49 protein-coding genes and 2 pseudogenes (1 of these 51 running past the window's edge) are annotated in these 57671 nt (G+C 64.0%); 32 read left to right on the top strand and 19 right to left on the bottom strand.

What is annotated here, in order from left to right; translation table 11 throughout:
* The 3 genes in view from AB4Z38_RS05375 to AB4Z38_RS05365 are tightly spaced (each overlapping or abutting the next) and all read right to left on the bottom strand, a layout consistent with a single transcriptional unit that may run on beyond the window.
* On the bottom strand, positions 1-489 hold the 5' end (the start) of the coding sequence (locus AB4Z38_RS05375) for an ABC transporter permease (RefSeq protein WP_441428764.1). 543 nt of this gene lie to the left of the window's left edge; only the first 489 of its 1032 coding nucleotides appear in the window; the start codon lies at positions 487-489; its stop codon lies beyond the left edge, outside the window.
* The gene (locus AB4Z38_RS05370) at positions 486-1442 is read right to left on the bottom strand and encodes an ABC transporter permease (protein ID WP_441428763.1); all 957 of its coding nucleotides are present in this window, start codon (positions 1440-1442) and stop codon (positions 486-488) included. Before AB4Z38_RS05370 ends, AB4Z38_RS05375 begins: the two co-directional genes overlap by 4 nt.
* On the bottom strand, positions 1439-2947 hold the full coding sequence (locus tag AB4Z38_RS05365; protein WP_441428762.1) for a sugar ABC transporter ATP-binding protein: 1509 nt from the start codon (positions 2945-2947) through the stop codon (positions 1439-1441). Before AB4Z38_RS05365 ends, AB4Z38_RS05370 begins: the two co-directional genes overlap by 4 nt.
* 120 nt (positions 2948-3067) lie before the next feature.
* On the opposite strand from AB4Z38_RS05365, the gene AB4Z38_RS05360 reads away from it, so the two are divergent.
* From AB4Z38_RS05360 to AB4Z38_RS05350, 3 genes are all read left to right on the top strand, one after another.
* Positions 3068-4327 (top strand): substrate-binding domain-containing protein, encoded by a 1260-nt coding sequence (locus tag AB4Z38_RS05360; RefSeq protein ID WP_441428761.1) that lies wholly within the window; start codon positions 3068-3070, stop codon positions 4325-4327.
* 14 nt (positions 4328-4341) lie between these two features.
* Complete coding sequence (locus AB4Z38_RS05355; RefSeq protein WP_441428760.1) at positions 4342-5748, top strand: MFS transporter; 1407 nt, start codon at positions 4342-4344, stop codon at positions 5746-5748.
* Between the two features lie 269 nt (positions 5749-6017).
* Complete coding sequence (locus AB4Z38_RS05350) at positions 6018-6362, top strand: DoxX family protein (RefSeq protein ID WP_441428759.1); 345 nt, start codon at positions 6018-6020, stop codon at positions 6360-6362.
* A gap of 308 nt (positions 6363-6670) precedes the next feature.
* Here the strand turns inward: AB4Z38_RS05350 and AB4Z38_RS05345 are convergent, their stop codons facing one another.
* Both AB4Z38_RS05345 and AB4Z38_RS05340 read right to left on the bottom strand, forming a co-directional pair.
* The gene (locus tag AB4Z38_RS05345; protein ID WP_441428758.1) at positions 6671-7690 is read right to left on the bottom strand and encodes a dihydrodipicolinate synthase family protein; all 1020 of its coding nucleotides are present in this window, start codon (positions 7688-7690) and stop codon (positions 6671-6673) included.
* Positions 7691-7717: 27 nt separating this feature from the next.
* Positions 7718-8731 carry an ornithine cyclodeaminase family protein gene (locus AB4Z38_RS05340; RefSeq protein ID WP_441428757.1) on the bottom strand — a complete coding sequence of 338 codons (1014 nt, stop codon included), beginning with the start codon at positions 8729-8731 and terminating at the stop codon, positions 7718-7720.
* A 143-nt stretch (positions 8732-8874) separates the two neighbouring features.
* Between AB4Z38_RS05340 and AB4Z38_RS05335 the strand changes: the two genes are divergently transcribed.
* The 8 genes from AB4Z38_RS05335 to AB4Z38_RS05300 all read left to right on the top strand — a co-directional run bounded on the left by AB4Z38_RS05335 (position 8875) and on the right by AB4Z38_RS05300 (position 18434).
* Positions 8875-10251: an aldehyde dehydrogenase family protein gene (locus AB4Z38_RS05335; RefSeq protein WP_441428756.1), complete on the top strand. Its 1377-nt coding sequence runs from the start codon at positions 8875-8877 to the stop codon at positions 10249-10251.
* Positions 10252-10358: 107 nt separating this feature from the next.
* Positions 10359-11864 carry a bifunctional 3-(3-hydroxy-phenyl)propionate/3-hydroxycinnamic acid hydroxylase gene (locus tag AB4Z38_RS05330; protein WP_441428755.1) on the top strand — a complete coding sequence of 502 codons (1506 nt, stop codon included), beginning with the start codon at positions 10359-10361 and terminating at the stop codon, positions 11862-11864.
* A gap of 42 nt (positions 11865-11906) precedes the next feature.
* Positions 11907-12845, top strand: a complete 939-nt coding sequence (locus AB4Z38_RS05325; RefSeq protein ID WP_441428754.1) for a VOC family protein — start codon at positions 11907-11909, stop codon at positions 12843-12845.
* Positions 12846-12875: 30 nt separating this feature from the next.
* Positions 12876-13907 (top strand): fumarylacetoacetate hydrolase family protein, encoded by a 1032-nt coding sequence (locus AB4Z38_RS05320; RefSeq protein WP_441428753.1) that lies wholly within the window; start codon positions 12876-12878, stop codon positions 13905-13907.
* On the top strand, positions 13904-14755 hold the full coding sequence (locus tag AB4Z38_RS05315; RefSeq protein ID WP_441428752.1) for an ABC transporter substrate-binding protein: 852 nt from the start codon (positions 13904-13906) through the stop codon (positions 14753-14755). Before AB4Z38_RS05320 ends, AB4Z38_RS05315 begins: the two co-directional genes overlap by 4 nt.
* A gap of 87 nt (positions 14756-14842) precedes the next feature.
* Positions 14843-15859 (top strand): fumarylacetoacetate hydrolase family protein, encoded by a 1017-nt coding sequence (locus AB4Z38_RS05310; RefSeq protein ID WP_441428751.1) that lies wholly within the window; start codon positions 14843-14845, stop codon positions 15857-15859.
* Positions 15859-16467, top strand: a complete 609-nt coding sequence (locus AB4Z38_RS05305) for a cupin domain-containing protein (RefSeq protein WP_441428750.1) — start codon at positions 15859-15861, stop codon at positions 16465-16467. Before AB4Z38_RS05310 ends, AB4Z38_RS05305 begins: the two co-directional genes overlap by 1 nt.
* Positions 16464-18434 (top strand): acetoacetate--CoA ligase, encoded by a 1971-nt coding sequence (locus AB4Z38_RS05300; RefSeq protein WP_441428749.1) that lies wholly within the window; start codon positions 16464-16466, stop codon positions 18432-18434. The genes AB4Z38_RS05305 and AB4Z38_RS05300 overlap by 4 nt, the downstream gene beginning before the upstream one ends.
* A 244-nt stretch (positions 18435-18678) precedes the next feature.
* Here AB4Z38_RS05300 and AB4Z38_RS05295 read toward each other — a convergent pair whose 3' ends face one another.
* Positions 18679-19644, bottom strand: coding sequence for a LysR substrate-binding domain-containing protein (locus tag AB4Z38_RS05295; RefSeq protein WP_441428748.1), 966 nt, complete (start codon positions 19642-19644; stop codon positions 18679-18681).
* Between the two features lie 138 nt (positions 19645-19782).
* Between AB4Z38_RS05295 and AB4Z38_RS05290 the strand changes: the two genes are divergently transcribed.
* The 4 genes and pseudogenes from AB4Z38_RS05290 to AB4Z38_RS05275 all read left to right on the top strand — a co-directional run.
* Complete coding sequence (locus AB4Z38_RS05290) at positions 19783-21078, top strand: cytochrome P450 (protein ID WP_441428747.1); 1296 nt, start codon at positions 19783-19785, stop codon at positions 21076-21078.
* A 29-nt stretch (positions 21079-21107) separates the two neighbouring features.
* Positions 21108-21431: a 2Fe-2S iron-sulfur cluster-binding protein gene (locus AB4Z38_RS05285; protein WP_441428746.1), complete on the top strand. Its 324-nt coding sequence runs from the start codon at positions 21108-21110 to the stop codon at positions 21429-21431.
* A gap of 16 nt (positions 21432-21447) precedes the next feature.
* Positions 21448-22686, top strand: coding sequence for an NAD(P)/FAD-dependent oxidoreductase (locus AB4Z38_RS05280; protein WP_441428745.1), 1239 nt, complete (start codon positions 21448-21450; stop codon positions 22684-22686).
* A gap of 224 nt (positions 22687-22910) precedes the next feature.
* A pseudogene (locus AB4Z38_RS05275) lies at positions 22911-23323 on the top strand (MFS transporter); the annotation flags it as partial.
* A 429-nt stretch (positions 23324-23752) separates the two neighbouring features.
* Here AB4Z38_RS05275 and AB4Z38_RS05270 read toward each other — a convergent pair.
* Complete coding sequence (locus tag AB4Z38_RS05270; protein WP_441428744.1) at positions 23753-23899, bottom strand: hypothetical protein; 147 nt, start codon at positions 23897-23899, stop codon at positions 23753-23755.
* 36 nt (positions 23900-23935) lie between these two features.
* Between AB4Z38_RS05270 and AB4Z38_RS05265 the strand changes: the two genes are divergently transcribed.
* The 4 genes from AB4Z38_RS05265 to AB4Z38_RS05250 all read left to right on the top strand — a co-directional run bounded on the left by AB4Z38_RS05265 (position 23936) and on the right by AB4Z38_RS05250 (position 28914).
* A complete protein-coding gene (locus AB4Z38_RS05265) occupies positions 23936-24889 on the top strand; it encodes a LysR substrate-binding domain-containing protein (protein ID WP_441428743.1) in 954 nt (317 codons plus the stop codon).
* Between the two features lie 163 nt (positions 24890-25052).
* Complete coding sequence (locus AB4Z38_RS05260) at positions 25053-26081, top strand: VOC family protein (protein ID WP_441428742.1); 1029 nt, start codon at positions 25053-25055, stop codon at positions 26079-26081.
* Between the two features lie 223 nt (positions 26082-26304).
* On the top strand, positions 26305-27279 hold the full coding sequence (locus AB4Z38_RS05255) for a fumarylacetoacetate hydrolase family protein (RefSeq protein WP_441428741.1): 975 nt from the start codon (positions 26305-26307) through the stop codon (positions 27277-27279).
* A gap of 135 nt (positions 27280-27414) precedes the next feature.
* Positions 27415-28914, top strand: coding sequence for a bifunctional 3-(3-hydroxy-phenyl)propionate/3-hydroxycinnamic acid hydroxylase (locus tag AB4Z38_RS05250; protein WP_441428740.1), 1500 nt, complete (start codon positions 27415-27417; stop codon positions 28912-28914).
* A 756-nt stretch (positions 28915-29670) separates the two neighbouring features.
* On the opposite strand, the gene AB4Z38_RS05245 is transcribed toward AB4Z38_RS05250, so the two are convergent.
* Positions 29671-30057, bottom strand: a complete 387-nt coding sequence (locus AB4Z38_RS05245) for a hypothetical protein (RefSeq protein WP_441428739.1) — start codon at positions 30055-30057, stop codon at positions 29671-29673.
* Here AB4Z38_RS05245 and AB4Z38_RS05240 point away from each other — a divergent pair.
* The 8 genes and pseudogenes from AB4Z38_RS05240 to AB4Z38_RS05205 all read left to right on the top strand — a co-directional run.
* Positions 30040-30353: pseudogene (locus tag AB4Z38_RS05240) on the top strand (transposase); the annotation flags it as partial. The gene AB4Z38_RS05245 and the pseudogene AB4Z38_RS05240 sit on opposite strands and share 18 nt — an antisense overlap.
* Before the next feature lie 204 nt (positions 30354-30557).
* Positions 30558-31946, top strand: a complete 1389-nt coding sequence (gene glnT / locus AB4Z38_RS05235) for a type III glutamate--ammonia ligase (protein WP_441428738.1) — start codon at positions 30558-30560, stop codon at positions 31944-31946.
* 27 nt (positions 31947-31973) lie between these two features.
* Complete coding sequence (locus tag AB4Z38_RS05230; RefSeq protein ID WP_441428737.1) at positions 31974-32882, top strand: glutamine amidotransferase; 909 nt, start codon at positions 31974-31976, stop codon at positions 32880-32882.
* Complete coding sequence (locus tag AB4Z38_RS05225; RefSeq protein WP_390280381.1) at positions 32870-33580, top strand: protein glxC; 711 nt, start codon at positions 32870-32872, stop codon at positions 33578-33580. Before AB4Z38_RS05230 ends, AB4Z38_RS05225 begins: the two co-directional genes overlap by 13 nt.
* An 11-nt stretch (positions 33581-33591) precedes the next feature.
* Positions 33592-34962, top strand: coding sequence for an FMN-binding glutamate synthase family protein (locus tag AB4Z38_RS05220; RefSeq protein ID WP_441428736.1), 1371 nt, complete (start codon positions 33592-33594; stop codon positions 34960-34962).
* A 12-nt stretch (positions 34963-34974) separates the two neighbouring features.
* Positions 34975-36138, top strand: coding sequence for an FAD-dependent oxidoreductase (locus tag AB4Z38_RS05215; protein ID WP_441428735.1), 1164 nt, complete (start codon positions 34975-34977; stop codon positions 36136-36138).
* A gap of 46 nt (positions 36139-36184) precedes the next feature.
* Complete coding sequence (locus AB4Z38_RS05210; protein WP_441428734.1) at positions 36185-37477, top strand: allantoate amidohydrolase; 1293 nt, start codon at positions 36185-36187, stop codon at positions 37475-37477.
* A gap of 43 nt (positions 37478-37520) precedes the next feature.
* Complete coding sequence (locus AB4Z38_RS05205) at positions 37521-38108, top strand: helix-turn-helix domain-containing protein (protein ID WP_441428733.1); 588 nt, start codon at positions 37521-37523, stop codon at positions 38106-38108.
* A gap of 69 nt (positions 38109-38177) precedes the next feature.
* On the opposite strand, the gene AB4Z38_RS05200 is transcribed toward AB4Z38_RS05205, so the two are convergent.
* The 7 genes from AB4Z38_RS05200 to AB4Z38_RS05170 form a co-directional block, all read right to left on the bottom strand.
* Positions 38178-39245, bottom strand: coding sequence for an LLM class flavin-dependent oxidoreductase (locus AB4Z38_RS05200; RefSeq protein ID WP_441428732.1), 1068 nt, complete (start codon positions 39243-39245; stop codon positions 38178-38180).
* Positions 39246-39301: 56 nt separating this feature from the next.
* On the bottom strand, positions 39302-39502 hold the full coding sequence (locus tag AB4Z38_RS05195; RefSeq protein WP_441428731.1) for a tautomerase family protein: 201 nt from the start codon (positions 39500-39502) through the stop codon (positions 39302-39304).
* Positions 39503-39508: 6 nt separating this feature from the next.
* Positions 39509-40993 carry an aldehyde dehydrogenase gene (locus tag AB4Z38_RS05190; protein WP_441428730.1) on the bottom strand — a complete coding sequence of 495 codons (1485 nt, stop codon included), beginning with the start codon at positions 40991-40993 and terminating at the stop codon, positions 39509-39511.
* Complete coding sequence (locus AB4Z38_RS05185) at positions 40986-41723, bottom strand: alpha/beta fold hydrolase (RefSeq protein ID WP_441428729.1); 738 nt, start codon at positions 41721-41723, stop codon at positions 40986-40988. The genes AB4Z38_RS05190 and AB4Z38_RS05185 overlap by 8 nt, the downstream gene beginning before the upstream one ends.
* Before the next feature lie 12 nt (positions 41724-41735).
* Positions 41736-42290, bottom strand: coding sequence for an amino acid synthesis family protein (locus AB4Z38_RS05180; protein WP_441428728.1), 555 nt, complete (start codon positions 42288-42290; stop codon positions 41736-41738).
* Complete coding sequence (locus tag AB4Z38_RS05175) at positions 42287-42895, bottom strand: amino acid synthesis family protein (protein ID WP_441428727.1); 609 nt, start codon at positions 42893-42895, stop codon at positions 42287-42289. The genes AB4Z38_RS05180 and AB4Z38_RS05175 overlap by 4 nt, the downstream gene beginning before the upstream one ends.
* Positions 42896-42959: 64 nt before the next feature.
* Positions 42960-43640, bottom strand: a complete 681-nt coding sequence (locus AB4Z38_RS05170; RefSeq protein WP_441428726.1) for a GntR family transcriptional regulator — start codon at positions 43638-43640, stop codon at positions 42960-42962.
* A gap of 127 nt (positions 43641-43767) precedes the next feature.
* Here AB4Z38_RS05170 and AB4Z38_RS05165 point away from each other — a divergent pair, with 127 nt between their 5' ends.
* The 5 genes from AB4Z38_RS05165 to AB4Z38_RS05145 all read left to right on the top strand — a co-directional run bounded on the left by AB4Z38_RS05165 (position 43768) and on the right by AB4Z38_RS05145 (position 48939).
* The gene (locus tag AB4Z38_RS05165) at positions 43768-44730 is read left to right on the top strand and encodes a flavin reductase (RefSeq protein ID WP_441428725.1); all 963 of its coding nucleotides are present in this window, start codon (positions 43768-43770) and stop codon (positions 44728-44730) included.
* Between the two features lie 118 nt (positions 44731-44848).
* Positions 44849-46267 carry a purine-cytosine permease family protein gene (locus AB4Z38_RS05160; RefSeq protein WP_441428724.1) on the top strand — a complete coding sequence of 473 codons (1419 nt, stop codon included), beginning with the start codon at positions 44849-44851 and terminating at the stop codon, positions 46265-46267.
* 104 nt (positions 46268-46371) lie between these two features.
* Positions 46372-46833: an NUDIX domain-containing protein gene (locus tag AB4Z38_RS05155; RefSeq protein WP_441428723.1), complete on the top strand. Its 462-nt coding sequence runs from the start codon at positions 46372-46374 to the stop codon at positions 46831-46833.
* 25 nt (positions 46834-46858) lie between these two features.
* Positions 46859-48370: an NAD-dependent succinate-semialdehyde dehydrogenase gene (locus AB4Z38_RS05150; RefSeq protein WP_441428722.1), complete on the top strand. Its 1512-nt coding sequence runs from the start codon at positions 46859-46861 to the stop codon at positions 48368-48370.
* Entirely contained in the window at positions 48367-48939 is a 573-nt protein-coding gene (locus AB4Z38_RS05145; protein WP_441428721.1) for a cysteine hydrolase family protein, read from the top strand. The genes AB4Z38_RS05150 and AB4Z38_RS05145 overlap by 4 nt, the downstream gene beginning before the upstream one ends.
* Positions 48940-49365: 426 nt before the next feature.
* On the opposite strand, the gene AB4Z38_RS05140 is transcribed toward AB4Z38_RS05145, so the two are convergent.
* The 4 genes from AB4Z38_RS05140 to AB4Z38_RS05125 all read right to left on the bottom strand — a co-directional run.
* On the bottom strand, positions 49366-51804 hold the full coding sequence (locus AB4Z38_RS05140) for a glycoside hydrolase family 2 TIM barrel-domain containing protein (RefSeq protein WP_441428720.1): 2439 nt from the start codon (positions 51802-51804) through the stop codon (positions 49366-49368).
* Positions 51805-51950: 146 nt separating this feature from the next.
* Positions 51951-54614, bottom strand: a complete 2664-nt coding sequence (locus tag AB4Z38_RS05135) for a glycoside hydrolase family 3 protein (protein ID WP_441428719.1) — start codon at positions 54612-54614, stop codon at positions 51951-51953.
* Between the two features lie 19 nt (positions 54615-54633).
* Complete coding sequence (locus AB4Z38_RS05130; protein WP_441428718.1) at positions 54634-55449, bottom strand: SDR family NAD(P)-dependent oxidoreductase; 816 nt, start codon at positions 55447-55449, stop codon at positions 54634-54636.
* A gap of 71 nt (positions 55450-55520) precedes the next feature.
* Positions 55521-57671 (bottom strand): family 78 glycoside hydrolase catalytic domain (locus AB4Z38_RS05125; RefSeq protein WP_441428717.1); only part of this gene is annotated, 2151 nt, incomplete at its 5' end.

Below are 57671 nucleotides of genomic sequence, written 5' to 3'. Positions count from 1 at the left end.
GCCGTCGGCGAGGAAGAGCGTCGCGCCGGTCAGTGCGGCGCCGGTGCCCAACGTGACCACCAGAGGCTGGACCGCGAAGCGGTGGCAGATCCAGCCGATCAGGGCACCGACGCCGCCGCAGACCAGGACCGTGATCAGCACAGCGACAACCGCCGGGACCGCGAGCTTGCCTGCGACGTTCGCCGCCATGAAGGCGCCGAAGAGGATGTAGCCTGGCGCAGCCAGGTCCAGTCCGCCCAGGATAACCACGAGCGTCTGGCCCATGGACGCCAGGGCCAACAGGGAAGTGATGACCAGGATAGAGGTGACGGACCTGGGGTTTGAGATGGCAGGGATGGTAATGACCAGCAAGGCCGTCAAGGCCAGTACGACCAGGACCTGCAAGGCTGGTACCTCGAAGACCCAGGCCCTGAACCTGGTCCAGGTGTTCGCCCGGGCCGATGGGGCGTGCGGTGTTTCTGCGGGGGACAGGGTGTCACTGGTCATCATGCGTTCCTCTTTAAACGGGGTGCCAGTAGTGTCGCGCCCAGCACGACGCCGACGACGAGGACGGCGCCGTAGGCGAATTGGATGAGGCTGGGGGCCACGCCCGAGGCGGTGAGCAATTGCTGCAGGAGATAAATGGAGACCGCTCCGAAGAGAGCGCCCAACAGGCCACCGCGGCCGCCGGCGAGGCTGGTTCCGCCCAGGACTGCGGCGGCGAGCCCCAGCAAGGCGTAGGTGGAGGCGAGTGAAGACTGCGATGACTGCACGATTGCCGTCAGGGCGATTCCCGCGATGCCGGCGAACAGGCCGCCAAGGGTGTAGGCCAGGATCCGGATTGCCTTGATGTTCACCCCGGAACCGTAGGCGGAGACATCGCTTTCGCCGGTAGCCAGGAGATTGCTGACAAAGGCCGTGCGGCGCAGCGCGAACCAGATCAGCCCGGCGACGCCGATCGTCAGGAGGGCACCCGGGACGATGCCGATGCCTCCGGCAAAGATCTCCGTCCAGTTGTTCGGTGCGGCCACCGGGTTCTGGGCGATGCTCAGCGACAGGCCTACGAGGAGGAACAGCATACCGGTGGTTGCGACCACCGGGTGCAGGCGCAGGACGGCGACCAGGATTCCGTTCAACGCTCCGACCCCGGCGGCAACGGCCAGGATGATGGGTGCCGCGAGGTGCCAGTTGCCCAGCCCCGCGGGGATGAGGATGGCGACGAAGAAGCAGTTGATGAACGTGGCCAGGGGACCGACCGAAACGTCGATGCCACCCGCGAGGATAGACGGCGTGGAGGCGAATCCCACCAGCACGAACGGCGCCAGCGTGGCCAGCGTACCGGGCAGACGCGCGGGGGAGAGGAAGGACGGTGAAACGAAAAGGTTCAGCACAAGCAGCACCAGTGCGAGCAGCAAGGCAAAGGCGAAGGGCCAGCGCTGGAACAAGGACAGGACGCGGTTCATGTGTGCACCTCTGATTTCTGGCCGAAGTATGCGGCGACGATGGATTCGGTGGAAAGCTGTGTGTGGGGGATCTGGGCAAACACGGATTGATCGCGGAAGACCAGGACGCGGTCCGCGAGGTCCACGAGCTCGTCGACCTCGCTGGAGAGGACCACGATGCTCATGCCGTCGGCGCTGAGCCGGTGCAGGATTGCGTAGATCTCCCGCTTGGTCCCGATGTCAACGCCTCGGGTGGGGTCATTGAGCAGCAGGACCCTGGGGTCGGTTGCAAGCCAGCGGGCCAGCAGCACCTTCTGCTGGTTGCCGCCGGACAGGGTGGAGATGGCATCGTGGGTGGCGCCCAAGCGCAGGGACAGGGAGCGGGCGAAGGCCTCGAACCGGCGGGCAGTGCTGCGGGTGTCCAGCAGCCCGCCGCGGCGGTCCTTGGCCAGGGTCGGGAGCGCGAAGTTTTCGAGGATCGACATGGACTCGAACAGCGATTCTCCGCGACGTTCGCGCGGCAGGTAGGCGACCCCCAGGACATCCCCGTTGCGCTCGGTAAGCTCTGCGGTGCCCTCGGGCAGGATGCGAGCAACACTGCCCGGCCCACCGGCCACACCGGCCAGGCGCTTGATGAACTGGTCCTGGCCGTGGCCTTCAAGCCCCGCGAGGCCTACGATCTCGCCAGCGCGCAGCTCGAAGTCGATGGCTGCCGAGGCCGGTGCCAGGCGGACGGCCGCTCCCTGAAGGACGGCGTCCCCGGGAACATGCGGTTGCCGCCGGGTGTCGTCGTGGCCGGAGGTTCCGGTCATGTCCGCGATCAAGCGGTTGATGGATAGATCCGACCTCTCCACGGTGGAAACGCTGCGCCCGGACCGCAGGACGGTTACCCGGTCCGAGATCTCCGCGACCTCGTCCATGCGGTGCGAGATGAACAGGATGGCGGTCCCTTCGGCCGCGCGCCGGCGCATCTCGACGAAGAGCCGGTCGCGGGAGCTGACGTCCAGGGAGGCCGTCGACTCGTCGAGGATGAGCACCTTGGGGTTGCGCACGAGTGCGCGGGCAATGCAGAGGGACTGCCGCTCGGACAGCGAGAGCTTGCCCGCGGGAAGATCCAGCGGAATCTGGCCTGCGATCCGTGTCAGGACGTCATGGGCTATTGATCGCTGCTCCGCGCGGCCCCGCTGGCGACGAAACACTCCGTGGGACCCCAGCCAGACGTTCTCGAGGACCGATTGGCTCCCGGCGGTGAGGACTTCCTGGAACACCGTCGCAATCCCCAGGTCCATGGCAGCTCGGGGCGATCGGTTGGTTACGGGGACGCCGTCCAATGTGACGGTGCCGGAATCGGGACGGTGGACGCCCCCCATGATCTTGACGAGGGTGCTCTTCCCGGAGCCGTTTTCGCCCAGGAGCGTGTGGATTTCACCCGGCCGGAGGTGGAGGTTGCCGTCGATGAGGGCGCGGGTGGCACCGAAGCGCTTGCTCACCCCGGTGAGGACCAGGCCGGATGGTTGGTTGTTCACGGCGGATCTCCTTGGCGGTAAATGTGATGTGAATCATATTCGAAACTAGACGAATCGTACAGCATGTGGCTTATTCTGTTGCGATACGCAACGAAGCGTTCACTCGGCAAGGAAGAACACATGACGAAGATGACCTCTTTCCCCCGTTTTGCAACGATTGGCGCCGCGATCCTGGGGGCGAGCTCCCTCGTTCTGACGGGCTGTTCGGCATCGGCACCAGCAGCCCCGGGCTCCTCCGGAGGGAACACACCCGGGCCGGTGGCGTCGGCTGCTGCCGGGACCTGCGGGTCACTGCCGACGGATACGGTGAACGATCCGAACGGTCTGCTGGCCGGTTTCCCCAAAGAGGTCGCCGCAGGCTACAACCTCTATCCCTACGAGATCCGGAAATCGGCATGGGCCGGCTACAAGTCGAAGAAGACTGACGGTTTCACGGCCGCGATCGTGGGCATGCCACCTGCCAGCCCCTTCATTGCCTCCATGTCGGAGGCGATCCGTACGAGCCTGAAGGCCAATGGTGTCAAGATTGTCGGCGAATTCGCCCCGGATGACCCGACGAATGTGCCCCTGCAGCTCGAGCAGTTCAACGAGGCGCTCTCGCTCAAGCCGGACGTGATCATCTACACGCCCATCGCACCGGAGCCTTCCGTGGGGCTGGCCAAGGCCGCACATGACGCTGGCATCCCGCTGGTTGCCGCTCAGGTGCCGATCGATTCCGAGTACGCCGTCAGCGTCACGAGGAATACCCCGCTCGCCGTCGCCCAGGTCACCGCCGGAACGCTGAAGTCAATCCGGGGCAAGGGCAACGTCCTGCGCGTCGACGGCATCCCGGGCATCCCGGCCTCGACCTTCGCGAACCTGGGCATCGATGCCGTCCTAAAAAACTGCCCGGAGATCAAGGTAGCCGGGTCGGTCACAGGCTTCTTCCAACCGGCAACGGCCCAGGCGGAGGTCCAGAAGTTCCTTGCGACCCACCCCGCCGGGGTTGACGCCGTACTTCAGGCCGGAACGATGGGCGTAGGCATCCGCAACGCCTTTGAGGAATCGGGCATGGAGGTGCCACCGATCGCGGACGACGGATCGAGCCGCGGATTCTCCTCCTGGGCGCTGGCAAAGCCGGACTACCCGTTCTTCGGCACCACGACCCCGTCCGTGCGTACTGGTCAGGCAGTGGCGGACGTGGCGCTGCGCATCCTGAAAGGCCAAGGTCCGAAGATCAACCAAATCGTTGAACCCTCAGTGATCGTCTCCCGGGAGAACCTCGCCAAGCTCGCGGACCCCTCGTGGGACCACAATGACCTGACCGACCTGGCCGGTGCCCCGGAGGACTACCTGCCCACCGATCGCCTCAATAAGTTCTTCGCACAGCCGGGCGCCTAGGGATGCCGCGAGCCTTGAACACGAGCGATGAATCCACCACCGGGTCTCCCGGCCGGTCGAGCCCCGAGCACCTGACGCCCAGGCACTGGATCTACTTCACCCTGATCACGCTCGTCCTGTTGTCCGATGGCATGGACGTCACGATCGTCAGCCATGTCTTTCCCACGATCATCAAGAGCTGGGGCGTCTCCGTCGGGGGCGGCATCGCCCTCGTGGTCGCCGTTGGTTTCCTGGCCATGGGCCTTGGCGCCGTCCTCGCGGGCGGCCTGTCTGATAGGTGGGGACGCAAGTCCATCCTCATCGGCGGCGTGGTCGTCTTCGGAGGGGCCACTGCCCTGGGAGGAACCTCTGGCGACTTCACGGCATTCGCCGCCTGGCGGATTCTGGCCTGCCTCGGGATGGGCGCCGCGATGGCGTCCGGAAACACCCTGCTGGCGGACCTGATCCCCGAACGACGACGCGCGGCACTGCTCGCGACGGCCTACGCCGGCGTGGGCCTGGGGACAACGGTCGGGGCAGCATTCGCCGGCACCATACTCCCGACTTCGGGGTGGCGCGCGCTCCTCGCGGTCGGCGGCCTGATCCCGTTGGCCGTCATCGCTGCGCTAGCCGTCGTGGTCCCCGAATCCCCTGCCTTCCTCTCGGCCAAGGGCCCGGCGCCCGGCGCCGGGCCGACCGCGGGCCGGGGACGGGAATCGTCTCCCCCCGGTTCAAAGGTTCCGCCGCCGGGGTCCGAGCCACCGGCGGGGACCATCCTTTCACGGCCGCTGGCCCCCACGACCGTCCTGCTGTGGCTTTTCGGCTTCTTCTCCCTGGGCACCCAATTGCTGATCGCCCAGTACCTGCCGACCTTGCTGCAACTTCCGGTACCCGGGCTCAACACCGTACAGAGCAGCACCATCGTCGGTGTCTACGGATTGACGAGTGTCTTGGGAGGGGTGGTACTTGGCGCCATTCTTGCCCGAGTGTCCCGATTCCTGGTCATCGGGCTTGTCCTCGGGCTGGCTGCCGTCATGTCGGTGGTGGTTTACCTCCTGCCCGATCCGGGATTCAGTTCCCTGATCGTGGTGTTGGGGATCACCGGGTTCATTCTGCCCACCGCATTTGGCCCCACGCGGAGCGTCCTGGCCGCCGCGGCCTACCCGGCCAGCATGCGAGGCGCGGGAATCGGTGTGGCGGAATTCGGCGGGCGGCTGGGGGCGGCTGCCGGCGGTGTTGCCGGAGGCACGCTCATCGCGGCCGGAATGGGGCTATCCGGTCTGTTCCTGTTTCTGCTGTTGCCCATCGCTGTGCTCTTGGGTTCGTTGACTGGGCTTCGCCCGCAGTCGCGGCGGACCCGGGTGCCGGAGCAAGCGGAAGTCGGTTCAGCTGGCCCCGTGACTGCGGAAGGGACCCCGGCACGAGCGGCCGCCGTGGATTGAGCACCCATTACCGGGCTTGGCCCCCGAGGCTTCTTCCACCGGTGGAAGTCGGATCGACATCCACCGGTGGAAGAACCTTCATTTGGCCTGCACCGTGACGAGTTGTCACCGGCCCGGAAATGCCCCTAGGACAATATCCTGCGCCGCCCCGTTCAGCCCAGGCCCGCGCCGGAACCGACTGCCGATCGGCAAAGCATAGCGAGCGGTGACACACCATCGTGTCGCCTCTTTCGCGGCCGAGTAGTCGGCCCGCGAAGTTCGCCGCGATTGTGGAAGGCGCGTGGGGACTGCCATTTCCCCTCCTGATCGGCTGGTACGTGACTCTTCTGATGTTCGTCTGCGGGAGCTTCATCGCGTTGGGTATTCTCAGCAGGCTGGTGACGATTCCGGTGGTCGTACATATGCTCCTCGCGATCTTCATGGTTGAGATCAATAGGGGGTTCGCGCCCGCGGAAAGCGGCGGCATGCAGGTACCTGTTTTGTTGATCGCGGGCTTGTTTGTTCTCCTTGTGACCGGTCCGGGGCCGTTTTTCGTGGATCGTTTGCTTGGCTGGGATGGCGGATGGGCGCGGAAGAGCAACCCGGATTCGCAAAGCGCTGCGTCGATGAGCTGACTGAACCGTTTGAGAAACGGTTCCGAGGGCCCTTTCCACCGGGTGGATGACACTTCGACATCTACGTGCGAAGGGGCCCCCGCCCGTTGACGGGCTTCACCGCGACCACGGGGAATGGATCCTCGGATACCAGGAAGCAGGGTAGGCCGCCGGGCGGGAAGGCGGCCCGCGCTCGACGGATCGGTACCCGGGGGTCGGGTATCTTCTGCGGCACCGTCTGCCACACGCAAAGAAGCCCCTTGGAACACTGAACCAGCAAAGCCAGTGTTCCAAGGGGCTTTCCAATGCCGGCACAAGGCCGGGCAGGCTCAGGCGCTGACGCGTCCGCGAAGGAATTCGGAGTCAGGGGAGTCGGTGACGGGCAGTCCCGAGGCTTCCAGGCTTGCGCGCAGCTGCTTCATGAAGCGGTCGGGAAGTCTGACTGCCGGCGGGCGCAGGGCGCCGCCGTTGAAGCCGGAGAGCCACTCCTGGTACTTCCACTGGGTGCGGTTGATGGAGCTGGTGCCCGGGGTGGAAGTGGACGACACAGCCATATTGGCGGCCCGGGCCGGCTGGACCTCCCAGTAGCGCTTCATTGCTTCTTCCCACTTGCCGGTGCGCGCCAGCTCGAAAGTCTTGGGGTAGTAATCGCCCATCCAGTTCGTGTTCGCGGTGCCGGAGAACTGGACGTCCAAGACCGACATGAGTGGGATTATTTCGGCCTCGATGGGGCAGGAGATCACCACTTCGTCGCGGAAGTGGTGGTACATCTCCATGACTCCGGGGATACCTGGGTAGCCCTGTTCGGCCTTGATGGCGACGATGCTCGGCATCGCGTCGAGGACGCGGCGCACGAAGTCCACGCTCATTCCCGCTGGGTGGATGCGCTCGAAGCCCCAGGCGGGGAGTGGGAACAGCATAGTGGCCAGGTCGGTTTCGTCGGTGAAACGCTTGGTGTAGTCGAAGACCTCGTCGTAGGAGGTCGGCCAGAACGAGGAAGGGTATGCCAGCAGGGCGCGGTCGGCGCCGGCCTTGGTGGCCAGCTTTGCCGCGTGGATGTTCTCTTCCAGGGTGCCGAAGATGGCATGGAAAAAGAGTGCGAAGTCCGGGCCGGCTGCTTCACGGGCGATGGCCGTGATCCTGGCGTTCTCCTCGGGTGTGATGTTCGCTTCGGCGATCAGCAGGGAACCCTTGTAGCCACGTTCCTTGAGCAGGAGGACGTCGTGGCGGATCGCATTTTCGTTGATGCCGGAGAAGTCCGGGGTGAAGGATGGGTGCGTCACCGCGACGGTGCCGACGAAGTTCTCCCGGGCCCAGGAGCGGGCTTCGGATTTGGTGTAGTCCACCATGTTGTTCTCCTTTTGTCTGTGCGGGGTTTATTTGCGGCTGGTGACGATGCCTACGGGCAGGACGGTGCCGATGCCCTCGGCCCGGGCGCGTTCGACGAGCATCTCGGCCACCACGATGTCCTGCAGGCCGGAACCTGTCGACTTGTAAATCCTGATGCCGTTCTCTGCGTCGATCTCAGTTTCACCGGTCAGGACGGCATTGAGTGTGACCACGAGCGAATCGACGTCGACGCCGTGTGCCCGGGCCGCGATCATGTCTCCGCTGCCGTGCACGACCTCGTCACGGGTATCCACCACGACCACCGCTGCGCGGGCGATCAGCTCCGCCGGCAGCTCGCGCTGGGCGGGGGTCGTGGAACCGATTGAAACCACCGCGGCGTTCGGGCCGACCCATTCGGCTTGCAGAGTCGGGGACTCGTCGCGGGAGCGTGCCGCGCACAGGATGAGATCCGCGCCTTCCGCGGCCTCGAGGGCCGAGCCGACAGCACGTGCGGGTGCGCCGAACGCGCCGTCGAATTCGGCCGCAAAGGCGTCGCGGTTGGCAGGGGTGGGGCTAAACACACGGATGTCTGCGAACTCCAGGAGGTGGGAAAATGCCGTCAGGTGGGAACGTGCCTCAAAGCCGGAGCCGATCACACCTACAATCAGCGGCCGTTGCGGCACGATTGTGGAGGTGCCCACTGCAGTGGTCGCGGCGGTGCGGAGGCCGGTGACGCGGTTTCCGTCAACCAGCGCCACCAAATCTGCGGTGTCCTTGTCGAAGAGCGAAATCAGGTAGCTGACGCGCAGGCCGTCCGCGAAGGACCCGGCGATTGACTTTGCGCCGAACAGTTGCCCGCTGGGCGGTACTGAGGGCATGATCCGCAACCATTCCCGTGGTGTCTGGGCGAAGATCCTTCCCGGGGTTCCGGCCTCGTCGCCGGGGGCCTTGTACGCGGCGCGGATGGCTTCGATCGCCCCGGCCCAGTCCGAAAGGCTGGCAACGTCGGCGTCGGTGAGAAAGAGCGGAAGTTTCGTCGGCAGCTCGCCATTGGTGCTCACGGGGCACTCCTTGGATGTCGGGCAGCCGGTCCACTGGCTGCGGGCGTGGGTGAATGCATGATGGAAACCTAAAGGTATCCGATACGAATCGTATCCTATAGAGTGGTGATCGAGAACACGTCTCCAGAAAAAGGAACCCACCCATGGCAATCGCAACCATTAACCCGACCACCGGTTCGACCGAAATGATCGTTGAGCCGCATGCGGCCGAGGAAGTCCAGGATCGCATCGCGGAAGCCGCCGAAGCGGCGCGAATGCTGCGCGGCACCACCTTTGCCCAGCGCGCGCAGTGGATGCTCGCCGCGGCGGACATCCTGGAGGATCAGGCCGAGGGCCTGGGTGAGTTGATCACCATCGAGATGGGCAAGCCGATTGCGCAGTCGATCGCCGAGGTGCATAAATGCGTCAAGGCCATGCGCTTCTACGCCGCGCGTTCCGAGGAATTTCTGGCCGATGCCCCGCTCAAGGACCCGTCGGTGGTCGGAGCGAGCCGCGCCTGGACCCGCTACGAGCCGCTCGGGACTGTCCTGGCGGTCATGCCGTGGAACTACCCGCTCTGGCAGGTCATCCGCTTTGCCGCCCCGGCGCTCATGGCCGGCAACTCCGGGCTGCTCAAGCATGCCTCGAACGTGCCCCAGGCCGCACTCTTCCTTGACACCCTTTTTGAGCGGGCAGGGTTCCCGCTCGGCTCTTTCCGAACCCTCCTGATCGGGGGCTCCCAGGTGGCCGCAGTCCTGGCCGATTCGCGGGTCAAAGCGGTCACCTTGACCGGTTCCGAGCCGGCAGGGCGGTCGGTGGCCTCCATCGCCGCTGACTACGTCAAGAAATCGGTGCTGGAACTGGGTGGCTCGGACCCTTTCATTGTCATGCCCTCGGCGGACGTCGCCGCCGCTGCCGCGACAGCCGTCCGTGCACGGATCAGCAACAACGGCCAGTCCTGTATTGCCGGCAAGCGCTTCATCGTGCACACCGAGGTCTATGACGCGTTCGCTGCCGAATTTGTGAAGCTGATGTCGGAGCTTTCGGTTGGGGACCCGCTGGACCCCGCGACCCAGGTGGGGCCGCTGGCCACCGCGTCCGGACGCGACGAGCTGGCCGAGCTCGTGGAGGACGCCCGCGCCCTGGGTGCGCTGGTGCTGACCGGCGGGGTGATTCCCGAGGGTCCCGGCTTCTTCTATGCACCCACGGTGCTCGCCGGCCTCAGCGAAGGGATGCGGATTATCCAGGAGGAGACCTTCGGGCCTGTCGCGTCCCTGTACCGTGCGGCGGACCGTGAGGATGCCCTGCGGATCGCCAACCAGACCACCTTCGGCCTTTCCAGTGCGGTCTGGACCAACGACGCCCAGGAAGAGGAATGGTTCACGGCCAATCTCGACGCCGGCGCGGTGTTCGTCAACGGCATGACTGTCTCGTATCAGGAGCTGCCGTTCGGCGGGATCAAGCGCTCCGGTTTCGGGCGTGAGCTCGCCGCTGACGGCATCCGGGAATTCTGCAACCTCAAGACTGTCTGGAAGGCCTGAATCGAAGGCTCGACGCCCAGTCAAGCCAGTTGCAGTCCCTTGTGCAGCAAGGGTGATGGGTGTTACATTTTATTCGAAACGATACGTACTGGACTTGAAGGAGAAGGATGGCTAACATCGTCAACGTCGACGTTGTAGTGATCGGGGGAGGCCCCGTGGGAGTCACTGCGTTGGCACTGCTGGGCCGTGCCGGCCTGAGCGCCGTCAGCGTGGAGCGCGAGATTCAGGTCTGGCCCACCGCGCGTGCCGTGCATTTCGATGGCGAGACCTTCCGCACGCTCCAGTCGCTGGGGGTGGCCGAGCGCTTTGCCGAGGCCACGTTGCCAATGGCCTCGTTCCACATCGAGAACGAGGAACGAGAAGTCCTGGTGTCCGTGCCGACCGGTCAGCTCGGCACCCAGGGATGGCACGATGACCTCACCTTCCACCAGCCGGACATCGAAGTCCTGCTGCAGGAGGTCGTCCAGGAGCTTCCAGGCGTCGAGCTCCGCCGCGGCACCACCGTCCTCTCGGTGCGCAATGTCGGGCAGGGCGTCGAGGTCGCGGTGCGTGACACTAACGGTGAGGACTCCCTCATCCGCGCCCGCTGGGCCATTGCCGCGGACGGAGCGCGCTCGCAAATCCGCCAGGCGCTGGGCATCGAGTGCGAGCAGTTGGGCGAGGATGCGCAGTGGCTGGTCGCGGACGGGATTCTGGAAGAGGGCCCGGGCCTGTCTTCCGACATGATCTTCCTGGGCCACCACACGCGGCCGGCCCTGTGGATCCGGCTCCCCGGCAAGCGGGTGCGGATGGAGTTCATGCTGATGCCGGGGGACGACCCCGAGGAAATTACGACTCCCGCGGGCGTGGAACGGATCAGCCATGGAGTGCTGCCGGCAGACAAGTTCACTGCGGACCGACTGGCGATTTATACGTTCCGGGGCCGCATCGCGCATCAGTGGCGCGCCGGGAACATCTTTCTGGCCGGGGACGCCGCCCACCAGGCCCCGCCGCTGTTTGGGCAGGGCCTGTGCGCCGGAATGCGCGATGTGGCCAACCTGGTGTGGAAGCTGGACGCCGTCAAGCGCGGCGCGGCCGACGACAGCCTCCTTGACACTTATGAGAGTGAACGCCTGCCGCACGCACGGTTCTGGGTCGAGCAGGCAACCAACGCCGCGGGCTTCATGCAAACCACCAACGCCGAGGTCGCGAAGCAGCGTGACGCCTTCATTCGGGCGAACCCCGCCGCATCGGCACCGGTCTCACCCGCGCTGGGCCCGGGCCTGCACGAAGGCGGCACCGACGAACGTGCCGGCCGGCTCGGCATGCAGCCGATCCTCTCCGACGGGGTGCGCCTGGATGACATGGTGGGTTCCCGCTTCCTGATTGCAACCACCCGCGAGCTGTACGCCGCCGTCCCTGCCCCGCTGCGCAACCAACTCGAGGGGAACGACGACATCGTGGTCCTGTTCGATCCGGCCAAGGTCGGCCAGATCCTTGCAGCCGCCGGCGCCCAGGCCGTCGTCGTTCGCCCGGACCGCTACATCCTGGGTCTCGGCGACACACCCGATGCCCTGGTGCGCCTCATCCGCAGCATCCCGCAGGTCGGCCGCAACGTGCCGGCACACATCTAAACCCACATCCGCGTCCAACGGAAAGATTTACAGGAGACCATCATGGCATTCAGCCCGATCACACACCTGAGGCACTTCGACATCGCCGTGCCCGACTACCAAAAGCAGGTCGAGTTCTACAAGAACCACTGGGGACTCACCGAAATGGAGAACGACGGCGGTGTGACCTACTTCGCCGCCGAGGGCTCCCCGGAACAGTATTCGGTCCGCGTGCGCAAGGCCGATGAGAAACGCCTCGACATGGTCGCGTTCGGTGCGGCGGACAAGGCCTCCGTGGACCAGCTCGCCTCGGACCTCATCGCCAGGGGCGTGAAACTCATTGGCGAACCCGATGACGTCCAGACCCTCGGCGGGGGATACGGCTTCCGCTTCTTCGACCTGGAGGGACGCACCATCGAGGTCTCCTCCGACGTCGAGGTGCGCAAGCACCGCAAGATCGAGGAACGCGAAGCCATCCCGGTGCGGCTCTCCCACGTGGTCCTCAACTCACCGGAACCGGAAAAGATGCGCGCCTGGTACGAGCAGCACCTGGGCTTCCGTCTCTCCGACACCCTGAACCATCCCCACATGGGCGACCTCTTCTACTTCATGCGCTGCAACGCGCAACACCACAGCATAGCCATCTCCCGTGGCCCGCACGCCTCGCTGCAGCACGCGTCCTTCGAGCTGCGCGGCATCGACGAGTACATGCGCGGCAGCGGCAAGCTGCTGCGTTCGGGGTTCAAGAAAATCTGGGGCCCTGGCCGCCATAAGGCAGGGGACAACACCTTCACCTATTTCCACGATCCCAACGGGAACACCATGGAGTACACCACCGAGCTGGATTCGGTTGATGAAGATACGTGGCATCCAAGCATCTTTGACACGCGCGACCCCGAGACCTCCGACCAGTGGGGAACCGGCGGCGACATGGACGAATTTATCGCCCGCGAAATGTTCAACGACCGCGACAAGGGCCTGTTCGTCCCGCCTCCGGTATAGCGGCGCCAGACGATGACAAATGGAGGATTCATGGAAGAAGCGCGCGTGAACGGATTCATGCTGGGCACTTTCGAGGACGGCGGGGAGCAATTTCCCGGGGCCGTCTTCGGTAACACCGTCGTTGACCTGCGCACGGTGGTGCCGGGCATTAGTCGGATCGGGGACCTGTTCGCCGAGTGGGACGTGCACCTGGATACGCTCGAGTCCATCGACCCGGCAGCGGCGGGCGCATGCCCACTCGAGGGGCTGAAGGTGCTGCCGCCGGTGCAGCCGGTGGGCACCATCATTGCCGCGGGGGCGAACTACCGTGAGCACGTCGTGCAGATGAGCGTGGCCCACAAACTCGGCAAGGAAGGCGCCGATGCGGCGCAACTGGCCGCTGACGCCGCGGCCGAAATCGATGAGCGCGGCCGCTCGGGCGACCCCTACGTCTGGACCGGGATCCCCTCGGCGGTCTGCGGCGCCTACGATGACGTGCAGTTGCCGGATGTCGGCGGCAACGTCGACTGGGAACTGGAGCTTGGCGTGGTCATCGGCCACCGGGCGCACCGGGTCTCGGCCGCGGACGCCTTCGACTACGTGGCCGGGTACACGATCGTCAACGATGTCACCGCGCGCACGCTTGTCCCGCGCAACGACATCGCGATGATGGGCACCGACTGGTTCCGGGCGAAGAACCAGCCCACGTTCTTCCCCACCGGCCCCTACGTGGTGCCGAAGCGGTTCGTGCCGGACCCGGCGAAGTTGCAGATCCGTTTGAGCCTCAACGGCAAAGTGATGCAGGATGCCTTGGCAGATGACCTGCTTTTCGACATCCCGAGCCTGATCGCCTACGCCTCCTCAATGGCCGTGCTGCTACCCGGGGATGTCCTCATCACCGGTTCGCCGGCGGGCAACGGTTCGCATTGGGGCCGTTTCCTGAGGGACGGCGACGTGATGGAGGCGGAGATCTCGGGTCTCGGCGTCCAGCGTTCGACGGTCCGCGGGCCCAGCGGGCAGTTGCCTCCCTGGTATGTGGATCGCCCGGTCGCTGTCGCCGCGGCCGGCGGGGGCGCCTCGTGAGCCTGCGGCAAAGCCACTTCGTTCCGCCGGTGTCCTATCTGCTGGCGGCAGAGCTGGGATTCCTGCGAGACGTTGAGGTGCTGCCCACCCGGACAACATCGAGCGCGGAGCAGCTGAGGGCCCTGCTTGCCGGGGAGCAGGACATGGCGGTCACGGCGATCGACAACCTGTTCGAATGGACCCGGGCGGGCGCCGACCTGCGCCTGGTTGCCCAGGTCGAGGCGACTACGCCGCTGGGCATCCATACAGGCGGTGACGTGGAATCCATCGCGGACCTGGCCGGGTGCCGGTTCGCGGTGGACGCCCCCGACAACGGTTTCGCGCTCATCGCCAAGCGCCTGCTGCGGGATGCCGGCGTCGAGGTCGACTACGTGGTGGTGGGTGGCGTCCGCGAACGCCTGGACGCGCTGCTCGGCGGTCAAGTGGACGCGACCCTGCTCGGGCCGCCGTTCGACAAATTAGCCGAAAAGGCCGGGTTCGCCCGTGTGGTGAATGTCAATGCCGTGCTGCCGGAACTGCCGGGTCAAGGTCTGGTGGTGCGCGCCGAAGTTCTCGAATCCCAGGAGCTGGAAAGCTACCTGCGCGCCCTGGTGTCCGGGGTGGGGGCCGGAGTGTCGATGGCAGATGCGCAGGGCATCGAGTTGCTTGAACGCTGCGGTTACCAAGCCGCGGGCGCGAGCGCCTGGGGCGCGCGCGCCCGCACGCTTGGGGTGGATCCACGCGGACTGGAGCTGCTGACCGAGATCCGTCGAAGCCTGGGCATGCTTCCGCCAGGCATCGGTCTGGAGGAGCTCTGCGATGTCGAACCGCTGCTGAGGGCCACACGGTCCGCCACTATCAGTACCTGAGCGTCACCCGCACGAAGTTGCCTATTGCAACTCCACCAACCCAATACGATACTGTACGTATCGTATGGATTATCTAAAGGAGCAACCATGAAACTGGGACGTATAGCAGTGCCAACGCCCGACGGCGAACAGATTCGACTCGTCGCGGCCCAGCCAGAGCAGGGTCGGGTTATTGACCTTGCCCGCGCCTACGCCCTGACACTCCAACGCAAGGCCGCCGAGCCGGATCGTGCCCGGGCACTCGCGTTGGCGGTGCTTCCCGGAAGCCTGGCAGCGGGAATCGGCGGAGGCTCCATCTTCCTGGACGCCGCACATGATGCGCTCGCCGCGGCCGACGACGCTTCGTACGGCATCGACGAGGTTTCGTGGCGCGCAGCTGTCGACGCACCGGTCATCCGCGACGGACTGACCTTCGAGCAGCACATCCAGAACTTCCACCGCATTGTCGCCAAGGCCCAGCCGGCTCGGTCGATATACGATCGTCCGGGGTATTTCAAGGGCACCACTGCCATGTCATACGGCCACAACCAGGTCCTGCCCTACCCCGACTTCACCGAGGCCCTCGACTGGGAACTCGAGGTCGGCTACGTCGTGGGCAAGTCCGGAAGCGACCTGACCCCGGACACGGCGCTGGACCACCTCTTTGGCATCACCGTCTTCAACGACTTCAGCGCACGCGATATCCAAGGCGCGGAAATGGCGATCGGCATGGGCCCGCAGAAGTGCAAGGACTTCGGCTACGGCATCGGCCCCTGGGTCACAACGATGGACGAAATTAACTCCATCGAGGGGTTGCGCGGCCAGGTCCGCGTAAACGGCGAGGTGCTCTCCGATACCAAGGTCGAGGACTTCGTCTACACCCCCGCCGAGTTGCTGGCCTACGTCTCGATCTCCGACCGCCTGCAGCCGGGCGACCTCATCGGTTCGGGCACCATGGGCTTCGGCGCCGGCGTTGAGATCGGCAAATTCCTTAAGCCGGGCGACGTCATTGAGTTGGAACTCGAAGGCGTCGGCACACTGCGCACTCCGATCTCCACCGAACGCCAAAAGGCCCCCTGGTGGCCCGAGCCCCGCACCTACCCGCACGAAGAATGGGTGGGCTGATGACCCGGCCGCCAGTTCGCCGCATCGTCACCGGACACGATGACCAGGGACGCGCCATCATCCTCTCGGACGGGGCCGCGCCCAACCACTGGTCCTCGGAGGTGATTCCGGGCTTCGGTGCCACCGTGCCCTGGCTGACCGCAGCCGGACCCATCGACCACGTCACTGACGCCGACCCGGCAACGGCCGACGCCGAGATTCCCAGCTTCCCCGCCGCCGGCGAGACGATTCTGCGAATTGCCGACTTCCCGCCGGACTCCGTCTATCCGGATGAGGCGGGCTCGGTGATCTTCAGCGAGCTCGACGGCCACGAGGAGGCCGAAGCTGGTGCCGCGCACAGCGGATCCAAGCACTTCTGGTTCCACCGCACCGACTCGCTGGACTACGCCGTCGTTCTCGAGGGTGAAATCACGTTGCTGGTTGATGAGGGTGAGGCGACCATGCGCGCTGGCGACGTGGCCGTGCAACGCGCCACCAGCCACGCGTGGTCCAACCGCACCGACACCACGGCCCGGGTTCTGTTCGTGCTGATCGGGACCGAGCCCCTCACTGCAGCCCAGATCGCGGAGCGGCGCAGGGAGGCTTCCCGGCCCTTGGAGAGAGCATGATCCTCAACGCCCATGCCGCGGACGGCGAAGTGATCTGGGAACCCGACCTCGAACGCAGCGCGGAGACCGGCGTCGGCCGCTTCGCCGCCTTCCTGGACGGGCAGGGCATCGGCGTCGGTATGGGCTACGACGAGCTCTGGGCGTGGTCGGTGGATGAGCCCGAGCAGTTCTGGGAACTCTTTGCCCGGTTTGCGGGAGTCGAATTCGGCGGGCCCGTAGGGCCCGTCTGCACCACCGACGCCATGCCGCACACGCGCTGGTTCCCGGGACGCACGCTCAACTTCGCCCGGCACCTGCTGCAGGGCCACGAGGGCACCGCACTGATCGGCATCGCCGAGGACGGGACTCGAGAGGAGGTCACCTGGGATGCGCTGCGGCGCGACGTGGCTTCCCTGGCCGCGCACCTTCGTGCCCGCGGCGTGGGCCACGGGGACCGGGTCGTGGCGATCCTCCCGAATGTTGCCGAGGCTGTCGTCGGGCTGCTCGCCGCCGCCTCGATCGGTGCTGTGTGGTCCGTCTGCGCCCCGGAGTTCGGCCCGGGCGCAATCGTTTCGCGGTTCGCTCAGCTCGGTCCCAGGGTCGCCATCGCCGCCCCGGGCTACATGCTCGGCGGGAAGGACCGGGACCGCCGCGCGGAGCTGGAGGAGATCTTCGCCCAGCTCCCCACCCTCGAGCACGTGATCTGGGTGGGACGGCACACGTCCGTCCCGAGTATCCCGACCCGTGCCCCGGCCGTGGACTGGGCACAGGCCGTGGCCGAACCGGCGGAGCTCGTCTTCGAGGACGTTGAGTTCAGCCACCCCCTGTGGGTCCTATTCTCTTCCGGGACAACGGGTATTCCCAAGGGCATTGTGCACGGGCACGGCGGGGCGCTGCTTGAGGAAATGAAAATGCTCCTTATCCACTCCGATTTGCGGCCAGGTGACCGCTATCTCAATGTGGCCTCGACGAGCTGGGTGCTGTGGAACGCACTGGTCTCCGCACTGGGGGTGGGGGCGACGGCGGTACTTGTCGACGGAAATCCCACGTTCCCGTCGATCGACCGGGTGTGGCAGATTGCAGCGGCCGAGCAGGTCGCTGTCCTGGGGGTGGGTGCGGGATTTGTCCATTCCTGCGCGAAGGCTGCACTGGCGCCGATGCGCGACCACGACCTGGGTGCCCTGAAATCCCTTCAGGTCACCGGGTCGCCGCTTGCGGCTGACGGCTATCGCTGGGTCTATGGCAATGTGGGTGACATCTGGTTGGCCTCGATGAGTGGTGGCACCGACATCGCCTCCATCTTCGTGGGAGGATCCCCGACACTGCCGGTCAACGTTGGCTACATCCAGGCTCCGGCTCTCGGAGTGCGGGTGGAGTCGTGGGATGAGGCCGGGAATCCCACGCGGGGCAAGGGCGAACTGGTGGTGACCAGGGCAATGCCCTCGATGCCGCTGAGCTTCTGGGGGGACGACGGCAGCAGGTACCACGAGAGCTACTTCGCGATGTATCCGGGGGTGTGGCGGCACGGGGACTATATCGAGTTCACGCACCGGGGCATCCTCATTCACGGCCGTTCCGACTCGACCCTCAACCGCAATGGGTTGCGGCTCGGTTCCGCAGACATCTACGCGGTCGTTGAGTCGCTGCCGGAAGTCGCCGAGGCGCTCGTTGTCGGCGCGGAAATGGGCACTGACTACTACATGCCGCTGTTCGTCCACCTGGCCGAGGGCGCCAATCCGGACATGGCCCAAGAGGCGATCACAAGGTCCATCCGTGAGAACCTGTCCGTCCGGTACTTGCCCGACGAGATTGTCTTCATGCCGGGAATTCCGCATACCCGCACCGGAAAGAAGCTGGAGGTTCCCGTCAAGCGGCTTCTGCAGGGGGCGCGGCTGGAAACGGTCGCGGATCTCGGGTCGGTGGATGATCCCGTGCTGTTGGAAGAATATGCCCGGTTTGCACTGGAGCGGCAGACAATATCACCTTAAGCGGCACCACACCGGAGTGCGGCATCCCCGGATGCCGCACTCCGGGGGCTTTGTCCAGGGCCAGCCCTCCGTCGTGCGTGATGAAGGCGCGTCTCTCTGGATCTGCATTCCCACGCTCCGGGCCTTTGCAACAGTTTGAGAGCGCCCAGCACTGAAGCGCGGGTTGTTTTCCCAAAAGTGCCTAAGGGTGCCGTGCGAGGGAAGGCATGAGAAGGGATTGACTTCCGTCGGAGTCAATCCCTTCTCATTTCTCGCTGGGAGGAGATTCGTCAGCCCACGAACTCCTATCGCCGGCTCCCTCCGGATTCAATGCATCCAGGACTTCGACTGCATATTGCACAACGGCCTTTGCCCGGATCGTGAGGACTGCTTCCCTGGGCCACACCGCGACGACGGAGGTTTGCCCGGCGCGGGGACGAAGGTGCCTGGTGACAAGCCCTTTACCCTCGCTTGAAACGGGGATCTGGTTGGGCCGCGACATCAGCAGGCTGTAGCCGAGCCCCCGCCCGACCATTGCCCGGACAAGATCGATTTGCGGGACAACGGCCCCGACATGTGGCTTGAGTCCGCGCTGTGAGAACATCAACTGCGTATATTCCGTGCTGGGTGCTGTGTTGAGCATGATGAGCGGCTTGGTAGCCAAATCCGCCAATTCGATGTCGTCCTCCTGCCCAAGAGGATCGTTGGCGCTTAGGACAGCCATAACTTCGGTCTGGTAGATGACTTTGCGCTCCACGTCCGCGGGCAGGCCAATGTCATAGACGATGGCCGTGTCCAGGCTTCCGTCTTCGAGAGCGGGCAGCAGGTCTGAGTGGTCCCCGACGGTGATGCTGATTTCAACTTTTGGGTGCAGTTTTGCCATGCCCTCAAGGACCGCGGGCAGGACGTTGCTTGCCAGACCCGTGTAGCAGCCCAGCGACACCGGGCCCTTCAGCTCGCCGCGGAGCTCTCCCAACCCGTCTGCCAGCGCGCTGGCTTCTCGAAGCAGTTCCCCGGCCCGCTTTGCGAAGTGGCGTCCAGTCGGCGTCAGGTGAATTCCCTTGGCTTTCCTTCGGATGCACAATTGTTCCCCCAGGGCTGACTCCAGTTCGCTGACGGCGTGGGAGAGTGCGGATTCGGAGATGTGGAGCTGTTGCGCCGCTGACCCCAAGGTGCTGTGTTCCGGGAGTGCGGCGAAGAGTTCGAGCTGTCGGAAGGTGAATTTCGGCACTACGCCTCATTTCCTAAGGAATCGAATTACTTCTGCTGATATTCACAGTTTACTGGAGAATGGTTTGCCGGGACACTGGTTACACGAAGACGTACCAGTAGCGCTGGGTACACAATGACGTGCCAGTAGGAGCAAGACATGACGACACAAGCCGGCCAGTGCCCGTTCCGTGGGAACGCAGAGACCACAAACTTGGACGCCGACTCTGTGCGCGGCAACGGGGACAAGGTACCCACAGCCGTTTCACCGGATGCCACAGACTACCCTGTGGCTGATTGGGTTGATGTGGCCGCGCTGGCAGCAGATCCCTACCCCACGTATGCCCGCCTCCGGGCGGAGTCTCCGGTCGCCTGGGTTCCGCAGCTTAACAAGATCCTTGTGACGAACTACACCGGCTGCCACACCGTCGAACAGGACCAGGAAATATTCAGCGCAAACGTTTCCGGCGCAACGATGACCCGGGCCATCGGAGCACGGCCGATGCTGCGCAAGGACGATCCGGAGCACTCAGCAGACCGGGCACCGGTAAATCCTGTTCTTCGCCCCAAGTCAATCAAGGACGTCTGGGGACCGGTTTTTGAGCGCAACGCCGAAACCTACCTTCAGAGGGTCGCCGAGCTCGGGCCAGAGGAAGCAGACCTGAACCGGGACTACGCAGCCCCCGTGGCCTCGCAGAACCTCATCGACCTGCTGGGGTTGAAGGACGTTTCCGTGGAGCAGGTGCGCCGCTGGTCCCACGACTTCATCGCCGGCATGGGCAACGTTTTGGATGATCAGTCGATCTGGGACCGCTGTGACGCTGCGACGGCGGAGGCCGACCGCTTGCTGGAGGAACTGATCCCCTATTACCGGCAGAACCCGGACGCCTCGATGCTGTCCGCGTTCGCCAATAGCGGCCTGCCAACCTCCAACGTCGCGGCCAACGTCAAACTGACCATTTCCGGTGGCATGAACGAGCCCCAGCACATGGTCACGAACATGGTCTGGGCCCTGAGCAAGCACGCCGGCCAGCGCGAGCAGGTCCTTGCCGATCCCGCATTGTGGGCATCAGTGTTTGACGAGGCCGTCAGGTGGCAATCACCCATCGGCATGTACCCTCGGGAAACGACACGGGACACCGTCCTCGAAGGAGTCCGTATCCCCGCCGGCGCCGGGATCGGCGTGGTCGTGGCAGCCGCTAACCACGACGCCACGCACTTCGGCGCTTCAGCTGCAGAATTCGATATCAACCGGCCCAAGCGCCCCCACCTCGCCTTCGGCAGCGGCGTCCACCTTTGCGCCGGGCACTGGGCAGCGAAGACCTCCATTGGCCAGATCGCCGTACCCATGGCCTACCAGCGCTTCCCAGGACTGCGCGTGGACGAGCGACGGAATGAAAGCTGGGACGGCTGGGTTTTCCGCGGACTGACCAGCCTGCCCGTCACCTGGAACTAAAAGCCACCACCGAATACCAAGGAGCAACGATGCCCACAGTCACCTACACCCAGCCCAACGGCAGCCAGCAAACCCTCCAGGTCGAAGCAGGCACTACCCTGATGCGCGCCGCCGTCAACAACGGCATCGACGGCATCATCGGTGAATGCGGAGGCCAGGCCATGTGCGCCACGTGCCATGTCTACGTCCGCCCGGAATATGCGCAGGCGCTGCCCGACATCAGCGACGACGAAGACGAAATGCTTGACTGCGCCACCGCCGAGCGGATGGACAGCTCCCGGCTGGCCTGCCAAATCAAGATCAATGCAGAACTGTCGGAGATTGTCGTCGACATCCCTGCCGGCCAGATCTAGAAGCGGGGACATCGACATGAACGTTGTCATTGTTGGCGGCGGACAGGCCGGCCTGCAGGTCGCCGACACGTTGCGGACCGAAGGATACGAAGGCAAGATCGACGTGGTCGCCGAGGAATCCGGGCTGCCCTACCAGCGCCCCCCGCTGTCAAAGGACTATCTCGCCCCGGACAAGGAGGCGACTCCCTTGCCGCTGCGAGGCGCCTCCTTCTTCCTTGACAAGAACATCACGCTTCATTCAGGGGTACAGGCAATCGCTGTGGACCGGGCCGAACGCAAGGTGCAGACCACCGAAGGTTCACTCGATTATGAACACCTAGTTTTCGCGACCGGCGCCAGAAACAGGATGCTGAACTGCCCGGGCGCCTCCCTGCCCGGCATCCATGGACTGAAAACCCTGACGGATGCGGAGGCGCTGCACGAGTCGTTGCCCGCCGCCCGCAACATCGTCATCATCGGCGCCGGATTCATCGGACTGGAATTCGCCTCAGCAGCCGTGGCACACGGATGCAACGTAACCGTCCTGGAATTCGCGCCGCGCCCGATGGGACGGGCACTGACCCCGGTCATGAGCGAATGGTTTGCAGCCGCCCACCGCTCACAAGGCGTCAACCTGCGCCTGGGCGAAGGCATTGACCGCTTTGAGCCTGGCGCTGATGGCCGCGTCGGAGCCGCAATCTCCACCACCGGGGACTCATATCCGGCGGATCTCGTCCTCGTCGGCATCGGCGTGCAGCCCAACGACACGTTGGCCTCCGAAGCCGGCCTCGAAGCCAGCAACGGCATCGTCGTCGACGAAACGCTTCGCACAGCGGACCCCGCTGTTCTGGCAATCGGCGATTGCGCCAGTTTCCCCAGCGCACATGCCCAAGGCCGTCTGCGACTGGAATCGGTCCAGAACGCCACCGACCAGGCCCGCCATGCCGCACGCACGATCCTCGGAGCTGAAAGCCCCTACACGGACTTGCCGTGGTTCTGGTCCACCCAAGGCCCCTACAAGCTGCAGATGGCAGGACTCGCGCGGCCCGATGACGACATGCTGATCCTGGGCAATCAGGGGGCAGCAAAGTTCTCCGTCCTGTGCTTCAGGGACGGCATCCTCGCGGCTGTGGAATCGGTCAACAATGCCGCGGACCATATGGCCGCCCGCAAACTACTTGCCGCCGGCATCGCCGTCACGCGCACCCAGGCAGAAACTCAGGGTTTCACCCTCAAGGCTGCCGTCAGCACTCCGGCCATCCCGGTCTCGGCCTGACCAGGGCCCTACTAACTCAACCCCAAAATCTGCACCACAGTTCGACCCCCAGGGTTTCCCGTGGGGCTACACCGCTCACACCAACTGGAGAATAATGAGCACGTCCACCCACAGTTCGAGGGCGAACCAACGTCGTGTCGCCATTGCCACCGTCATCGGCACCACCGTTGAATGGTAGGACTTCTTCATCTACGCCACCGCCGCAGGCCTGGTGTTGCACCGCTGTCGGTCACGAACGCACTGACGTGCTCATCGCCGTCGCTTACGGTGCTGCCGTCTGGCTCGTCTTCACCTACCTCTCGGACAGGATTGGCCGCAAGCGCACGTACCTCCTGGGCTTCGGCGCCCAACTGCTGGCCTGCTTCCCACTCTTCTGGATGATTAACACAGGGTCCCTGCCGATGCTCTACCTGGCAATGACCATATTCACCGTTGGTCTGGGACTGGGATACGGTCCACAGGCTGCCCTGTACGCGGAAATGTTGCCCGTCTCAGCACGCTTCTCCGGCCTCTCCATCTCCTACGCTTAGGAGCGATCCTCGGCGGCGCCTTCGCCCCGACAATCGCCACAGCCCTTGTGCAGGCCACAGGCGGAACAGGCGCCGTTTCCCTGCATCTAGTGGGGATGACGGTCGTCAGGGATCCGCCGTAGAAATAGTTTTCAAAAGCGGAACCTCTCTCTTCGTAGGGGGCCGCCAGGCGCACTACTGCTACATCGGCTTCTGGGGGCGTAGCAGCGATGAAACCATAGGCTGCTGCCACTTCAGGTTCGATGCCTTCGACGTAATTCTAAGACCCGAAGGAAGTGAAGGTCTTGGATGCCGGAGCGGATCAGTTTGATGGCGAAGCGTGTCCCGAACTGCTACTGGAACTGCTTGCCATTTGGGAGCTGACGGAAGCGCGGCTGGACGACTCCGCTCGGACGCTGCGACGTCACCGTGGGACGCCCCGACTTTCGCGAGGCGGGCGAGGGCGCGCAACGCGCCTCCATCACTCTTCTCACGAACCAGCTGGTCAAATATGGACCGGACGTCGCGGTCGCACCCGTGCTAACGTCGCGGAACCGCTACGCCTGCACTTGGCCGACGTACTCCCAGAAGCTGAGTCCACCACCGCGGTCATGGTCGCCTGATCTCAGGGGGTCGACCGATCCCGGCGGCGGATAGGGCGCCTTGCCGTGCATCGATTCGCCGGGGATGATGCATAAAGTCATGAAACTACGTACCCTTCGGGGGCAGGGAGGTATCGCTTGTCAGCCCAGTCCTTTAACGGATGGACCCGGACGGGGATGGACCTGAATCTGTTGCTGCCCCTGGGTGTGTTGCTGGAGGAGCGCAACGTCAGCTCGGCCGCTATCCGATTAAATGTGAGCCAGCCGACTGCTTCCAGCTTTCTTGCCAAGCTTCGTCGATACTTTGATGACCCTCTACTCGTACGGGAAGGAAATATTTATACGTTGTCTCCTCTGGCCATGCGCTTGAAGGAAGAGCTCCCGACCGCCCTGCGGTCTCTTGAACAGATCATGAGGGCCCAATCGGAATTCAGCCCTTCCACCAGCGATCACGAATTCACTATCTTGGCTACGGATTACGCAAGTTGGCGCGTCGGTACACGGCTGCTTCCGTGGCTTGAGTCCCTGGCTCCCAGTATCAGAATCCGATTCGACCACGTCCTGCCCAGTCACGTCGATGGCGCACCCGATTCACTCAAGGACGTGGATGGGATGCTGCTGCCTCACGGCTACCTCGCCCAGCAACCGCACGTTGACGTCCTTCTGGACGAATGGACATGCATGGTCGCTAGCGACAACCCGCACCTGGGGGAGCACCCCTCACCGGAAGAGCTCCTCGCGATGCCCTGGATCATGACGATAAGTGGCCGAGGAGCATTTACTCCTGCCGCACGCCAACTGCAGATAGCGGGCGTCGACCCAGTTGTCAGCACGATAACCCCTAACTTCTTCGTGATTCCTTCACTAATTGAGGGATCCAGCAGGGTTGCCCTGATGCCCATGGCGTTAGCCCGGAGGGCAGTCCGGACAACGGGCCGGCTCCGCCTTGTGGACCCTCCCATCCCTTTGGCCGCGCTTTCAGAGGCATTCTGGTGGCACCGGGACCGAGAGCACGAACCCGCGCACCGCTGGTTCCGGCAACAGTTGGAACTGGCCTGCGCCCCCTTGCTAGCTGCGCCCTCGAAACAGTAGCCGGACAGCTGGAACGGTTCAGGAATTCCCTACTTCTTGCTATCCGATTTCTCAATAGGGCCTATTGGAAAAGGCCGCTTCCCAATAGTTGTGTCCTCCCTCACACTGGAAAAGCCGGCAGACAGCAATGGAAATTTGAACGGCTCAACAGAAAGGATCGACGATGATCCACCTCCTCTCACATCTTTCACACATCGAGATTTACGCGACCGATCTCGAGGAATCCGTCCGCTACTACGAAGAGCAGGTTGGTCTTCGCGTCGTGGACCGGGCAAATGGCAGGGTGTACCTGCGTTGTTGGGGTGACTACTACGCGTACAGCGTAGTGCTGGCTCCGGGAACTGAATCAGGAATGGTCTCGATGGCATGGCGCACAACCAGCGAAGAGGCGCTTCAAGAAGCCGCCCGCCGGCTTGACGCCACAGAGTACGCCGGAGAATGGAAGAACGCAGGAGAAGGCCTCGGGCTCTCCTACGTCTTCACGGGACCGTACGGCCACACGATGCAGCTTTTCTGGGAAGTCGACCTATACAAGGGCGAAGGCGAATTCGCTTCGACATACCCCGATCGGCCATCCAAACGAAGCAATCAGGGCATCGCGCCCCGCCAACTGGACCACGTCACCATCGCCGCTTCCGATGTTGAGGGATTCGCCAAGTGGTACAACGAGACACTGGGCTTCCGCATCATGGCGTTCGCTGGTTTGGAGAACCCGGACGTCACCTTCTTTGGCGTCCTGACCACCAACGAGAAGTCACACGATCTCGGCATCCTGCTCGATGCTTCCGACCGTCCCGGACGCATTCATCACTATGCTTTTTGGCTGGATAACCAAGCTGAGCTGGCCCGCGCCGCTGACCTCCTCATCGAGAACGGCACGCCCATGGAGTTCGGTCCCGGTGTCCACGGTATCGGTGAGCAGGACTACCTCTACTTCCGGGAGGCCAGCGGTCTGCGCATTGAGGTCAACACCGGCGGATACCGTAACTACGTGCCGGACTGGAAGCCAAACCGCTGGACCCCGGCCCTGGGCGCAAACGACCTTTACCGCAACAGGGAACTGCCGCAATCGATGCTGGAGGCGTTCCCGCCAGCAGCCGCGCCGACCGCTACGGAGCAGGGCCTGGTTCCCGGCAGCGAAGCCGAGCTCATCAAGCAGGCGGCGCTGCGAAATCCTGTCCTCCAGCCCTGACGAAACCCCGGCGGGGATGCACGGACTTCAGTCTCGGCTGGTCCATCCCTAAAGGTTGGCAGTAGACGGCGTAACGCTTCATCGTCACCCGGCCCGGATGGTTTTTTCACGCCATCCGGGCGGGCGGGAAACCTTATTTGGCGGGTGTGGAGTGGACTGCGTTCCGCGGTATCGCCTGCCCGGTAATGACCTCCTTGAACTGCCCATATGAAAGGCCGAACCTATGACCAACCCATTCTTCATCGGCACCTTTGCCGCGGACACGGGCCCCTACCCGGGACTGGTGGTTGATGAGGTCGTGTACGACATCACTACGGTGGTGCCCGGCGTCGTGGACACTTCCTCGCTGCTGCGGGACTGGGAAGGAAACGTGGAGTTGCTTGCCACGTTCGCCCAGGACGCAACCGCCCGCACCGCAACCCCCTCCCGGCGCTTGAGCGAGGTACAAATCCTGCCCCCGATCAATCCGGCAGGCCAGCTATTGGCCGCCGGCGCGAACTATCGCGAGCACGTCATCCAAATGACGGTGGCGCACAAGATCGGCAACCCAGACCTGTCCGAGGAGCAGCTGCGAGCCCAGGCCGAACGGGAGCTCGATGAGCGGGCCCGCACCGGTGAACCGTACGTATGGGTTGGCGCAACATCCGCTATCTGCGGAGCCAACGACAATGTCATCCTGCCAGAGGTCGGCTCAGACACCGACTGGGAGCTGGAACTGGGAGTAATTATCGGTCGCCCCGCGTACCAGGTAACCGAAGTCGAAGCGCTCCATTACGTGGCTGGTTACACCATCTGCAACGACATCACGATTCGAAGTCTGGTGCCGCGCACGGATATTCCAATGATTGGAACCGACTGGATGCGATCCAAAAACCATCCCACATTCTTTCCCACCGGCCCCTATTTCCTTCCTTCTCGCTTTGTCCCGGATCCCCAGAATTTGGAGATCTCGCTGGCCCTCAACGGTAAAGTCATGCAAAAGGGCCACACCAGTGACATGATCTTCGGCGTTGCCAAGCTGATCTCCTACATATCCTCGTTGGTTGCACTCCGGCCTGGTGACATGGTCATTACAGGATCGCCGCAGGGTAACGGTTCGCACTGGGGACGTTTCCTGCAGGAAGGAGATGTCATGGAAACCACCATCTCTGGCTTGGGGACGCAGCGCAATTTGATCCAGGGCCCCGTAGGCCCCTGACGAAAACCGGGCCGCTCATCTGGTCACCCCGGCATCGGGTAGCGACGAGTCCGGGCGCCAGTACGCCACAACATGAAGCGTACTGAAAGAACGGTCAGTCCATAAAAGCAATTCACTAAATCGCAAAGGAGCGAAATGATGTTTGATTGTGATGTTCTCGTAGTTGGTGGTGGACCGGTTGGCGAAGTGCTTCTGACGCTGCTCGGAAGCCGAGGAATCTCGGTAATCGGTTTCGAAAAGGATAACCAGGTGTGGCCAAAACCCCGCGCGGTCCATTTCGACGGGGAAACCCTAAGAACGTTCCAGTCAGTCGGCCTCGGAGACGCGGTGGCAGCGCACTGCACCCCGATGCTCAATTACCGGATGGAGAACGAAGCCGGTGAAGTACTCCTTGAGATACCCTCAGGCGCCCTGGGCCGCCACGGATGGCACGACGACTACATGTTTAACCAGCCGGACATGGACCGTCTGCTGAGAGCCGAACTCCTCCGCTACCCCTCGGTTCAGTTGCTTGCCGGCCACGCCGTCGAAAGCATCGCACAGGACGAGGAGTCTGTGAGCTGCGTCGTCCGTGACGCCGAGGGAAGGACCCGAACCTATACGGCCCGATACCTCATTGGCTGCGATGGTGCGTCCTCCCAGGTGCGCCACGCCATCGGGGCCACGTTTGAAGTGCTGGGACCAAACGACCCGTGGCTTGTTGTCGACGGTATCTGCGGTGACGTTCCCCCCGTTGACGGCAGCATGGTGTTCTTTGGGCATCATTCCCGTCCAAAACTGTGGGCCAGAATGCCGGGGAACAGGGGCCGGATGGAGTTTAAGGTCCTGGAATCGGACGACCGCGATGAGCTCGTCAAGCCGGATAAGCTCGCCGAGCTCTCCGGAGGACTACTTACCCCGGATAACTTCCAGATCGAGCGGACCGCCATCTACATGTTCCGGTCCTGCCTTGCGGACCGCTGGCGGGAGGGAAGAGTGTTCATTGCCGGAGACGCGGCGCACCTGACCCCACCCCTCTACGGCCAAGGGCTCTGTTCCGGAATCAAAGACGTCGTTAATCTGGCATGGAAGCTACAGATCGTCCTGGAAGGCGGGGATCCCGGACTGCTGGATACGTACGAATCCGACCGCAGCCCCCATGCCCGTGCCTGGATCACACAGGCCACAACCATGTCCGGCATCGTCCAGACTACAGACCCAATCATCGCCGCAGGCCGGGATGCGCACATTCGGAAAAACCCCGCTGAGAGTGCCCCCCAAGTCCCTCTCCTCGGTAACGGGCTCCACGGATCGGAGCCCGCACCTGCCGGTACCTGCGCCGTCCAGCCCACAACAGGCGACAGATCGAGATTCGATGACCGCGTCGGCGACCGCTTCCTCATCGTCGCACGCCCACTCCTCTGGGCAAGCCTCGCTCCGGAACAACAAAGTGCACTTACAGGCCTAGGCGGCGACATGGTCTACTTGCTTAGCGAAGACGAACCCGGATTCGAGGACCTGCTCAAAAGCGTCGACGCCGACGCACTCGTGGTACGTCCGGACCGCTATATCCTCGGTGCCGCATCCACGCCTGAGCACTTACAGGACCTTTGTGTCCGAGTCGCAAAGGTCCTGCAGCCGGTATCCGTTCACTAGTCCCGCCCTACCCGCTGCACTCAACGCCCAACTGATGGAAGGTCGATCAGGACCGCGAGGCTGACCCACCAACACCGGGGTCTGACTTTCACCGAGCGTGTTTGTCAGACCCCGGAGCCGAGCGCCCACGACGATTCACGCGGCAAGTAAATCTGTGGCGGATAGTTAGAGTCACGGCAGAAGCGGCGTAACACGATCCCGCCAGTTGCTGTGGGCCACTGGAATGCAGCAATTTCTGTCAAGAGGAGAGGGGAAAGCGGTCCCAGGGCTGGGAACCTAAGGAGGCCGTTTTCTCATGCGGACCTATGTGTTGGCTGCCTGTGGTCTACGTTTCGTGTATGGTCCGAGGCGTCTGGGGTGGTGGGCTGCGCGTAGGTGGCGACGGGGGGCTGTCAGACTATTTGGGCGGGTTGGTTACCGCAGGAGGTGGTGTTCGGCTGGAGCATATCGCTTCCCTAGGGGCGTGCATGACCCTCGTTGTATGGGGGTCACTCATAGTCGCGCCGCGAGTTCACTGCATGCGCTGCCGTCTTGCCCACCCTTGCTCAGCTGTCCCGGATGTTTTAGTGCCGTTGGTGATTGGCAACTCTCGGGGCTTCACCGGCCAATGACCAGCACAAGCCGGCCAATCCCCGCGCGATGGCTACGTTAGCGATCACGGGCCGTTTCCGATGTTCGCGTGGGAGGACACTTGGATACATCACTCCAAGGACAACCACAGCGCTTTCCGACGGGAAGTGTTGTGGTTGTCCAGGGCTAGGGAGGGGGCAGCGCTTGTCTTGACCAGCGTACTGCCGTCTTTGAGTAAGGGGCTTCATCGTTCTGCTCCTGAATCACTGGCTTCCACTCCAGGAGGTCAATGTGCACGGGCACGTCCACTAAGCCGCCAAAATCGGAGTTGTTGTTGCCGAGAGCGATGTGGCAAGTGCCGTAGGCGCCCTCATCCTCAATGATGTTTCCCATGACCCGGCATTCCGGATTCATGCCAACGGCAATTTCGGCTACTTGGTAGGCATTGGGATCATTTAGCTCCGAAAGGAAGTCCTGCAGTTTGCGGGCCTGATCGCCGCCCTCGATGGATACCACGCGGCCCTTTTCGACTTCCAAGATAATAGGCTCGCTGATCACGCGGGACGGGTCCATGGCGAAGCTGCCTTCGCCTGTCTAGCGGGCGTGAATCCATCCCTGCATCGTCGGGGAACACGGTTCGGCATCGGCTGAACCGTGGAGGCGATAGAAGGCTCAACAGTGCCCTTCACATGGCTGCGATCAACAGGATGACCTACGACTCTGAGACGTGTGAATTCGTCGAGAAACGTCGCGCCGAGGGCAAAACTGACAAAGAGATCCGACGTTGCGTCAAGCGATATTCAGCCCGTCGTGTGTTCCGGATCTTGAATGCCGCGGCTCTGGCGAAAAAGACCCCGGAAGCAGCTTGACAGACATAGAAGAGTCGACCGCTAGAACTCGCCAAAGACGGGCATTTCGCGTTTAAAACGCCGAGGACTCGCCCAAACCTCATCGTGGGTCAAGGCTTAGGGACGAAATTTTACAGGTCGGTAACCCGGCTGTAACATCATTTTGGCTACTGTGGTTCAACAAGGTTTCCCAACAGGTAACACCAAGTGAACAGGACAGTTCGGATGACGAGTGTCGCAACCCCTGAAGTACTAGCCGGGCAATCCGTCCCGGGCGAGGCCCGGAAGATCTCCCTTGCGGACATCGCGAAAGCTCATAATGTGCGTTTCCTGCTTGCCACGTTTGTGGATATGACGGGCAAGCCGTGCGCCAAACTGGTGCCGGTGGAAGCCGCCGATGAGCTGGAAAACGGTGCCATGGGCTTCGCCGGCTACGCCGCCGGACTGATCGGGCAGAAGCCTCAGGACTCGGACCTCATCGCAGTACCGGACCTTGCATCCTTCACGCCCGTGCCGTTCATCAAGGAGGGCCTGGCGATCATCCACTGCGACCCGCATGTTGACGGGAAGCCCTGGCCTTACGCCCCGCGCGTCATCCTGAAGAACACCTTGGCCCGTCTGGCCGGCAAGGGCATGCAGGCCAAGGTTGGCGCGGAAGTGGAGTACTTCCTGGTCAACAAGAACCCCGACGGCTCCTTGAGCACTGCCGACGTCCGCGATGATTCGCCGCGTCCCTGCTATGACGCCCGGGGCGTTACCCGCATGTACGAACACCTGACGTCCATCTCGGAGGCGATGAACGGGCTCGGGTGGGGCAATTACGCCAACGACCACGAGGACGCCGCCGGGCAGTTTGAACAGAACTTCAATTACGCGGACGCCCTCACGACGGCTGACCGCGTCGTCACGCTGCGCTACATCCTGAACATCCTTGCCGAGCAGCGCGGCATGACCGCCACGTTCATGCCCAAGCCGTTCACCGACCGGACCGGCACCGGCTTGCACTTCCACCTGTCCCTGTGGTCCGGCGGTGACGCGCTCTTCCCCGGTGCCGACGACGGCACGGACGACGGCGGCAGGGGACTTGGGCTCTCGGACCTCGCCTACTCGTTCATCGGGGGCATCCTGGACCATGCGCCGGCCCTTCAGGCGTTCCTCGCCCCGACGGTCAACTCCTACAAGCGATCGGGCGCCACCACCAGCTCCTCCGGAGCCACCTGGTCACCTCGCAAGGCCTCGTTCGGCGGCAATGACCGCACCCACATGATCCGGGTCCCGGACGAAAAACGGATCGAGCTCCGTTCCGGCGACGGCTCGGCCAACCCGTACCTCGCGATCGCCACGGCCATCGAAGCAGGGCTCGACGGCGTCACGAACCATACCGACCCCGGCGCACCGTCCGGACCCGGCGAAGCGCGCGAAGGTGCCCACGATTTGCCCGCGACGCTCCTGCACGCCGTCGAGGCCCTGCGCCGGGACCCGGTGATGCTCGCGAGCCTCAGCGGAGACGAAGCGATCGGCGGGTACTACGCCGATGCCAAGGAAGAAGAGTTCCTGAGCTGGCACAACCAGGTCAGCGACTGGGAAATCCGCACTTACCTGACCTCGATCTGATCCCCCCAACTAGCAAAGGACACACCAATGTGCGGAATCGCCGCGCTGCAGCTGCGCAACCCCTCGCTGCACCCCCAGATGGGCAGTCTCCTGTCCTCCATGATGTGCCAGATCGTGGACCGCGGACCGGACTCCGCCGGCCTCGCCGTCTACGACACCCCTGGCCTCGTCTCCGCGGGCACCTCCACCCTCAGCCTCCTGGGCAAAGACCAAGGCCTGCCGCTCGGTGAGATCACCGCATCACTGGAAAACCTGCTGTCCCTCTCCGCGGCCCCGGACGTCAGGGTGGTCGGCGACACCACCCTGGTCAGCGCCGGCGTCGGCACTGAATTGCTGGTGAAGGCCGTGCGCGAAACCCTCCCGGGTTCCACCATCATCGGCCGCGGCGAGCACGTGGCCGTCATGAAGAGCGTCGGCCACCCGATGGACATCGCCGCCGAGCACGGGTTGGAGGCCATGGCCGGAAGCCAGGGCCTGTCCCACACCCGCATGGCCACCGAGTCCGCCGTCACGGCCGGCGGGTCCCACCCCTTCTCGGTGGCAGATGACCTGTGCCTGGTCCACAACGGATCCTTCTCCAACCACGCCACCATCCGGCGCGAGCTCAAGCGCGAAGGGGTCGTCTTCGATTCGGACAACGACACCGAAGTCGGCGCCCGCTACATCGCCTCACGCCTGCAGCAGGGCGACGACCTGGAAACGGCATTGACCAACCTCGGCAAGGTCTTCGACGGCTTCTACACCCTCGTGGTCACCACCGCAGACAGCATGGCCGTGGTCCGCGACCCGATCGCCTGCAAGCCCGCCATCATCGCCGAAACCGACGACTACGTGGCCATGGCCTCCGAATACCGTGCCCTGGCATCCCTGCCCGGCATCGAAACAGCCCGCATCTTTGAACCGGAACCCGGAAAGGTCTACACATGGTCACTCTGACAGCCCCCGAAACAACAACCCCAACAGCCACCATTGACCTGGCCGACAGCCCGGTCCGGGCCTTGAACCAGGCCCTGCACGAGGCCACCGACGGCCAGTCCTGGACCGTCGCCAACCCCGGCGGCAAGCACAGCCTCGCCGTCGGAATCGACGCCGACATCAGCGTCGCCATCAATGGCCATGCCGGCTACTACGCCGCCGGGATGCACAAAACGGGCACCGTGACCATCAGCGGCAATGCCGGCGTCGGGCTCGCGGAGAACATCATGTCCGGAACGGTGCACGTGAAAGGCGACGCCTCCCAATCGGCGGCGGCCACCGGACATGGCGGGCTCGTGGTCATTGACGGCAACGCCGGGGCCCGCTGCGGGATCTCGATGAAGGGCGTGGACATTGTCGTCGGCGGGAACATCGGCCACATGTCCGCGTTCATGGCCCAGGCCGGCCGGCTGGTGGTCTGCGGCGACGCCGGCGAAGCGCTGGGCGACTCCATCTACGAAGCCCGGATCTACGTCAAGGGAACCGTCGCTTCCCTGGGCGCGGACTGCATAGAAAAGCCGATGAACATCGAACACCTCGAGGAGTTGGAAGGCCTGCTTGCCGCTGCCGGCCGCACCGACAACCCGGCGGACTTCAAACGCTACGGCTCGGCACGGAACCTCTACCACTTCAGCGTCCACAACTCGGCCTCGTACTAAAGGACACTCCCATGACCATCACTTCACTGCCCCAGGACTCTGTTCTTCCCGCCGGGGGTATCCCCGCCCAGCACACCGAGGAGCTTGGCCTGCGCGAATCCGCCACGTTCGACCGCGCAACCATCGCCGATATCCAGCGCGCAGCCGCCACCGGCGTCTACGACATCCGCGGCTGGGGCGCCAAGCGCAAGGTCCCGCACTTCGATGACCTGCTCTTCCTCGGCGCCTCCATGTCCCGCTACCCGCTGGAGGGCTACCGCGAAAAGTGCGATACCGACGTCGTCCTCGGCGACCGGCACGCGTCCCGGCCGCTGCACCTGCAGACCCCGGTCACCATCGCCGGGATGAGCTTCGGCGCGCTGTCCGCCAACGCCAAGGAGGCCCTGGGGCGTGGAGCCAGCGAAGTGGGGACGTCCACCACCACGGGCGACGGCGGCATGACGCCTGAGGAGCGCGGCCAGTCCAAGCACCTCGTCTACCAGTACCTGCCCTCCCGGTACGGCATGAACCCGGACGACCTTCGCAAGGCCGACGCGATCGAAATCGTGCTCGGCCAGGGCGCGAAGCCCGGCGGGGGAGGCATGCTGCTGGGCCAGAAGATCACCGAACGCGTCGCCGGGATGCGCACCCTCCCGGTGGGCATTGACCAGCGCTCCGCCAGCCGCCACCCGGACTGGACCGGGCCGGACGACCTGGAAATCAAGATCGGCGAACTCCGCGAGATCACCGACTGGAAAACCCCCATCTACGTCAAGATCGGTGCCTCCCGCCCTTACTACGACACCGCCCTGGCCGTGAAGGCCGGAGCCGACGTCGTCGTCGTCGACGGAATGCAGGGCGGTACCGCCGCCACGCAGCAGGTCTTCATCGAAAACGTCGGGATCCCGACCCTGGCCGCCATCCCGCAGGCCGTCCAGGCCCTCCAGGAACTGGGCCTGCACCGCAAAGTCCAGCTCATCGTCTCCGGCGGCATCCGCACCGGAGCCGACGTCGCCAAGGCCATGGCCCTGGGTGCCGACGCCGTGGCCATCGGCACCGCGGCGCTGATCGCGCTGGGCGACAACGACCCCCGCTACGCCGCCGAATACGCTGCGTTGGGATCGGCTGCAGGGTTCTACGACGACTTCCAGGACGGACGCGATCCCGCGGGCATCACCACCCAGGACCCCGGGCTTTCCTCGCGGCTGGATCCGGTAGCCGGCGGCAAACGCCTGGCCAACTACCTGCGCGTCCTGACCATGGAGGCCCAAACCATCGCCCGGGCCTGCGGAAAATCCCACCTCCACAACCTCGAACCCGAAGACCTGGTGGCCCTCACCATCGAAGCCTCCGCCATGGCGCGGGTGGCGCTGGCAGGCACCTCGTGGATTCCCGGCACGTAGCAGGGATGGGTCATGCCTGATTCTTCCGACTATGTAGTGGTGGGCTCCGGTCTGGCCGGCGCGGCCACCGCTTGGCAGCTCGCGGCCCGCGGCCACCAGGTCACCATCCTGGAACGCAACGTCCCCGCCAGCCACGACGGCAGCTCCCACGGCTCCGCCCGGATCTTCCGCTACGCGTACCCGGACCCGTTTTACACTCAGGCCGTGCTGGAATCCAAGGCACTGTGGGACGGGCTCGCCCTGGATACCGCAGCAGAGCTGATCACCCCTGCCGGCGCCGTGGACTACGGCCCGGAGCGCAATCCGGCGCTGCTGGCCGGGGTGCTCGCCGGCGCCGGCATCGACCACGAACTGCTGTCCGTGGCCGAAGCCCGGACGCGCTGGCCACAGATCGCCTTCGACACGGAGGTCCTCTGGCACCCGGGCGCGGGCGTCATCGATGCCGAAGCAGCCGTCAACGCCATGGTGGCCCTCGCCGTCGGCAACGGCGCCGAGGTCCTGACCGGCTGGAGCCTGAGCAGGACGGACCGCCTGGACAGTGGTGGTCAGGGGCGCAGCGGCTACCGCCTAACGTCTGCCACGGGGGACACGGTCGACGCCGGCAACGTGGTCATCAGCGCGGGCGGTTGGCTGCCGGAGTTGCTGGGGCGGTTGTCGCTTCCGTCGGGGTTCCTCGCCGGGCTTCCCGAGATCACGGTCCGGCAGGAACAGGCGTTCCACTTCCGCTACCGGGATCCTGTGAGTGCAGGCCAGTGGCCAACGTTCATCCACAAAGCCGCGGACATCCAGGCCTACGGGCTTCCTGGCGGCAGGGACGCAGGCTTCGCTGGGCAGAAAGTCGCGGAATACAACGGCGGCCCGCTCATCCCCTCCGCCGCCGAGCAGACAGGCATTGTTGATCCGGCTAACAGAGAACGAGTGGTGGATTACGTCCGGCGCTACCTCCCCGGCCTGGACACCGAGCCGTACGCCGAAACCACCTGCCTGTTCACCAATACACCCAACGAAGACTTTCTCATCGACCGCGTGGACAACTTAACCATCCTGTCCCCGTGTTCCGGCCATGGTGCCAAGTTCGCGCCGCTCATTGGCCAGTGGGCCGCAGACCTCGCCACCGGCTCCGCCAACTTTCCGCAACGGTTCAGGAGCTCGACGACGGCAGCCAGCAGCCACTGACCCCGTAGTTCACCGTCCCGCATTTCAACAGAAACGGATCCACCCTGTGACTACCTCCGCCATCAAGCCGACAACTGACTCTGTCAGCGGTCTGCTGCAGGACATCGCCATCATCGGCAGGGACAAAACTCGGGGCGGGTATTCACGGCCAGTGTTCTCCACTGCCGAGACGGACCTGCGCGACTGGTTTCTCGAGCAGGCCGGACGCCGCGGGCTGGACGTGCGTACCGACCGTAACGGGATCATCTGGGCCTGGTGGGACACCTCCGCCCGTACGCGCCGGGACGCCGTCGTGACTGGAAGCCACCTGGACTCGGTCCCCGGTGGTGGCGAGTACGACGGTCCGCTGGGGGTCGCGTCGGCGCTGGTCGCCGTCGACATCCTCAAGGCCAGGGGACTTCGTCCCCGGCGGCCCCTGGCCATCGCTGTCTTCCCGGAGGAGGAGGGCTCACGGTTCGGCGTCGCCTGCCTGGGATCGCGTCTTCTGACGGGCGAACTGGACCCGGACAAGGCGCGGCGGCTCCAGGATCAGGACGGCAATACGTTCGCTGACGTCGCTGTGGCCAACGGGCAGGATCCCCGATTCATCGGAGCGGATTACAAGACACTCCAGCAATTGGGGGTCTTCGTAGAGCTGCACGTTGAACAGGGCAGGGGACTTGTGGACCTGAACCAGCCGGTGGCCATCGGTTCCTCCATCCTGGGCCATGGCCGCTGGAAGCTCAGCATCAGCGGGCAGGGAAACCACGCCGGGACCACACTCATGGCCGACCGCAAAGACCCGATGATCGCTGCCGCCAAGATCATGGTCAGCATCCGCGACACTGCCCGGAAGTACCGTGATGCCCGTGCCACAGTCGGTCGCCTGCAACCCGTTCCCGGCGGGACCAACGTGATCGCCTCCCGTGTGGATCTGTGGATCGACGTCCGCCACCCGGACGACTCCGTCACCGCGGCCCTGATCGAAGCCATCAGGCTCAACGCCCAGGTGACGGCTTCGGAGGAGGGCTGCCGTTCCAGCCTCACCATGGAATCGCTCAGCCCCACAGTGCACTTCGACGGCGGCTTGCGGGACCGGCTGAAGGAACTGCTTCCCGGGGCGCCGGTCCTCGATACCGGCGCAGGACACGACGCAGGCGTTCTCAGTAGCCACATCCCCACCGCCATGCTGTTCGTCCGCAACCCCACAGGCATTTCTCACTCGCCCGATGAACTCGTGGAGGACTGGGACGCCGAAGCCGGGGCTATGGCACTGGCGGATTCGCTGGCAGGGCTTCTGGGAGGTCCTCCGGCAGGTCCTCCGGCAGGTCCTCCGGCCGGGTCCCGCTCCAGCGGATAGTGCCTGGCGGGCGAGGGCCGGGAGGCCACCTAAGATGGCAGATATGACCGATCACGCCCGGGACGAGGTTGCCGGAAAACTCGAACAAGTGATTGCTGCCCAGCTGCGGCACTACCGTACCGCCCAGGGCCTGTCCTCCGCTGAGCTGGCAGCCCGCACCGGACTGTCCAAAGCGATGATCTCGAAGATCGAAACGGCCAGCACGTCTTGTTCGCTGACCACATTGCAAAGACTCGCGGACGGACTCAGGATCCCCGTCACCGCTCTGTTCCGCGGCGCGGACACGGACAGAGATGCAACCTTCACCAAGAGCGGCCAGGGCAGCCTGACAGTTCGCAGCGGAACCCAGCACGGGCACGAATACCGGGTTCTTGGGGCGCTTAAGGGCCGCACGGATGCGCTGGAACCGACCCTGGTCACGCTGACTGACGCCTCAGACGTCTTCCCGCTGTTTCAGCATCCGGGTACGGAGTTCATCTACATGCTTGCAGGCAGGATGGTCTACGGCCATGGAGCGTACGAATACGCCATGGAGGCCGGGGATTCGCTGCTTTTGGACGGCGAAGGACCCCACGGCCCGCTTGAATTGCTGGAGCTGCCCATCCGATTCCTGGCCATTTCGGCAAAATAAGCCGGCCGCCGGAACCTGCAACGCCCAACCGGTGCCCATCCATCGTCGTGGCTCAGGCACCGGCTGACATCAGCGTGCTGCGGTAGCGGGCTGTTCCTGGAAAGCCGGGACGACGTGCTCGATGAAGAGCTCCAGCGACCGTTTCTTCTCCTCATGCGTCAGGCTGTTGTCGGACCAGAGGCTGAACTCGGTTACGCCCAGTGCCTGGTAGTGGCGGAGCCGCTCGATCACCTCATCGGGCGTCCCGATCATCGCCGTCCGGTGGAGGGATTCCGGCGTGAACTCCGGGCGCTCGGCGAACTTCTCTGCCGGGCTGGGCTCGAGGAAGCCGTTTGTCGGAGTGCTCTTGTTTCCGAACCAGGCGTCGAACGTCCGGTAGAACTTGTTGATACCCTCGGCCGGGCGCCGCCAACCCTCGGGTTCGTCCGCGGAGTGGACGTGGGTGTGGCGGAGTACCATGAGGTCCGGGCGGGGGACACCCGGGTTGTTTTCGACGGCGGTATCGAATTTGCCCGCGAGGTCTTCAACTTCCTCGTCGCCTTTCATCAGCGGCGTCACCATGACGTTGCAGCCGTTAGCGACCGCGAACTCGTGCGAGGAGATGTCGCGGGCGGCGATCCACATGGGCGGGGTGGGCTTCTGCACAGGCTTGGGAACGCTGGTGGAGGTCGGGAACTGCCAGGCCTCGCCGTCGTGGGCGTAGTCACCTTCCCATAGTGCGCGCACAGCCGGGACGAGCTCGCGCAGGTGCTTGCCGCCGTCGACTGCGGACATGCCGCCCATGAGCCGGTCAAACTCGAACTGGTAGGCCCCGCGTGCCAGTCCCACTTCCATTCGGCCGTTGCTGATGACGTCCAGGAGCGCCGTCTCGCCTGCCACCCGGAGGGGGTTCCAGAACGGTGCGATGATCGTTCCGGCACCCAGCCGGATGCGTGACGTGCGCGCCGCCAGGTAAGCGAGCTGGGGCATGGGGCTGGGAGAGATGGTGTACTCCATCGAATGGTGCTCACCAATCCAAACAGTGCTGAACCCTCCGGCTTCTGCGATGAGGGTGAGCTCGGTCAGGTTCTCGAAGCATTCTTGGTGTGAGACGGTTTCGTCCCAGCGCTCCATATGGGCGAAGAGGGAAAAGCGCATTAGTGACTCCTTCGTTCTGCGGCGGCGTTCGCCGACGCGTGCTGGACGGGTGCCGCTTACCGGGCGACTGCGTTGCGTTCGGCGATGGTTTGGTTACCGCGGGACCAGTGTTCATGCTCGATTTCGCGGATGATGACCGTGGTGTTTTCGGGTGCCGCGCCCACCGAGCTTTCGGCGGCACGGTGAAGCTCGCTGATGAGCGAGCGGAGCTGCTCGGGGGTCCGGCCCCTGGCGATGGAAACTTCGATAAGAGGCACGACGGCTCAGCTCCTCATGATGAACGGGTCGGCAATGGGGGATTCGTCGGTGTTGATCCAGACGCTCTTGAGCCTGGTGTATTCACGGACGCTCTCCATGCCGTGTTCGACGCCGACTCCGCTGGTCTTGAAACCTTCCCGCGGTGACTGGGGAGACATGGTGCGGTAGGTGTTGACCCAGACGGTGCCTGCCTCCAGGCGGCTCGCCATCCGGTGGGCCCTGGCAAGGTTGGTGGTCCAGATTCCAGCGGCCAGTCCATAGCTGGTGTCGTTCGCCAGTCGGAGCACCTCTTCTTCAGTTTCAAACGGCATGATCGCAGCCACGGGACCGAAGATCTCCTCCCTGACCACTCGCATGGAATTGTCGACGTCGGTGAGGACGGTGGGTTCGAAGAAGTAGCCGCCGAGCCCGATGTTGGGCCGGCCGCCGCCCGTCAGGACGGTGGCGCCTTCGGAGACGCCGAGATCGACGTAGCCAGCGACCTTGTCCCGCTGGTCCTGGAAGGCCAGAGGCCCGAGTTCGGTGGCGTCAAGGAGCGGGTCCCCGATCACGATGCTGCGGGCACGGTTGGCGACGCGCTCCAGCAGTTCGTCGTAGACGGCCTTGTGGGCGAACACGCGGCTTCCGGCGATGCAGGTCTGGCCGGCCGCGGCGAAGATGCCGGCCACCACTCCCATGGAGGCATTGGCCACGTCGGCATCCGCGAAGACAATGTTCGGGGACTTGCCGCCCAGTTCCAGCGTCGAGCCGATGAAGCGGGACGCGGTTGAAGAGGCAATGCGGGCGCCCGTGGCGGTGCTGCCAGTGAACGAGATTTTGGCTAGGCGGCGGTCATCGACCAGGGCCGCTCCGGCTTCTGCTCCGAAGCCGGTGACCACATTGATGACACCAGGCGGGAAGCCCGCTTCGTCGGCCAGCGCGGCCAACCGCAGAACGGTTGCAGAGGTGTATTCGGACGGCTTGATCACGATGGTGTTGCCCGTCGCGAGGGCGGGGGCGAGCTTGCTAGTCGTCAACGTCAGCGGCGAGTTCCATGGCGTGATGGCACCCACCACCCCGAGGGGCTCGCGGAGGGTGTAGTTCAGCATTGCCCGGCTGGAGCCCGGGATGGTGTCGCCCTGGATTTTGTCGGCCAGCCCGGCGTAGTAGTAGTAGTACTCGGGCATCGCGGCGAGCTGGGCGCGCATTTCCCGCAGGAGCTTGCCGTTGTCTTCCGATTCCATCCGTGCCAGTTCTTCCGCGTGCTCGCCCACGAGGTCGCCCAGGCGCCGGAGCAAATGCCCGCGCTTTGTCTGGCTGAGGTCCCGCCAGGCGGGGTTTTCGAAGGCTGCCGATGCAGCGGACACGGCACGGGCGACGTCTGCTTCATTGCCGCGCGCGGCCCTGTACAGCACGTCCAGCGTCGCCGGGTTCGTGCTTTCAAAGTAATCCCCGGACGACGGCGCAACCCACTCGCCGTTAATGAAGTGGTCGTAGCGGCGGTCAGACATTCGAATGCTCCTTGAAGAATGCAGTCAGTTCGTTGGCGAGCTCTTGGGGGCGCTCAACCGGCATCATGTGGCGGGCCCCATTGATGACGGAATATGTGCAGCCGGGGATGGCTGCGGCGAGCCGGGCACTCATCTCCGGCGTTGATCCCGGGTCCAGTTCACCGGTGACGGCATGGGACGGGACGGCGATCCGGGGGAGTTCCGGTGCCAGTTCCGCGTCCGCGGTGGCGAAGACGTGATAGCAGGCGAGGAAGGATCCCCGGTCGTTGTGAAGCAGGACTTCCTTCGTTGCCTGGACCAATTCCGCCGGAACGGGGGACCCCTCCGGGTACCAGCGGCGGATTGATGCTTCCACGGTTGCCGGAAAGTCTGATTCGGCTGATGCCAGTCGCGTCATCACCGAGGCGCGCTCCTCCGGTGTACGGGAGCATACAGAGGCCACGGACACCAGTGAGGCAATAAGGTCCGGGCGGAAACGCGCCAAGTGCTGTGCAACGAGGGCGCCGAGCGAGAACCCCACCAGGTGGGTGCCTGGCCGGAGGCGCTCTGCGACGTCCGCGGCGAGTTCCGCGAGCCTGACCCCGTCGGGCGCGGGCTGCTCCCGGCTTCCGTGGCCCAGGAGTTCAATGGTCTGAACGTCAAATTCAGGTTCGAGAAACCCCCGGAGGGGCCCCCACATCGACGCGTCGAGGCCGACTCCGTGGATCAGTGCGATGCGGCCGCGGCTCATGAGGGCAGCCTCCTACTTGGCTTCGGTGCTGAAGGCGGCGAGGCGCTGCTGGGGGCGTCCCTGGGCGGCGGCGGCAAGGGCGATGACGATTTCGTCGGCGTGGGGGGCGTCATTGATCCGGACTTCGATGCTCTGGTGGTGGGATCGGATGGTGGCGTCGGTGATGTGCTTGAGCGGAATGTCGAACACGACACCTGCCGGTCCGCGCTTTTCCACCGCAGGCAAGAGTGTGGTGGCGTTTGCGGCGTCGCGGAAGTGATTTCCAAAGGCAAGTGTGTGGATCAGTCCGGAACCGTGCTCGATTTCACCGTTGAGGCCCACGATGGCAGCTTTGCCATACGCTTCTGCCGGGGCGCCGAGGGCTTCAAGGACGCGGGGCGCGAGCAAGGCGCCAATCTCGGAGGCGTTGTCGTCAATTCCGGCCGACAGATCCTCGACGAAGCCCTGTCCGGACCAGGGGTTTTTGATAATGGCCGCGACGACGGCGACGCGCGCGTTGGGTGTGACATCGCGGCCGCCCTCGATCAGGACGTCTTCGGTCAGTGTGACGATTTTACGGATGCTCATGAAATTAGTTCTCCAATGGTGTCTGCTTTGACGACGGGGTCGGTGAGCCGGTCCCCGATGCGTGAATGAGGGCGGGGGCCGGTTGATGCGCCGAGTACGACGACGATCTCTCCGGGCCGCGGAGCATCACCGATCCGGGTAGTGATGGTCTGGTAGTGGGTGCGGGTTGCGGCCGCGTTCTTGTGCCACAAAGGCACAATGAGGGTGCTGCCGGCGTCGGCGCGGTCGTCGGCGAAGCAGATGATCGATTCGCCATCGAAGTACTCCCTGACGAGGTTGCCGAAAAAGGGCGTATGAATGAGCGCGGCGCCGTGTTCGATCTCACCGTCAGTGCCCACAATGGCGGCCTTGCCAAAAGCTTCGATGGCGTCCACGCCGCCGAGTTCCCTGGAAAGCACGTCAGTAAGTTTGCGGGCAAGTATTGGCGCGATCTCCACGACTTGTTCACTCAGGTCATCCGTGGCCTCGCCGCCTAGCCAGGGATTGGCGACGACGGCTGCTGCCGTTGCCCGCACGGCGGGGACAGCGGGGGAGGCGCCGTTTTCGAGGAGGATCTCCTCGCTGTAATAGACAATCTTGCGGATGCCGCCGCCTTGGCCGTTCATCCTTTCGTCCTGGCCAGGTCGTTCTGGAAAATCGAAAAGCGCATGGCTTCCTTTCGTAGTCGGGTCAGTTCCGGAGCGACCGCGCCGGTTCGGTGAGAGCCTCCCGGGACGATGCGTGGACGTGGTTCCTCATGGCGGTTTCAGCGCCGAAGGGGTCTTTGTGTTCGATCATTTCCAGGACTGCGCGGTGCTCGCGCGTGGAGGCTGCGATCCTGCCAGGGTGTTCAACGGTGCGCAGGACCAGCCGCTGGTAAGCGAGTTGGTTCATCAGTCGCTCATAGTGCTCTGCAAGTTTGAGGTTGTCCGAGCCCCGGATGATGGTCCAGTGAAACTCATGGACCAGCCGGGCGTAAGCCTCGGTGTCGTTGGTGAGGACCGCTGCCTCGGAGTCCTCGAGGTTCATGCGCAATGCTGAGAGTTCCGGTGTCTCGCCGCGGCGGGCGAGCAAGGACGCCGCGAGTCCCTCGAGGGATTCCTTGAGCTGGAACAGTTCAATGATTTCCCTGTGGGTGGGCTCGCGGACGAAAGTCCCCACCTTCGGGCGAATCTCCACCAGTCCCTCATTTTGAAGCTGCTTGAGTGCTTCCCGCACGGGAGTGCGGCTGACGTCGAATTCCTGAGCGAGGTAAGCCTCTGGCAGGACGGCACCAGGGGGGAAGTCGCCACCCAGGACGAGTCTCCGGATTTTCTCGAGGAGTCCGTTACGGTCGTCTGCTTCAACACTGAGCACTGATTGTTCTTGCATGCATGAAAGCCTACGTTGCATACAAGAACCTCGTCAAGGGCTCCTCAGGAGCGGGGCTGGATTTCGGTCCATTCCCTGTATTTATGCCGATTGATAGGTTTTCTGCGGTTTCTGTTGACGTGGTCCTGTGATCTGGCTTACCGTCATTGGTATGCAACAGACTCTTGAGCCGCTCATCACATCAGCTTGGCGCGAGGCCTGGGACAAGGGTGACCTCAATGCCCTTGACGGTCTCGTAGCGGATGGCTACACGCGAATCAGCAAGGCGACGGGCGCCACCGTCGACATCACTGGTCTAAAGGCCGAGATCGCCGCGGTGCGGGAAGCTTTCCCGGACCTGCGCACGACCATCGACAACATCGTTGAAGGGGACGGGACGGTTGCCGTCTTTTGGACGTCCACCGGCACCCACATCCACCAGTACCTCGGTGTTCCGGCAACAGGACTCACCGTCCAGACCAGGGGCTCGAACATCCTGGTCCTCAAGGACGGAAAGATCACGAAGGAAACCGTGACGTGGGACGGTAGTGAGCTGCTGGCCGCACTTGGGATTCGCCCGCTGCGGGGGACAGCTACGCCTGAAGTCGGAGACAGCGGGGACTCCCAGGAGCTTGACGCAGACTTGATGAAAGCGTTCAACCGCCAGTTCATCACCGGCGTCACCGTGGTCACCACCAAGGAGGGCGAAACCCCTAAAGGGCTGGCTGCGAACTCGTACTGCTCGGTCTCGATCGAGCCGCCCCTGGTACTGATCTGTGTCCAGAAAACCTCCAGCACCTACCCGGCGCTGTTTTCATCGAGCCACCTGGGTATCAACATCCTAGGAACCGGACAACGCGAGACGGTTCGTGTTTTCGCTTCCAAGGCTCCGGACAAGTTTGCGGAGCTCGAGTGGCACGAGGGACCCAACGGCAGTCCGCTTCTGGATGGATCGGCGGCCTCGTTGGAAGCCGAGATCCAAGAGCGTTTCCAAGCGAAGACCCACACGGTCTTCATCTGCCGGGTCCGGCATGCCGAAATCGACGCCTCTGCGCCGATGGTCTACAAGGCCGGACACTTCTACGACGGCGGAAATCTCGCCGAACTCTAAGTGTCGGCACGGCTGACAAGCCTTGCACGGGAACCAGCCGCACCGACACAACCTGCTCTCTCAAGCAGCGCACCTAGGTGCGCATTCCACCATAGGACAAAAAATGAGCCCAGACACCATGAGTTCCGTCTCAGAAGACAGCATTGCTGTAGATCGCGGCTATCGCGACAGTCTTACCAAGATCGAGCCTTACGGCATCGAACACATCCCCGACGTCGAACGCCACGGCAAGCCGCGTTCGCAGTTCTTCCTCTGGTTCGCCGCCGGCATGAACTTCCCCATCGTCGTCCTCGGCTTCAGCGCCACCTACTTCGGGCTCCCCTTCTGGGCAGCCGCATTGGCGATCATTCTTGCCGGCGTGACCTCCTCGGCCGGAATGGGTTACCTCTCCGCGATGGGCGTCCGGCTGGGCGTACCCCAGCAGATGCAGGGCCGCGGACCGCTCGGGTTCATCGGCAACCTCTTCCCGGTGGCCTACGTGAATGTCTTCGCCGGCATCGGGTGGGCAGCAGTGACCGTCATCCTCGGCGGCAAGGCCATCGCCTTGCTCACCGACATTCCCTTCTGGCTCTCATCGCTGATCCTCATGGGAATCCAGCTTGGCGTAGCGGTCATCGGGTACAACTTGATCCACTTCCTCCAGCGCATCCTCTCGTACGTCCTGGTGATCGGCTTCGTCTTCATCACCGTCGTGGCAGCGGCCAACGGACACATCGTCAACGACTTCAATCCCGCGGCAAAGGGCTTCGACGGCATCGGCGGATGGATCATCTTCTTCGGCTGGTTCTTCTCCTTCATCGTGGCCTGGATGCCCTTCGCCTCCGACTACTCCCGCTACCTTCCCAACACCCCCGGCAACCGCCGCGGCGCCGGCTGGGCCACCATGCTCGGCAACGCCGTCACTATGGTCTGGATGGGCATTCTCGGCACACTCCTCGGGTCAACCGCGACCGCCAGTGACAGCATCGGCGCGCTCAAGGAACTTATGGGCCCATGGGCCGTCGTCGGGCTCGGCGTCGTCGCCCTGTCCTCCTTCACGCAGAACTTCCTGAACGTCTACGGCGGCGCGATTTCCATTCAGACCATGGGCGTGCCGGTCAAACGCCACACCGCCGTCGTGATGATCTGTGTCGCCTCGTACCTCGTAGCCCTGTGGGGCCAGGAAGGGTTCAACGAAGGCTTTACGGCCTTCCTCAACCTGACCGCGTACTGCATCGCCCCGTACGTAGCTGTCCTGGTATGTGATTACCTTTTCGGAGGGCGCCGAACAGAACGCGGCCTCCGTGAGCTTTTCGATAAGAGCCGGAAGTTTGAATGGGGCTTTGTGGCCTGGGCGGCGGGAGTCGTCCTCTCATCCCCGTTCTGGATGTCCTCGATCTACACGGGCCCCATCGCAGCCGCGTTCCCGCAAATAGGCGACCTCTCCTACTACATCGGATCCGCGATCGCGGCTGGCGTCTACTTCGCCACCCACCGGCGCAAGCGCCTCTCGGGCCATGAAATGCTCGACCGCAGTATCGCCGGGCAGACCCTCTAAGACCAATAAGGCAAAGGTTGGGGAGGGTCGCACCCAGGACCCTCCCCATCCCTTTCCGCGCCCGTGACAACCCAACGGGGGACCAACCACACCAGGAGCATCCGATGAGTACCGCAACCCTGCAAGGGACGAGCGCGAAAGAAGACTGCATCACTGTCTGCCCGCCCCGGGCGGTGGTTGCAGTGATCGTCCGGTGGCGCAACAGGATTGCCCTCTTCAGGCGGAGCCAGACGGTTGGATATGACCGCGGACGCTGGCACTGCATCACCGGGTACCTCGAGCCGGGAGCCTCCCCCGAAGACCAGGCCTGCGTGGAGCTCCGTGAGGAAACAGGCCTGACCCAAAACGACCTCATCGGGTTCCGGCAAGGAGCGCCGCTCCGGCTACTGGATCAGGAAGGCAACCCGTGGCTGGTGCACACGTTCACTGCCGTCACCGAACGGCGGAGATTGACCATAAATGACGAACATGATGGTTTTCGCTGGGCGGAGCCTTCGAGAGTTAAGCGATTCAGTAACCGGGTGCCTTGGCTGGACCAGGTCGTCGAGGCGGCCAATGATCAATGAACGAGTCCTTTGGAAGGAGCCTTAAGTGGCTGTAAGAGAAACCGTGAGCCCCGAGCGTGAGGCGGAGCTGCTTGCTTCTGTGCCGACCGGCCTGCTGATCTGCGGGCAGTGGCGGGACGCGTCCGACGGCGGCACGTTCGATGTGCACGATCCGGCCACCGGGGAGGTGCTCGCTACCGTCGCGTCAGCCACCAGCGACGACGCCCTCGCGGCGCTCGATGCGGCCGACGCTGTCCAGGCATCCTGGGCCAGGACTTCGCCTCGGGAACGTGCGGAGATCCTGCGCCGGGCCTTTGACATGGTCACCGAACGGGCTGAGGACTTCGCGTTGCTGATGACTTTGGAGATGGGCAAGCCGCTTGCCGAGGCCCGCGCAGAAGTCACGTACGGGGCTGAGTTCCTGCGCTGGTTCTCCGAAGAAACGGTCCGCGACTACGGCCGGTACCTCACCACCCCTGAGGGCAAAAACAAGGTCCTCGTCCAGCACAAGCCGGTGGGTCCGTGCCTGCTGATCACGCCGTGGAACTTCCCACTGGCCATGGCCACCCGCAAGGTCGCACCTGCTGTCGCGGCCGGCTGCACCATGGTCCTGAAGCCCGCTAAACTCACCCCGCTGACCGCCCAGTACTTCGCCCAGACCATGCTAGACGCGGGCCTGCCCGCCGGGGTGCTCAACGTGGTCTCCTCCTCATCGGCATCTGGGATCTCCGGACCGCTACTCAGGGATTCCCGGCTGCGGAAGGTCTCCTTCACCGGCTCCACTCCGGTGGGAAAGCGGCTCATGGCCGATGCCGCGCAGAATGTGCTGCGGACCTCGATGGAACTGGGCGGCAATGCCCCGTTTATCGTGTTCGAAGACGCCGATCTGGACAAGGCCGTCGAAGGTGCGATGGCTGCCAAGATGCGGAACATGGGTGAAGCCTGCACCGCCGCGAACCGGTTCCTGGTCCAGGAATCCATCGCGCAGGAATTCACCCGGAGGTTTGCCGGTGCGATGGGCGCCCTGGCCACCGGCCGCGGCACCGACCCGGCCAGCCAGATGGGGCCGCTCATCGACGCCGGGGCAAGGGACGACGTGCACGCCCTGGTAAGTGCCGCCGTCGACGCCGGAGCAGTTGCCGTGACCGGCGGCGCCGCGGTGGACGGGCCCGGCTACTTCTACCAGCCCACCGTCCTGGCCAACGTCCCGAACAATGCGGCGATCCTGGGCCAGGAAATCTTCGGACCGGTCGCGCCGGTGACGACCTTCGCTACCGAGGAGGACGCGATCCGGCTGGCCAACGCCAGTGAATACGGCCTCGCGTCCTACCTCTACAGCCGCGACTTCAACCGGCTCCTCAGTATTGCCGAACAGATCGAGTTTGGCATGGTCGGGTTCAACGCAGGCGTCATCTCCAACGCAGCAGCGCCCTTCGGCGGCGTCAAACAATCAGGCCTGGGCCGGGAAGGCGGGACAGAAGGCATCGCCGAATACACCACAACCCAATACATCGGCATCGCCGACCCATACGCAGACTGCGAAGGCAAAGAATCGTGAATAGCTCTAAACCCCGAGTCTCAACCGGAGAAGCAAAGGGTCAGCTCGTCGTAATCGACATGCAACGCGTCTTTCGTGAAGCGGGAGTCTGGCGTATTCCGCGGTACGACGACGCGGCCCGTACCATCGCACGCCTCACAAGCGCAGGACTTCGACCTATAATCACACGATTTGTTCCCGACCCAGCAGAGCCGGGTTCATGGTCCACCTATTACGACCACTGGCCAAGCATGCGCCGAGATCCGGCGGATCACATTTGGGACCTCATGCTTCCCGATGTTGACGCCCGCAGCTCCATTGACCTTCCGACCTTCACTAAGTGGGGCGAGGCCCTGGCAGATCGAATCCCTGTCGGCGAAGAACTCATCCTTACAGGTGTCGCAACCGACTGCTGCGTCCTCGCCACCGCCCTTGGCGCGGCTGACGCAGGCCGATACGTAACTGTTGTGGAAGACGCCTGCGCAGGCCAGAGCGACGCTGCTCAAGATCAGGCGCTAAACCTCATGCAGTTGCTGTCACCGATGATCAACGTTGTGAAAAGCGAAATCTTGCTTTCTTCTCTCCTGTAAAAAGGACCAATGCCTGTCTGATCAAATGTCCCGTGGCATCTGAACGGCTACGAATTGCTGGCAAGACAACTGCGCCCCACCGCAGAGGAACCGCGCCGGGGATAGCGAGGCGCCGTCACAGACCGTGTGCCGTTGAACAGTCTGTGGTGTTTACCTCAATTACGCCGGAGCAGCGCAAGAAGAGCCTGTGCCAGACAAAGCTCCTGGCTGGCGCACGAGGGAAAGCCTCCCCGTCCTCATGGACCGGGCAAGACAGCGGACGGCCTCAAAGTTCTGGGCCTAAAAGCGTGGAGACTTTGGCGGCCGGCTTTGGCTCCAAGGAACGGCTTCAGCAGAGGTATGTGCTGAAGCCGTTCCTTGGCCGGGAGTTTCGGGATAAGTCCCTGGCTCGTCGTGTGCCACGGCTGTGGTCACTGTGTTTGGCTACTACAGGGCCGTGACGGTGATCGCGGTGGTCTGGTCGGCTCCTCTGACCGTGACGGTGATTTCACCGGCTCCAGTGGGGCGCAGGACTGCTAACGCCCTCCCCTCGTAGGTGTTGCATACGTTGGATCCGAACGAGTCCTCTGACTGCGGGTTCCCGTTACCGACGCCTTGCAACACACCCTCGCCTTCGACAACAACGGAGAAGGGCTGTGTGCCCTGCGTGAAAATGTGTCCCTCGTCGTCTTCCAAGGACATCTCGATGTACGCCAGATCGCCGTCCGATGCCTCGATGACCGTCCGATCGGCACGAACGCGGAGCTTGGGCAATCCTACGGGGGTCGAAAGGCACCAGCTTTCGTTCGACCCGTCGGCACTTCTGGCAATGGCTGTTACTTCGCCAACGGCAAATTCGGTCTCGAAGACCGCCTTGAACCCGTTCTCGGGGCCAGCCGGGCGCGCTCCCACACTCTTGCCGTTGATCTGCAGCTCTACCTCGGGCGCGCCGCTGTAGACCTCGATGCGGATTGGGGTTCCGTCGGCGACGTCCCAGTCCCATGTTGCCACCGCGTCGCTGAAGGACCATTGAGTAGGGCGGGCCTCACGGGTGAAATTTTCGGGGGGATGGACCGCAATGTACGGCTTGGCTCTGAGGCCGAATACAATTTCCCGGAAGTAGGAGACAGGTCGGCGATGTCCGGTAATGTCGATGTCTCCGCACCACGCGGTCCGCCAGGGAAACGGTGCGCCGAACGACTGGGGCCCCTCGTCAGCGTAGTTGACGCGACCTATGCCGGCCTCGCCCAGGTAGTCCCATCCCGTCCATGTGAAGTCGCCGATCAGATGCGGGCTTCGTTCGATGGCCGCCCAGTTTTCGTTGATCTTCGCGGGGAAAGTCTCAGTCCCTACGATGAGGCGGTTCGGAAACAGCTCACGGTCCAGCTCGTAGCGGCTCTCTCCATAGTTGAGCCCGGCAACGTCCAGGACCGCAAAAGACTCCTCGGTGCTGGCGGTGACCAGGTCGGACGTCGCGATGTCCTTCATCATGTCGCCCATCTGGTTCATGGCGGAGTTGACACCGCCCTCCATGTTCCTGCCCGCCTCCGCGAGGCGGTGGATGACGGAGACCATCGGGTTCATGCCGTTCGTTATGAATCGGGTGGGATCCAACTCACGGATCTTCTCGGCGATGCGCCTGCCCCAAACCGCGCCCAGGGAGTTTCCGGTCTCCGGAATCTCGTTCCCTATCGAATACATGATCACGCTGGGGTGGTTGGCGTCTTTCAGCACGATCGCTTCGACGTCACGCTCCCACCAGTCAGCGAAGCGCAGCGAATAGTCAAAGGATGTCTTGGACTCTGTCCAAACGTCAAAAGCCTCATCGATGACAAGTAACCCTAGGCGGTCGCAGGCGTCGAGCATCGCGGGGCTGAGCGGGTTGTGGCTGCTGCGGATGGCGTTGAATCCGGCCTTCTTGAGTATTTCGATGCGACGTTCCTCTGCTCTGCGGATGGTGGCGGCGCCGAGCGGACCATTGTCGTGGTGGATGCACGCGCCCCGGAGCTTCAAGGTTCGCCCGTTCAGGCGGAGCCCGTGAGCGGTATCCAGCTGCAGCGTCCGGAAACCAAACGCGGTGGTGGACAGCTCGAGCTCGTCGTCGCCGTTAATGACGCGGGTCACCGCTGTGTAGAGGTTCGGGTCGTTGACGTCCCACAGCAGCGGGTTCTCGATGGTCATACGCTGACGCAGCACGGCGGGCTCCGCCGGAAGAACGGTTATGGGGGCCTCGTTGTGCGCAACTATGGCTCGTGCCGGATCAAGGATCTCCACGCGCACCCGCACCGTTCGCGGGCGCGCTCCGGAGTTGCGCAGTGTCGTCGCTACGGCTGCGACGCCGAGGTCCGCGTCGAGGTCAGGGGTGGTGATCTGGACGCCGGCGTAGTCGAGATGGATGTCGCCGGCGACAATGAGCCATGCATCGCGGTAAATGCCTCCGCCACTGTACCAGCGGGAGTCCTCGTGCGCACGTGCCTCAACGCGGATAACGTTCTGCTCCCCGTAGCGAAGGTGGGGAGTCATGTCGACGCGGAAGCCGGAGTACCCGTAAGGGCGTTGGGTGACAAAGTCGTCATTTACAAATACCATCGCGTCGCGGTAGACACCTTCAAAGTCGACAGCGACGTGGCGGCCGCTCCACTCGGGTGGCACATCGAACTGCTTTGAGTACGCGAACGCGCCCCCGGGGACGTAGCCGGTGTTGGACCCGTTTTCGCTTGGAATCCGTGCCGATGCCACGAGCGCGTCATGCGGTAGGCAGATAGATTCCGGCGGCGTCTGGCCTGGGCGCAGCTCGGAGAAGAAACCGATCTTTGGGCGCACGGACCACCCACCGTTGAAGGAAACGCGTGTGGGCTGCCTGTATTCCGTGAGGTCCTTCGTCATAATTTCTTCCTGTCGATCTTGTATTTTCTGTGGACTGGCTTCTCGCAGAGATGGCGTAAGTCGATGCCCCGTGCGCGGAGAAAATGGCCTTTGAGCCCCTGCTTCAGGCGCCCGGACGTGCATTTGCGGCGGGACCGCTGTTCCTCTTATGTGAGCGTGGCGATCAGGCGTAGTAGATGGGTGACGCTTTCCCTCAGCTTGGCCTCAGGGAGTGCGCCGTTCTTGACGGCTTCGATGATGGGCTTTGTGTATGTTTCGTCCTGGCTGCCGGGGGTGAGCCAGTTGTTGCCTCCGGCCACCATGTCTACGACGTCGCAGGTGTCATAGGAATTCCAGTCCGTCATTACTGCACCGTCGAATCCGAATTCCTCACGGAAAACACCCTGGATGAGTTCCGGATCTGCAGCGGTATGTACACCGTTTACGGCGTTGTAGCCTGTCATGATCGTTTTCGCGGGATGGGTGCGCAGCGCGATCTCAAACGCCTTGAGGTAGAGCTCCCGCAATGCCCTCTCAGGGATGATCGACTGATTCCGCTTCCGCGAGCTTTCAGCATTGTTGGCGGCAACGTGCTTGTAGCAGGCACCGACTCCGGTTGATTCCACACCCTTTGCGTAAGAACCAGCCATTGTACCTGCAAGGACCGGGTCCTCGGAGAAGTACTCCGGGTGGCGTCCGTTCAGGGGGTGGCGGTGGAGGTTCAGTGCCGGGGCGAGAAGAACGTCGACGTCGAGTCTGTGGGCCTCAGTGCCGAGGATCCTGCCGACTTCCAGGGCGAGATCCCTATCGAAAGTCGAGCATAGGACGACGCTTGTCGGAAAACCGATGTTCGGGGTGTTCACGTTGATTCCGGAGTTCCCGTCCGCGACCTGGAAACGGGGGAGGCCCAGCCCGTCGGGTCGGGCCATAATGCCAGCCACTCCCGTCCCCTCCATACCCCAGCCGTTCTGGGCACAGACGGTCAGGCGAGCCAGTTCGTCTACGCCCAGTCCATCGACGAAGGCGCCAGCGAGGTCTGGGTTAGCCTGGACTTCGGCGAAGGTAACAGCACGGCTTCTCCGAACCGGTGTGTCCGGCCTGCCATCCCCTTGCGCCGGAGTGCGCACAGGCCGTACGGGCGCGTAGCCTGCGGCACCTGCTTTCACACCGGAACGTTTACCGTCTGGAAAGGTCCCCTGCGGGTCGTGCTTGGAGAGGGTTGCCACTGGTTCGACGGGGAGCATGCGGTGTTTGGCCTGCCTGACCACGATAGTCTCGGCGAGGCTAAAGCGGCCGGCCTCGCGGGTTTGGGCTGCTGATGTTCCGACGCGGAGCACGTACTCGCCGGCCGGCGCGACGTATGCGGCCGTGGTTTCGTCAAAACTGGTGAGCGCTTCGGGCGCCACCTTGAACAGTAATTGCTCGCTGTCGCCCGGCTCCAGGACCGAGGTCTTGGCGAAGTCGACCAGCTCCAGCGCCGGCTGTTCGATGACGCCGTCGGGCTTGGAGACGTAAACCTGCACGACTTCGCGGCCAGGGACGTCACCGGAGTTGGTGACCGTGGCGGCCACGCTCAGGGTTCCAAGCCGGCCATCATTGATTTCGGGGGCGCGGAAATCTTCCGAACAAACCTTGAACTGCGTGTAGCTCAGCCCAAACCCGAAGGGGTACGCGGGTTCCACGCCGAAAGTCGAGAAGTACCGGTATCCGACGTAGATGCCCTCCTCGTAGACCGTGTCGACCCAGACCGGGCTGTCCGCGGTGTAGCGGGGTTTTCCATCCGCGCAGTCGTAAAAATTCCGGCTGGCGGGAATATCGTCGTAGGCCTTCGCCCAGGTGTCGGGGAGTTTCCCGGATGGATTGACTGTGCCGTCCAGGACGTGGACGACCGCGGGACCGGCAAGCATGCCGCCCACACCAGCCAGGACAAGCGCATCAACGTCATGGCGTGCAACGAAGGACGTGTCAATAGGATAGGGCGTGTTGAGGATCACCACGGTGCGGTTGAAGGTGGTCGTCACGGCTTGGATAAGGCGGTTCTCGGCCTCTGTCAGCCGGAACTCGCCTGGATCCGAGCTGTTATCCATGTTCTCCCCGGAGGCGCGGGTAAGAACGACGACCCCGAGGTCGTTCGCCGCCTTGGCCCTTTCCAACACGTCGGAGGCCGGGATCCCATCGCCGGCGGTCTGGTAGAACGCCGACAGTTCCTCATTTAAGGTGAAGTGTTCGCTTGACCGGATTGCCTCCCTCAGCCCTATGGTGTAGCGGGGGTTGATCCTACCGGCGCCGACCACGGTGGTCCTGAACGCATGCAGGGCGTGGCCGAACACGTTGAGCTGCCCCGGAGCCAGTGGCAGTGTAGCCTGGGCGTTTTCGAGGAGAACGATGCCCTCTTCAGCCACACGCAGGGCGACGGCCTCGTGCTCCGCGAACCTGGGGTCCGGTGCGTCGCGCGGTCGCGTCAGGACAGCGAGGTCGCGGGGTTCCATGGTGTTGCCGTCGGTGTCGGCGAACCCCTCGATGTGGAGCGCGTGTTCGGTGGCGGGTTGGATCAGGCGCCCGAAGACCTTGACTCCGAGCATCCACAGGCCGCCGGCCAAATCGACATGCTTGAGAACATAGCCGGCGGGTTCGCCGTCGAGCGTCACGACACCACCGACCGTGGGATCCATTGGCTTGGAGAAGGAGGCCGTGCCGGTACCGCCGAAGTCGCGGTCGAGCATGAACAGACGGCCGTCCACATCATCGACGTCGAACTCGAGCGTCGGCCCGGGGGTGAGCAAGAGGGGGGCGTCCCGGGGGCCGCGGGAGGCTGTTGAAAAGTGTTCCATGTCTTTTGGCAAGTCTCTTTCAGATTGTTTCGCCGGCGTCGGCGAGCAGGGTGCTTCCGGTCATGAAGGCTGAGAGGTCGGATGCGCAGAAGAGGGCGACGCGGGCGATGTCGTCGGGAACGCCGATGCGTCCCAGCCGGCTGGTGAGCATCATGGCGGGAAGCGCGTCCGTGGGTATCGGTTGAGAGGAAGCGGCGACTTGGTTCCCTTCGGTGGGGACGTAGGTGGGGGCTACCCCGAGGACGCGGATTCCGTGGGGTGCGAGTTCGAGGGCGAGCTGGCGAGTCATGCCGCGTGCCGCATGCTTCGAGCTCACGTAGGCCGCGAGGCCCGGTGCCGTGCCGCGGAAGCCGGCGGTAGAGATGACGTTGATGATCACGCCGCCGGTTCCGGCCGCTGTCATGTGGCGGGCGGCTTCGCGTGCGCCGACGAAGACACCGCGCGAGTTCACCGCAAAGACCTCGTCCCAGAGGGCGTCGCTCATCTCGAGCAGGGGCACGCTGGGGAAGACGCCGGCGTTGTTGACCCAGATGTCGATCCCGCCCAGCCGCGCGGCCGCGACCTGCGCGACCGCGGCGACGGATCGAGTGTCGGTGACATCCATCCGCATTCCGCAAGTCGCTACCGCGAAACGGTCGCCTAGCGCTGCCGCGGTCTCGCGTGCGGATTCCTCGTCGAGGTCTCCGATGAGGAGATCGGCACCGGCTTCGGCCAGCCGGACGGCGATTGCTTTGCCGAGGCCGCGTCCGCCGCCGGTGACGACGGCCCGGCGGCCCTTCAGTGACAGCAGCTCGTTCAGGGTACGCTCGGAGACTTCGGGTACAGCGATTGCCATGTGGATCCTTTCGGTTTTTCGGTATTCCCGCGTCAAGAGGCGGGAGGTTTTCGTGATGGGAGAGTTCGCGGTCACGTCCTGCGCGCAACGTGCCCGTCGTCTGCAACGACCGGGGCGGGGCAGGATGCGGAGTGCGTTCCGGGCCCGTAGGCGGTGCTTGTGCCATCTGGCAGGGTAAGCCGGGCAGTCGTTCCATCGGGCACGGTGAAATCGACGCGGAACTCCTCGTCGGTGATCTCCCACGCGACCTGGATCGGGCCTTGGGGGGAGCCGAAGTGGAAGCTCGCTGAGGTGACTCCTCCGCCGGGGTGGGGTTCGATGTCGAAGCGTTCCCAACCGGCCGAGTCCGGCGCCTGGCGCAGCCCTACGAGGTATTCGTGGAGGAAGCGGATGACGGCTCCCTTGCTGTAGTGGTTGAGCGATTCGTGCGCGATACCGTGCTCGTCGATGCCTTCCCAGTCTTCCCAGACGGTGGTGGCGCCGCGTTCGAGCATGCCGAGCCAGGAGGGTGTCCTGCGGCGGAGCAGGAGGCGGTAGGCGAGGTCGGTGTGGCCGTTTTCTGCGAGGACGGGGAGCAGCAGGCCGCTGGAGAGGAAGCCGGTGGCGAGCCTGTCGTCGGCGTCGTGGATGAGCTGGACCAGGCGTTCGGTGGCCGCTTGCCTGAGGGATCCGGGGACGAGGCCGAAGGCCAGGGCCCGGACGTAGGCGCCCTGCGTGTCCTCGCGGGTGTGCCCCTCATCGGTGAGGAACTCGGTCTGCCATGCAGACCTGACGCGTTCTGCGATCCTTCCGTACCGCTCGGCCGCCTCTGGACGGTTGAGGATTCGGGCGATGCGGCCGAGCGTCTCTGCGGTGCGGTACAGGTAGGCGGTTCCGACCTCGCCGCGGTCGGCGCTCATGTACGCGTAGGGGTTCTCGGCCATGGGGTCGATGAGGGATCCGTCTGCCCGGCGGCGTTTGGGTTCGAGCCATTCGCCGTAGTGAAAGGGGGCATCCCAGATGTACTGCTCGTGGGGGAGCGGCGTTTCGGAGCGGGCGACCCGGGCAGGGTGGCGGGCCGTCTTGGCGAGGTGGAGCGCGTAATCCACCCAGCGGCTCATCGAGTCCCAGCTTTCCGCCAGAAGCTCCGTATCCCCGTACGCTTCGTAGATGGCCCAGGGGACGAGCACGGTCGCATCGCCCCAGCCGGCGGATCCGCCCATGACCCTCCAGGGGTTGTCGGGATGGTGCCTGATCCGTGCCGAGTCGGGGGAGAAGGATGCGGGGAGCCCGTCCTCGCACTGGTCATCGCGCACGGACTGGAGCCATTTGCGGGAGAAGCCCTGGATGTCGTAGAGCATGGCGGCGGTAGGGGCGAAGACCTGGTAGTCGCCGGTCCATCCTGAGCGTTCGCGGGTGGGGCAGTCGGTCGGGACGTCCACGATGTTGCCGCGGAAACTCCAGAGAGCCGCCTCGTGGAGTCGTTCCAGGTCCGGGTCGCTGCAGGCGAACCACCCGCGGCGGTCGAGGTCCGAATGGACGACGACGACCGTGAAGTCATCGATGGAGAGTTCGCGTCCAGGGTGCGTCACACGGACGTAGCGGAAGCCGTGGACGGTGTGCCGCGGTTCGAACACCGCGGAGTCGCCCCCGGCGATGACGCGGTCGGTCTGGCGGAATKCAAGCAGCCCGCCTTGTGGTGTCTTCATGTCCAGGTGGGCGGTCGTCAGGTCACCGCCGGCGTCCAGGTGCTCGCCGAACTCGAGCACCGTCTCCGTCCCCGCGGGCCCCAAATTGGTGAGCCTGATCCAGCCGGAGAGGTTTTGGCCGGCGTCGAGGATCGAGACACCGTCCCGAAGCCGGGTCAGGGCCGAAGGCCTGCGCTCCTCGACCCGGCGAACGGGCGGCGCCGGTGACCAGCAGGGGGTAGGCGGCGCCACGACGCCGACGAGGACCGGGGCGGCGTCTGCGCGGTCCGTTTCGACCCCGAAGTCCGTGGTCTGCCCCGTCATGAGGTCCGCCCGCACGATCGTGCTGGGCAGGGTGACCCAGTCGCCGCCCGTCCCCAAGGTCATTYYCGAGCCGGAACCGAGATCGATCTCGAGCTGCGCGAGAGCGGCGGTGGTGTTGCCCCAGACGTTCCGGCGCCGGGCCCCGCTGTTCCTGCCGCGGTACCACCCGTCCGAGAGGACGATGTCGATCCGGTTGCTGCCAGGGATGAGAAGGTCCGCGACGTCGTACTG

The sequence above is a fragment of the Arthrobacter sp. 2RAF6 genome, from assembly GCF_052115205.1.
Taxonomy (GTDB): Bacteria; Actinomycetota; Actinomycetes; order Actinomycetales; family Micrococcaceae; genus Arthrobacter.
The sequence above is the reverse complement of the archived record's forward strand: the minus strand, read 5'-3'. Positions and strand labels throughout refer to the sequence as shown.

What these genes read in the sequence shown, in the direction of transcription:
- AB4Z38_RS05155 (WP_441428723.1), top strand. Translation starts at nt 46,372, where the DNA reads ATGAGTACCGCAACCCTGCAAGGGACGAGCGCGAAAGAAGACTGCATC.
- AB4Z38_RS05260 (WP_441428742.1), top strand. Translation starts at nt 25,053, where the DNA reads ATGATCCACCTCCTCTCACATCTTTCACACATCGAGATTTACGCGACC.
- AB4Z38_RS05285 (WP_441428746.1), top strand. Translation starts at nt 21,108, where the DNA reads ATGCCCACAGTCACCTACACCCAGCCCAACGGCAGCCAGCAAACCCTC.
- AB4Z38_RS05175 (WP_441428727.1), bottom strand. Translation starts at nt 42,895, where the DNA reads ATGAACGGCCAAGGCGGCGGCATCCGCAAGATTGTCTATTACAGCGAG.
- AB4Z38_RS05250 (WP_441428740.1), top strand. Translation starts at nt 27,415, where the DNA reads ATGATGTTTGATTGTGATGTTCTCGTAGTTGGTGGTGGACCGGTTGGC.
- AB4Z38_RS05320 (WP_441428753.1), top strand. Translation starts at nt 12,876, where the DNA reads ATGGAAGAAGCGCGCGTGAACGGATTCATGCTGGGCACTTTCGAGGAC.
- AB4Z38_RS05220 (WP_441428736.1), top strand. Translation starts at nt 33,592, where the DNA reads ATGACCATCACTTCACTGCCCCAGGACTCTGTTCTTCCCGCCGGGGGT.
- AB4Z38_RS05200 (WP_441428732.1), bottom strand. Translation starts at nt 39,245, where the DNA reads ATGCGCTTTTCCCTCTTCGCCCATATGGAGCGCTGGGACGAAACCGTC.
- AB4Z38_RS05245 (WP_441428739.1), bottom strand. Translation starts at nt 30,057, where the DNA reads ATGGACCCGTCCCGCGTGATCAGCGAGCCTATTATCTTGGAAGTCGAA.
- AB4Z38_RS05135 (WP_441428719.1), bottom strand. Translation starts at nt 54,614, where the DNA reads ATGGAACACTTTTCAACAGCCTCCCGCGGCCCCCGGGACGCCCCCCTC.
- AB4Z38_RS05215 (WP_441428735.1), top strand. Translation starts at nt 34,975, where the DNA reads ATGCCTGATTCTTCCGACTATGTAGTGGTGGGCTCCGGTCTGGCCGGC.
- AB4Z38_RS05335 (WP_441428756.1), top strand. Translation starts at nt 8,875, where the DNA reads ATGGCAATCGCAACCATTAACCCGACCACCGGTTCGACCGAAATGATC.
- glnT (WP_441428738.1), top strand. Translation starts at nt 30,558, where the DNA reads ATGACGAGTGTCGCAACCCCTGAAGTACTAGCCGGGCAATCCGTCCCG.
- AB4Z38_RS05310 (WP_441428751.1), top strand. Translation starts at nt 14,843, where the DNA reads ATGAAACTGGGACGTATAGCAGTGCCAACGCCCGACGGCGAACAGATT.
- AB4Z38_RS05140 (WP_441428720.1), bottom strand. Translation starts at nt 51,804, where the DNA reads ATGACGAAGGACCTCACGGAATACAGGCAGCCCACACGCGTTTCCTTC.
- AB4Z38_RS05255 (WP_441428741.1), top strand. Translation starts at nt 26,305, where the DNA reads ATGACCAACCCATTCTTCATCGGCACCTTTGCCGCGGACACGGGCCCC.
- AB4Z38_RS05360 (WP_441428761.1), top strand. Translation starts at nt 3,068, where the DNA reads ATGACGAAGATGACCTCTTTCCCCCGTTTTGCAACGATTGGCGCCGCG.
- AB4Z38_RS05325 (WP_441428754.1), top strand. Translation starts at nt 11,907, where the DNA reads ATGGCATTCAGCCCGATCACACACCTGAGGCACTTCGACATCGCCGTG.
- AB4Z38_RS05130 (WP_441428718.1), bottom strand. Translation starts at nt 55,449, where the DNA reads ATGGCAATCGCTGTACCCGAAGTCTCCGAGCGTACCCTGAACGAGCTG.
- AB4Z38_RS05270 (WP_441428744.1), bottom strand. Translation starts at nt 23,899, where the DNA reads ATGACTTTATGCATCATCCCCGGCGAATCGATGCACGGCAAGGCGCCC.
- AB4Z38_RS05180 (WP_441428728.1), bottom strand. Translation starts at nt 42,290, where the DNA reads ATGAGCATCCGTAAAATCGTCACACTGACCGAAGACGTCCTGATCGAG.
- AB4Z38_RS05370 (WP_441428763.1), bottom strand. Translation starts at nt 1,442, where the DNA reads ATGAACCGCGTCCTGTCCTTGTTCCAGCGCTGGCCCTTCGCCTTTGCC.
- AB4Z38_RS05190 (WP_441428730.1), bottom strand. Translation starts at nt 40,993, where the DNA reads ATGTCTGACCGCCGCTACGACCACTTCATTAACGGCGAGTGGGTTGCG.
- AB4Z38_RS05225 (WP_390280381.1), top strand. Translation starts at nt 32,870, where the DNA reads ATGGTCACTCTGACAGCCCCCGAAACAACAACCCCAACAGCCACCATT.
- AB4Z38_RS05280 (WP_441428745.1), top strand. Translation starts at nt 21,448, where the DNA reads ATGAACGTTGTCATTGTTGGCGGCGGACAGGCCGGCCTGCAGGTCGCC.
- AB4Z38_RS05185 (WP_441428729.1), bottom strand. Translation starts at nt 41,723, where the DNA reads ATGAGCCGCGGCCGCATCGCACTGATCCACGGAGTCGGCCTCGACGCG.
- AB4Z38_RS05160 (WP_441428724.1), top strand. Translation starts at nt 44,849, where the DNA reads ATGAGTTCCGTCTCAGAAGACAGCATTGCTGTAGATCGCGGCTATCGC.
- AB4Z38_RS05230 (WP_441428737.1), top strand. Translation starts at nt 31,974, where the DNA reads ATGTGCGGAATCGCCGCGCTGCAGCTGCGCAACCCCTCGCTGCACCCC.
- AB4Z38_RS05345 (WP_441428758.1), bottom strand. Translation starts at nt 7,690, where the DNA reads ATGGTGGACTACACCAAATCCGAAGCCCGCTCCTGGGCCCGGGAGAAC.
- AB4Z38_RS05290 (WP_441428747.1), top strand. Translation starts at nt 19,783, where the DNA reads ATGACGACACAAGCCGGCCAGTGCCCGTTCCGTGGGAACGCAGAGACC.
- AB4Z38_RS05170 (WP_441428726.1), bottom strand. Translation starts at nt 43,640, where the DNA reads ATGCAAGAACAATCAGTGCTCAGTGTTGAAGCAGACGACCGTAACGGA.
- AB4Z38_RS05330 (WP_441428755.1), top strand. Translation starts at nt 10,359, where the DNA reads ATGGCTAACATCGTCAACGTCGACGTTGTAGTGATCGGGGGAGGCCCC.
- AB4Z38_RS05300 (WP_441428749.1), top strand. Translation starts at nt 16,464, where the DNA reads ATGATCCTCAACGCCCATGCCGCGGACGGCGAAGTGATCTGGGAACCC.
- AB4Z38_RS05205 (WP_441428733.1), top strand. Translation starts at nt 37,521, where the DNA reads ATGACCGATCACGCCCGGGACGAGGTTGCCGGAAAACTCGAACAAGTG.
- AB4Z38_RS05305 (WP_441428750.1), top strand. Translation starts at nt 15,859, where the DNA reads ATGACCCGGCCGCCAGTTCGCCGCATCGTCACCGGACACGATGACCAG.